Below are 57671 nucleotides of genomic sequence, written 5' to 3'. Positions count from 1 at the left end.
AAGGGCGGTGACCCAGTCAAGACCAATCAGCGCCAAGCCCAGCGCGATGACGCCGATGGTGATGGCGAAGAAGAACGAGAACGTAATCAACGAGCGAACAATCTCTTCATCGAGGGTGTGGTTGTTGTACTGCTGCTTGATCACCGCGCGTGGGTGCACCAGTTGCTGCAGGTTGGCCTTGAGCAGCACATAAGCCACCTGGAAGCGGAAGATCTTCAGCCCGCCGGCGGTGGAGCCCGAACAGCCGCCTACGAAGGTCAGGTAGAAGAACAGCAGTACGGCGAAACTGCCCCAGGTGGTGTAGTCGCCCAATGCAACCCCCGTGGTTGTGACCACTGAGGTAACGTTCACCGCAACGATGCGGAACGCATCCAGCCAACTGTTATCCGAGTGCAGCCACAGCCAGGTGCCGAACACCAGCCAGGTGACCACGAGAAAGCCGAGAAAGCCGCGTACCTGATGGTCCTTGAACAGTGCTCGACGATGGCCGCGTAGGGTTGCCACATACAGGGTAAAGGGCAGACTACCGAAGATCATGACCACCACCGCGACCCAGTGCACGGCCGGTTGGGGCCAGTTGGCCAGCGACAAGTCCGAGGTCGAAAAGCCGCCAGTTGAGATAAGCGACATCGCATGATTTATGGCTTCAAAGGGCGTCATGCCGGCGATCCAGAACGCCAAAAAACCGAGCAAGGTAAGAGCGCTGTAGATCAGCAGAATGTACTTGGCTGCCATATGTGAGCGCGGCATGACTTTCTCACCCCAGTCGGAGGATTCGGTCTGGAACAGGCGCATACCGCCGACTCGCAGCAGTGGCAGGATGGCCACGGCCATGCCGATAAAGCCGATGCCGCCTAGCCAGTGCAGCATCGAACGCCAGATCAGCAGGCCGGGGGAGGCCTTGTCCAGCCCGACCAGGATGGTGGAGCCGGTCGTGGTCACCCCGGACATGGTTTCGAAAAAGGCATCGGTGTAGCTGATATGGTGAATCAGCACCATCGGCAGCGCGGCGAAGACGCACACCACCAACCAGCTGCAGGTGGTCAGCAGGTACATGTCGCGTGGGCGCAGCTGTGCTTCCTTGGGGCGCCCGGGAAGGATCATGGCAATCCCGGCGACGGCGGTTACCAGGCTCGACCAGAGAAAGGCGTCCAGGTCATCCGTGCGCGAATAGAGCAGCAGCGTCAGCATGGGAATCAACATGCTGACGGCCAGGGTGATCAGGAAAATGCCGAGGATGAAAGCGATGATGCGCAGTGTCGGCAATGACATGGAGGTGAACTCGGGCTATGGGGCAAAGGGGCGTCATTCTACGCGGGCTGAAGCCGCTGTACAGCTGCTGCATTGCGCGCTTTACAAGCGCTTGGCACTGCATAGAATAGCCGCCAGGTGCCGGCCCTTGCCGGTTTCTGAGCCTTCCATCATGTCTGATAGCAATCCTTGTTTGAATTGTGGCGCCTGCTGCGCCTATTTTCGTGTGTCGTTCTTTTGGGGTGAGTGCCAATCGGCCGGCGGACTGATGCCGGATGATCAGGTGGTGCTGATCACCCCGCACCGTGTCGCCATGCGTGGCACTGAAGGTAAGCCGCCACGTTGCAACGCATTGATGGGCGAAGTAGGGCAGGGTGTGCGCTGCACCCTGTATGAGCAGCGTTCGAGTACTTGCCGCGAGTTTGAAGCGTCATGGGCCAACGGTGAACATAATCCGCACTGCGATGCCGCGCGCCAGGCTCATGGTCTGCCGCCGCTGACGCCACCGATCATGCCCTGTGTCTCGCCGGACCGGGTCGCCTGAGCCTGCGGATACCCGCCAGCCTCGCTCAAGCACTAGAATGCTCACCTGTATAAATCGTTGAGGTGGCTGATGGACGCTCTTGATGCGCTGCTTAACCGTGTTTCCGCGCCGCGCCTGATCGCGCCGGCACCTGATGCTGCTCAGCGTGAACTGTTGTTTCGCGCTGCCTTGCGCGCACCCGACCACGGGCAAATGCGCCCCTGGCGTTTTCTCACCGTGGAAGGCGAGGCGCTGAATCAGCTCGGCGAGCTGTTTGCCAGCGCTTTACCCGCCGACGCCAGCCCTGAAGCCTTGACCAAAGCGCGCGCCATGCCGCTACGGGCACCGTTGCTGGTGCTGGTGATTGCGCGGGTGCAGGCCAGTGTGAAGGTGCCGGCGCAGGAGCAGGTGCTGGCGGCTGGCTGTGCAGCGCATGCGATCCTGCTGGCGGCCCATGCCCAGGGTATCGGCGCGGTTTGGCGTACCGGTGATATGGCTTATAACCCACAGGTGGCTGCCGGTCTGGGCCTGGCGGCCGATGAACAGCTGATTGCCTACCTCTACCTGGGCACCCCGGAGCGCGAATTGCGCGCGGTGCCCCAGGTGCAGGTCAGTGACTTTGTCAGGGCCTGGCCTGTGGCTGAGTAAGCGGTAGACGCAAGGTGGCGATGAAGCCGCCTTGCGCATGATTTTCCAGCTCAAGCTGACCCCCATGCCGTTCGGCAGCGCGGCGGGCGATGGCCAGCCCCAGGCCATGACCGCTGCTGGTTTGTCCGGGTGCGCGGAAGAAGGGTTCGCCAAGATGGGCCAGCTGTTCGAGGGCCACACCGGGGCCGTGATCGCGCACACTCAGGCACAGCATTTCGCCCTCGCGGCGAGCGCATATTTCGATCGGCTGATCTGTCGGGTTGAAACGCAGTGCGTTGCGCAGCAGGTTATCCAATGCGCGTTGCAGCATATCCGGCCAGCCGCTGAGCGTTAGGTCTTGGTCTAGCTGTATGGTGAGTGGCTGGTCTGGTGCATCCAGTTGAGCATCGTCTTGCAGCTTGCGCAGCAGATCGTCGAGTTGGACCGGCTGAGCTGCACCAAGGTCGGCATCAAGGCGTGCAAGGGCGAGAATTTCGCTGATCAGCGCTTCCAGGCGGTCGCATTCCTGATTCAGACGCGGCCAGTATTTCTCGCGTTCGGTTGCGTCGGCGCGCTCGGTCAGGGCCAAGGCAATACGCAGGCGCGCGAGCGGCGAGCGCAGTTCGTGGGAGACGTCACGCAGCAGTTGGCGTTGGCTGCTGATCAAACCCTGCACGCGCTCGCCCATGCGGTTGAAGTCAGCCGCCAGTACACCCAGTTCATCACGCCGTTCGGCCAGCCGTGCCAGGCTGTTCTGCTGGTAAGCCGTTTGTCCCAAGTCGTGTACGGCGCCGCGCAGGCGGTTCAGCGGGCGGGTAATCGACAGCGTCAGCCAGAGGCTGAACAGGGTCAATACCAGCATGGCGATACCCAAGGCGCTGAGCGGCCATAGCAGACTGTCGCGTTGCCAGGCGGCAATCTCCGGCAGCGGTATGCGGTAGATCAGCAGGTAGGTTTCGCCGCTTTGCGGGCTGGTGTACTCGGCGCTCAGGCGGCGCCAGGGCAGGCGTTTTTCATTGCGGTGACGCGCTTCGAATGCCGCCGCTCGTGGTGGAAAGGTGCCTTCGACCAGTGGCTGGCCACTGTCATCAAGCACCTGCACGTCGATGCGAAACTTGCGTTTGCGTTGCTCCAGTAGGGCCTGGGCTGCATGCGGGCCCTCGCTCTCGTAACGCTGTGTCCACTTTTCGGCAAAGTGTTCCAAGGCCGGGTGCTGGCTGAGCAGCCAGGCGTCCTGATTGATCATGCGCCCAAGCAGCATGGACAGCCCCGCAACCAGGGCGATCGCCAGCCAGAAACTGGCAAAGATGCGCCAGAACAGTGAACGCACGGCTATTCCTCATGCAAAAAACCGCCGAGCCCGGTGGCTCGGCGGTGGTGGGATGGCTTCAGGCTTAGTTGGCCTGTTTGTCCTTCTCGGCTTTCCAGGCCTGGAACTCGGCCATTTCTGCACGGAGTTCGCTCATTTTCAGCTGGTGTTCGTCAAAGGCTTTCTGTTGCTCGGGCTTGAGCAGCGCGCGGATGGCCGTGTGTTGCTTTCCCTCGGCCGCTTTCAGCTCATCCTGCATGGCTTTCTGTTCAGCTGTTGGCAGTTTGCTCAGGTAGCGTTGGGTGATCTCGTGGCGACCTTTCATCTGCTCGCCCATCAGTTTGCGGATTTCGCGGTGTTGCTCTTTGCTCAGGTCGAGCTCTTTAAACAGACGGTAGCCGTGCTCGCCGCCGTGGCGTGGGCCGCCCTCGGGCATTGCCATGGCCAGGGCTGGCAGGGTCATGGCGAGCAGTACAGCAGTCAGGGTCTTGCGCATGGTGTGTCTCCTTGTCTGAAACCGGTAAGTACCGGATGAGCCCAGTCTAGGGCGGTCAAGGTCAAGGGCAGTCAGGGCAAGGTAAAGCTTCGGTAAAGAGCGGGGCGCGGTGGATTTAGCCAAGCAGTGCTCAGGCACTGTAGTAATAGCCGCGACTGCGCAGCGCCAGGATGCGCTGGCGCCCATCGGCGTGCGGGCCGAGTTTCTTGCGCAGGTTGCTGACGTGCATATCCAGGCTGCGGTCATACAGGGTCAGCTTGCGGCCGAGGGCCAGTTGCGCCAGTACTTGTTTATCCACCGGTTCGCCTGGATGTTGCAGCAACGCTTCGAGGATGCGGCTTTCCGAGAGGGTCAGTAGTACGTCCTGCTCGCCCAGGGTCACGGTGCCGCGTATCTGGCTGTAATGCAGGTCGCCGAGGTCTAGCGGGCTGCTGGAACTGGCCGGCAGGCTGCGGCGCAACACGGCGCGCAGTCGGGCGGTGAGTTCGCGGGGGTCGCAGGGTTTCGCCAGGTAGTCGTCAGCCCCCAGCTCCAGGCCGAGAATCCGATCCAGCGGCTCGCCACGGGCCGACAACATCAGCACCGGCAGTTCAGGGTGGTCGCTGCGCAGTTGCTTGAGCAATTCCAGGCCGCTGCCGTCAGGCAGCATGACATCCAGTACGACGGCGTCCGGGCTGGATATGTCCAGCGCCTGGCGGGCGCTGCTGCCGTCGTGGCAGGCGCTGACCTGGAAGCCTTCCTGGGTCAGCCAATTGGCCAGCAGTTCGCAGAGTTCGACGTCGTCGTCGATCAGTAGCAGGCGGCTCATGGGTCAGTTAAGCCACTCGCTGTGCGAGCGGCGCCCGCGGCGCAGCAGGGCTCCGATGAGCACCCCGAGCAGGGTAGAGCCGGCACCGATGGCGTACCACATCTGCTGTTCGCTGATCAGGGGTGGCGGGGCGCTGGCTTGAAGTTTTTTCAGTTGTAGCTTGAGGCGCTGATTTTCCTGGCGCAGACGCTGCAGTTGCAGGGTCTCGCGCTCATCTGTCGTGCTTTGCAGTTCTGCGCTGAGGGCTTCACGCTGCTCTTCACTCAGTGCCAGGCGCTGTTCCAGATCATCAATTTGCGCCTGTACCGACGTGGCTTCTGCCAGTGGTTGCGGCGGAATTTCCTCGGCCTGGATGGTGGCCGGCAAGCACAGGGTCAAGAGCAGAAACAGCGGGCCTGGACGCATCGGAACTCCTATCTTCTAGTTGTTATCGGGTGGTTCGGCGAAGGAATGGCTTCAAGGCAGGACCAGTTTGAAAGGTTTCACCACGACGCTGGCATACACCCCGGCGGCCCGGTAGGGGTCGGCATCAGCCCATTGCTGCGCGGCCAGCAGTGATTCGAACTCGGCGACGATCAGGCTGCCGGAAAACCCTGCTGGGCCTGGGTCATTGCTGTCGACGGCTGGGTGCGGCCCGGCGAGAATCAGGCGGCCCTCCGTTTTCAGTTGTTCCAAGCGCGCCAAGTGCGCCGGGCGGGCGCTCAGACGGTTGTCCAGGGAGTCTTGCACATCGGTGGCAATGATCGCGTAGAGCATCTCAGTCCTTAAAAACGTGTTGGGTACAGGTCGCCGCCAAGGGAGAAAAGCAGCCTGTCCGGGCAAAGTCGAGTAAATCTTGGTGCAAGCCAGCAAGAATCCACATCTGCCGGCATAATAACAAACATAAATGACTCGGAAAGTGCCCCCTATGGACGTTGATTTGCATTGTCACAGCACCGCTTCGGATGGCGCCCTGGCGCCCGCTGTGGTGGTGGCGCGGGCATTCGAACGGGGTGTGCGTCTGCTGGCGTTGACCGATCACGACACCCTCGACGGATTGGACGAGGCCGCGCTGGCGGCGCAAGCGCTGGGTATACAGCTGGTCAATGGCATCGAGCTGTCCTGCACCTGGGGTGGTGCGACCATCCATGTGCTGGGGTATGCCTTCAACCGCGAGGCGCCAGCCCTGCAGCAGGCCATTGCAGATCTACACGAGGGGCGCTGGTTGCGCGCGGCAGAAATTGCCAGGCGTCTGGAAGCCAAGGGCATGCCAGGGGCATTAGAGGGCGCACGGGCCTTGCAGCAGGAATTGGGCGACAGTGGCAATGCGCCGGCGCGGCCGCATTTTGCGGACTTTCTGGTGCTCAACGGTTACGTCAAGGATCGCGCCGAAGCATTCCGCAAGTGGCTCGGTTCGGGCAAGCTGGGTGACGTCAAACAGCACTGGCCGGAACTGGCGCAAGCTGTGGATACGCTGCGCCGTGCAGGCGCCTGGGTCAGCCTGGCGCATCCCTGGCAGTACGACTTTACGCGTACCAAGCGGCGCAAGTTGATTGCCGACTTTGTTGGCGCAGGCGGGCATTCGCTGGAAGTGGTCAATGGTATGCAGCCGGCCGAACAGGTTGGCAGTCTGGCGATTCTGGCGCGGGAATTCGGTATGTTCGTCAGCGCAGGTAGTGATTTTCACGCGCCCGGCCAGTGGTCTGAGCTGGGTGTCTATCGCCCGGTGCCCGAGGATCTACCGCCCTTGTGGGCACGGTTTCAACATGTCCAGCAGCCTACTGCACTTTGACCAGGGACCAAGCGTGAGCCAATTCTTCCAGATTCATCCGGAAAACCCGCAAGCGCGCCTGATCAAGCAGGCCGTGGAGATCATCCGCAACGGCGGCGTGGTGATCTATCCGACTGACTCCTCCTATGCCGTGGGCTGCCATATCGGTGACAAGAGCGCGGTAGAGCGTATTCGCCGCCTGCGCCAACTGGACGACAAGCACAACTTCACCCTGGTCTGCCGCGACCTGTCGCAGCTCGGCACCTTTGCCAAGGTCGATACTGCCGCCTTCCGCCTACTCAAAAGTCATACACCAGGGCCTTACACCTTCATTCTCAATGCCACCCGTGAGGTGCCGCGTATGCTGCTGCATGCCAAGCGCCGCACCATCGGTCTGCGCGTGCCCAGTCATCCGATTGCCATGGCCTTGCTGGCCGAGCTGGATGAGCCGCTGATGAGCGTCAGCCTGATCCTGCCGGGTGAAACGCTGCCGATGAGCGACCCTTATGAAATGCGCCAGATCCTGGAGCACCAGGTCGATCTGATCATCGATGGCGGTTTCGGTGGGCTGGAGGCCTCCACCGTGGTCAGCCTGACCGACGATGAGCCTGAGGTGTTTCGGGTGGGGTGCGGTGATCCGTCGCCTTTTACGGATGACCTTTGAGCCTGGCTATATATAATCGGGCTCTTTCGATTATTCAGGTAGTCCGTTTTGAGTCTTGTTGACGCTGAACGCCGCGTGCTGTCTGGGATGCGTCCGAGTGGTCTGCTGCACTTGGGGCATTATCAGGGCGTGCTGAAGAACTGGGTGAAGCTGCAACACACCTATGAATGCTTTTTCTGCATCGTCGATTTACACGCGCTGACCACCGATTACGACGATGTCGGCCCGCTGTCCCAGCGGGTCATGGACATGGCCGTGGATTGGTTGGCGGCCGGCGTCAGCCCCAGCTCGGCGACGTTGTTTATCCAGTCGCAAGTCCCTGAACACGCCGAATTGCACCTGCTGCTGTCGATGATCTGTCCGCTCAGCTGGCTGGAGCGCGTGCCCTCCTATAAAGAACAGCAGGAGCAGCTGCACGGCAAAGACCTGAGCACCTTCGGCTTTCTCGGTTACCCCTTGCTGCAGGCCGCTGACATCCTGCTGTACCGCGCTGGCGTGGTGCCGGTGGGCGGTGACCAGTTGGCACATATCGAGTTTGCTCGGGATGTGGCGCGGCGCTTCAACCATTTGTATGGCCGCGAGCCAGGCTTTGAGGAAAAGGCCGAGGCGGCGATCATCAAGCTGGGCAAGAAAACCGCGACGCTCTACAACCACCTGCGCCGGGCTTATCAGGAGCAGGGCGACGCTGAGGCGCTGGAAACCGCGCGTGCGCTGCTCAAGGATCAGCAGAGCATCACCCTGGGTGACCGTGAGCGTCTGTATGGCTATCTGGAAGGTGGCGGCAAGATTCTCCTGGTTGAGCCGCAGGCCATGCTCGGCGAGTCGCCCAAACTGCTCGGGCTTGATGGCGGCAAGATGTCCAAGTCCAACAATAATGCGATCTTCCTGCGTGACAGCGGTTCGGCGATCGAGGAGAAGATCCGCCGCATGCCGACTGATCCGGTGCGGGTGCATCGTGATGATCCCGGCAATCCGCAACACTGTCCGGTGTGGCCGTTGCACCAGCTCTACTCGTCCGATGCCACCTGCGAGTGGGTGCAGCAAGGTTGCCGCAGCGCCGGCATCGGCTGCCTGGAGTGCAAGGCACCTCTGGTCGAGGCGCTGCAGCAGGAGTTGCAGCCGCTGCAGGCGCGTGCTGCGGATTATCAGGATAATCCTGATCTGGTCCGGCAGATTCTCGCCGATGGCGCCGATCGCGCGCGTTCCGAGGCGCGGGAAACCCTCAGTGAAGTGCGCCTGGCCCTTGGCCTGAATTACCGCTGAACCTACCTTCGAGAGTGACCATGTCCAGCGTGCCAGCCCAGGAACATCCAGAGAACCATCCCCAGGATCAGGCCAATGCCCAGCAGGAGCTGCCATTTGCCCTGGTGTATGGCCAGGCGGTCACTGAAATGCCGCTCGATCTGTACATCCCGCCGGATGCCCTGGAGGTGTTTCTCGAAGCCTTCGAAGGCCCGCTGGACCTGCTGCTCTACCTGATCCGCAAACAGAACATTGATGTGCTGGATATCCCGGTGGCGGAAATCACCCGCCAGTACATGGGCTATGTCGAGCTGATGCAGTCGGTGCGCCTGGAACTGGCGGCCGAGTACCTGGTGATGGCGGCCATGCTCGCCGAGATCAAGTCGCGCATGCTGTTGCCGCGCTCCAGTGAGGTCGAAGCCGAGGAAGACGACCCGCGCGCCGAACTGATCCGCCGTCTGCAGGAATACGAGCGTTACAAGGCCGCTGCAGAAGGTATCGATGGCCTTAGCCGGGTCGGTCGTGACCTTACTGTGCCGCGTCTGGACGCGCCCGAAGCGCGGGCGCGCAAGCTGCTGCCGGATGTCAGTCTGGAGGAGGTTTTGCTGTCGATGGCTGAGGTGCTGCGCCGCGCCGATATGTTTGAAAGCCATCAGGTCACCCGTGAGGCGCTGTCGACCCGCGAGCGCATGAGCGAAGTGCTCGAACGCCTCAAGGGTGGCGCGTTTGTGCCCTTTGTCAGCCTGTTCAGCGCCGAAGAAGGCAAACTAGGCGTGGTGGTGACCTTTATGGCGGTGCTTGAGTTGATCAAGGAGTCCCTGGTTGAGCTGGTGCAGAATGAGGCCTTTGGGCCAATCCATGTGCGTGCGCGGGCTGAATAAGCATGAATCTTAATGAACCTCGTGAGCTGGCCAGCCTGCTTGAAGCCTTTCTGCTGGCCTCCGGCAAACCGCAATCGCTGGAGCGCCTGTTCGAGCTTTTTGAAGAAGCCGAGCGGCCGGAACCGGCGGTTTTCAAAAAGGCGCTGGCGCATCTGGGCAAGTCCTGCGAAGGGCGTGCCTTCGAGCTGGTCGAGGTGGCGTCCGGCTACCGCCTGCAAGTGCGCGAGAAATTTGCGCCTTGGGTGGGTCGCCTATGGGAAGAGCGCCCGCAGCGCTATTCGCGCGCCATGCTGGAAACCCTGGCGCTGATTGCTTATCGCCAGCCGATTACCCGTGGCGAAATCGAAGATGTGCGCGGTGTGGCGGTGAACAGTCATATCGTCAAAACCTTGCTGGAGCGCGAGTGGATTCGCGTGGTGGGGTATCGCGATGTGCCGGGCAAGCCGGCGATGTTCGCCACCACCAAGGCCTTTCTCGATCACTTCAACCTGAAAAGCCTCGACGAATTACCGCCCCTGGCCGCCCTGCGCGAACTGGAACCCGAGCCTGTGCTGGCTTTTGAAGATGATCTGGAGGCACCGCAAAGCCTGCAGGCGCGTGCCGACCTGGCCCTGGCCGATGAGCCTGCGGTGGAAGCGAGCGAGGAAACCAGCTTCAGCAGCCTGCTGGCTGAACTCGATTCGATGGAGCAGGGGCTGAAAACCGACTTCGATGATTTACCCGAGCAGGACGATGAGCGTGATGATGCCGAAGAGCCTCGCGCAACCCTGGATAAAGAACAGCTGCCTGACTAACAAGCAGGTCGTATCAGTTAAGGCGCCAGTGCGGTGAAAGATCCCTGCATCAGACTGTGCAAGTTCGAGCGCGCTATCTGCCTCGGTTGCGGGCGCAGCAAGGCCGAGATCAAAGGCTGGAAGAAGCTCGGCAAGGCTGCCCGGCGTGCCGTTTTGGCCGAAGCCGATATGCGTTTGCTGAGCTTGGCGACCATCGGTCGGCGTAAAGGCTGACGGCCTCCGATCAGGCGGCTAGCCTCAACCCGTGCGTCCGCGCCGTGTTTCGCGTATGCTCCGCGCCCCTTTGACGAATAGGCTTGGCCTGAATCGTCCTAATCACTAAAGAAAACACCGGGAGGTGCCCAGATGAGTGAAGAAATCGAAGAATACAGCCCCGCAGGCGAAAAACTGCAGAAAGTCATGGCGCGCATGGGCTTGGCTTCACGCCGTGAAATCGAAGCCTGGATTACTGCTGGCCGCGTCAAGGTCAACGGCGCAGTCGCCAGCCTCGGTGCACGCGTTGACCTGCACGATGCGATTGCCGTCGATGGCAAGGTGATCCGCCGTGAGGAAGCTGCCGAAAGCGTGCGCCGCGTCATCATCTACAACAAACCAGAAGGTGAGATTTGCACCCGTGACGACCCGGAAGGTCGTCCGACGGTATTTGACCGTCTGCCACGGCCGAAAGATGGCCGCTGGATCAATATCGGTCGCCTCGACATCAACACCACCGGTTTGCTGATGTTTACCACCGACGGTGAGCTGGCCAACCGCCTGATGCACCCGTCCTACCAGATGGACCGCGAGTACGCCGTGCGCGTACGTGGCGAAGTTGACGAAGAGATGATCGAGCGCCTGAAAACCGGCGTGATGCTTGAAGATGGCCCGGCCAAGTTCACCGACATCAAGGAAGCGCCGGGTGGCGAAGGCTTCAACCACTGGTATCACTGCGTGGTGATGGAAGGTCGCAACCGCGAAGTGCGTCGCCTGTGGGAGTCCCAGGGGCTGGTGGTCAGTCGCTTGAAGCGCGTGCGTTTCGGCCCGGTGTTTATCACCTCGGACCTGACCATGGGCCGCTGGCGTGAAATGAGCCAGCGCGAAGTCGATATTCTCAGCGAGGAGGTCGGCCTCAAGCCGGTCGCTCTGCCGGAGATGAAAGAGAAAACCCGCGACAAACTCGACCGTTTGCAGCGCAAATCGGCCAAGCCGGTGGGTCGTGCTGCGCGTCCGGAGCGTACTTTGCGTCCGGCTCACGGTGCGCCAGCAACCGCAGGTGATCAAGGCCGTTCGCGTCCTGCCCGTGGTGACGGTGCTGAGCGTCCGGCGCGCAGCCCACGTGCCGATCAAGGCAAGGGCACGCCGGTCGCTGAGCGCCCGAGTGACGTTAACAAGAAGCGTCCGGCCAAACCGGGGGCACAGCGTCCTGGCGTTGAGCTGGCTGATCGCCCGTCGCGCAAGCCGGCAGGTGCACCGGTTAAACGTCGCAGCCAACCTGGTCGTGATGGCCAGCGTCCAGGCTTTGGCCGTGATCGCAAGCCCGAATAAGGCATTCTGAGTGACAATAAAAAGGCGACCCGAGGGTCGCCTTTTTATTGTCTGCGTTGGCGTTAGCCGGCCATCGACAGGCGGTTGCGGCCTTCACGTTTGGATACGTACAGCGCACTGTCGGCGCGGCGCAGCAGGCTGTCCATGGACTCACCCGGTAGCAAGGTGGCGCAGCCCAGGCTAACCGACAGTTCAATGGCGCGGTTTTCCACCAGGTACTGAATGCCCAGTACCGCCAGGCGCAGACGCTCGCCAATCATCGAAGCCGCCTCGCGGCTGGTGTTGGAGAGCAGCACCATGAATTCTTCGCCACCGTAGCGGAACACCATGTCGACATTGCGCAGGCTGTCTTTCAGGGCGCTGGCGACGGCCTTGAGGGCTTGGTCGCCCACGATGTGGCCGTGGCTGTCATTGATCCGCTTGAAGTGGTCGATGTCGACCATCAGTACTGAAAGCGGCTGAAGATTGCGCCGGGCAATATCCACTTCACGTTTGAGGGTCTGCTCCATGGCAATGCGGTTGCCGGTTTCGGTCAGCGGATCGCGCAGTGCTGTTTGCAGAGCTGCGCGGTAAAGCAGGGCGTTGCGCAGAGGGAAGAGCAGGCTGGCGAGCAGTGATTCGAGCTGGCCGAGTTCATCCTCGCTGAAGCGCTGGTTACGGCGGAAGGTCAGCTCGCCGAGGAATTCGCCATCGTGGTTCAGGCGGTAGCCAGCTGAGTGACTGGCACGCTCGCCCAGTTCCAGGCGCAGGTCGCAGGAGGCCAGCTGATAGCTGAGGGCGCTGAGGGGCACCAGGCGCTGCACTTCGGTATAGAACAGCTCGAGGATGCGTTCGGCTTCCAGCGAGGTCTGCAGGCGCAGGCTCAATTGCTGACGCAGCTGCGCCAGGCTAACTGGCCTCAGGCTTTTTTGCAGGCGACTGGCATAACCGAGACGTTGCAGTTTGGCGGCGTCGAAATCAATGGTGTTGGACTGGTTGTGCGGGGCCATGAAGCTTACCTCTAGCGCTATACGCGGCGATAGCGAGGCTTCAGCGAAATCCATGCCAGCTTTTTATAATTCCTAAAAGCTCTTTATTTTCAGTGGCTTGTGATTATTTTTAGAGGCGGGGCGGCAAGTTCTTGCCGGTTAACTGACGGTGCTGCTGGCAATCTGATGTCGGTTAATTCAAGGTCCGCCGGAAAACCGGCGGACTCAGTGAATCCTTACTGTGCGTCAAATGCCTGACCATTCACTCCCGTGCTGTCCGGCCCCATCAGGTACAGGTACACCGGCATGATGGCTTCTGGCAGCGGATTGTTGGCCGGGTTTTCCCCAGGGTAGGCCTGGGCGCGCATGTCGGTGCGGGTCGCTCCAGGGTTGACGCTGTTGGCGCGGACACTGGCGATGCCGTCGATTTCATCTGCCAGAACCTGCATCAGGCCTTCGGTGGCGAACTTCGAGACGGCATAGGCGCCCCAGTATGCGCGGCCTTTGCGGCCAACGCTGCTGGAGGTGAATACCACCGAGGCGTCAGTCGAGAGCTTGAGCAGCGGCAGCAGCGTGCTGGTGAGCATAAACATGGCGTTGACGTTGACCTGCATGACACGCATGAAGTTGTCGCCGGACAGCTGCTCCAGCGGTGTGCGTGGGCCAATGATCGAGGCGTTGTGCAGCAGGCCGTCGAGTTTGCCGAATTCGGCTTCGATCATCGCCGCCAATTCGTCGTACTGGTGCGGCAGGGCGGTCTCCAGGTTGAACGGGATGACTGCAGCCTGCGGGTGGCCAGCGGCTTCGATAGCGTCATAGACGCGGCTGAGGTTGTCTTCGGTTTTGCCCAACAGCAGTACGGTTGCGCCGTGGGCGGCGAAAGTCTTGGCGGCGGTTGCGCCAATGCCACGGCCTGCGCCGGTTACCAGAATCACGCGGCCCTTGAGCAGGTCGGGGCGAGCGGAATAGTTACGCATGGGTAAAGCCTCGTGTTTTCAGGTGTGGCCGGTTTGACAGTGGGCCAGCCTGGATTGATCAGTGAACACTATCAGCAGCGGCACACGGCCCGTTCAAGTACGGCGCGCAGTTCCAGTGGATGGTCCACAACGGCATCGGCACCCCAGTTGCGTGGGTTGTCCTGCGGGTGGATATAACCGTAGGTGACGGCGGCGGTCTTGCAGCCGGCGGCGCGGCCGGCTTCTATATCGCGCTCGTCATCGCCGATAAACAGGGTGGCGGCAGGTTCCACACCCATCTTCGCGCATGCCAGCAGGATCATCTCCGGGTCCGGTTTGCTGCGGCTGACGTGATCCGGGCAGACCAATACCGCCGAGCGCTGCGCCAGGCCGAGCTGTTGCATGATCGGTTCGGCGTAGCGCACCGGTTTGTTGGTGGCCACGCCCCAGACAAGCTTGGCGTGTTCGATATCATCGAGCAGCTCATGCATGCCATCGAAGGGGCGGGTCAGCACTGCACAATGGCTCTGATAGCGTTCGAGGAACTCCAGGCGCAGCGCCTCGAAACCGTCAGCCTCGGGGTCCGTGGCGAAGTTGGCGGCGACCATGGCGCGCGCGCCGCCGGACACCTGGTCACGGATCAGCTTGTCGGCAATCGGCGGCAGGCCGCGCTCGGCGCGCATCGCCTGGCTGATGGCGATAAAGTCTGGCGCGCTGTCGAGCAGGGTGCCGTCCATATCGAAAAGAACTGCGCGCAGGCGCATCAGGCCTCCTTGAGGGTCTGGATCATGTAGTTGACGTCGACATCGGCTTCCAGCTTGTAGCGTTTGCTCAGCGGGTTGTAGGTCAGGCCGATGATGTCCTTGACCTGCAGGCCGGCGTCACGGCTCCAGGCACCCAGCTCGGAGGGGCGAATAAACTTCTTGAAATCATGGGTGCCGCGCGGCAGCAGGCGCATCAGGTACTCGGCGCCGATGATGGCGAACAGGTAAGCCTTGGGGTTGCGGTTGATGGTCGAGAAAAACACCTGGCCGCCTGGTTTGACCAAGGTGTAGCAGGCGCGGATGACCGAGGATGGATCGGGTACGTGCTCCAGCATTTCCAGGCAGGTGACCACGTCGAACTGGCCGGGCATTTCGGCAGCCAGGGCTTCAGCGGTGATCTGCCGGTACTCGACGCTGACCCCTGATTCCAGTTGGTGCAGCTGGGCTACCGCCAGCGGGGCTTCACCCATGTCGATGCCGGTGACGCTGGCGCCGCGCTGGGCCATGGACTCGCTGAGAATGCCACCGCCGCAGCCAACATCCAGGACCTTTTTACCGGCCAGGCCGACACGCTCGTCGATCCAGTTGACGCGCAGCGGGTTGATGTCATGCAGCGGCTTGAATTCGCTTTCGCGGTCCCACCAGCGATGGGCGAGGGCTTCGAATTTGGCGATTTCGGCGTGGTCGACGTTGCTCATATAAATCCCTGAATCAGGCTGCGGCGAGAGTGGGAGCGCAAGGTGCTCATGTTGCCAGTTTCGCCGGGTGGATTGGACGCCTGTTGTGCGACCAATGTATGTCAGTTTGTCGCAGTGCTCACATTTCCGGGTTTGCCGCTATTGGCCGGCAATTTTGGTCCCCCAGGCCTGGGCGTTGGCGATGATCCGTTGTTCGTCCAGGCGTGTCAGTTGGCCGCCGTCGAGCAACTGCTTGCCGCCGACCCAGAGGTGCTCAACGCAGGCGCGGCCGCCGGCATAAAGCAGCTGCGATACCGGGTCGTAGACCGGTTGCTGGGCCAGGCCGGAGAGGTTGAATACAGTCATATCAGCGGCCTTGCCCAGTTCCAGTGAGCCGATCTGCTCATCCAGGCCAAGGGCGCGAGCGCCGTTGAGGGTGGCCATGCGCAGTGCGCGGTGGGCATCCAGGGCGGTGGCCGAGCCGGCAACTGCCTTGGCTAAGAGGGCGGCGGTGCGAGTTTCGCCGAGCAGGTCGAGATCGTTATTGCTGGCTGCGCCATCCGTGCCGATGGCCACGTTGACGCCGGCCTGCCAGAGTTTTTCCACCGGGCAGAAGCCGCTTGCCAGCTTGAGGTTGGATTCCGGGCAGTGGATCACGCTGCTGTTGCTGGCCACCAGCAAGGCCAGGTCAGCGTCATCAATTTGCGTCATGTGCACGGCCTGAAAGCGTGGGCCGAGCAGGTCAAGGCGGGCCAGGCGCGCCAGTGGACGCTCGCCGCGCTGTTCCAGGCTCTGCTGCACTTCGAAGGCGGTTTCGTGCACGTGCATGTGAATGCCAGCATCCAGCTCTTCGGCGAGCATGCGGATGTTCTCCAGCTTGTCGTCGCTGACCGTGTAGGGTGCATGCGGTCCAAACGCTACGCTCAGGCGCGGGTGGTGTTTGAGATCATCGAACAGCGCCAGGCCCTTGCGCAGCGATTCGTCTGCATCGCGCGCGCCGGGAATCGGGAAATCCAGTACCGGAATGGTGATCTGCGCGCGAATGCCGCTGCTGTGCACCCGCTGGCTGGCGGTTTCCGGAAAGAAATACATGTCGGAGAAGCAGGTGATGCCGCCCTTGAGCTGTTCGGCGATGGCCAGCTCGGTGCCGTCCTCAACGAACTGCTCGCTGACCCACTTGGCCTCGGCCGGCCAGATGTGTTTTTCCAGCCAGGTCATCAGTGGCAGGTCATCGGCCAGGCCGCGGAACAGGGTCATTGCCGCATGTCCGTGGGCATTCACCAGCCCTGGTGTGAGCAGCCTGCCAGGTAGTTCAAGTACCTGCTGTGCGCTGTGCTTGAGGGCTTCGGCGCGCGGGGCGATCAGGGTGATACGCCCGTCACGGATACCCAGGCCATGTTCCAGCAGGACCACGCCAGCAGGTTCGACCGGGACCAGCCAGGTGGGCAGGAGCAGCAAGTCGAGCGGTGCTTGGGGCATGGTGGCGCTTCCGGCGGACATTAAAGTGGCGAGTTTATAGGGGAACGCCCTAGGCTTGAAGCTGCATGGCCTGATCTAACCCGACAGCTTTCGCGCTGTGCGTATAATGGTCGGCTTTTTCCGGCGGAGGTGTGTGATGCGCGAGCAATTGCTAGCGGCAGAGAAGGTGACGGCCATTGACTGGCGTGATGGCGCTCTGCACCTGCTCGACCAGCGCGCGCTGCCCTTTGCGCAAACCTGGCTCAGCTATCACTCGGCCGTCGATGTCGCTGAGGCCATTCGCAGTATGGTGGTGCGTGGCGCGCCGGCCATTGGTATTGCCGCCGCCTATGCTGTGGTGCTGGCGTTGCGTGCCCGTTTGCAGGAGGGTGGCGATTGGCGCTCTGCCTTGCAGGCGGATTTTGACCTGCTGGCGGCGTCGCGGCCGACGGCGGTCAATCTGTTCTGGGCGCTCAATCGCATGCGTGAGCGCCTGGATCGGCTCAAGGGCGGCGATGACCTGGTCGCTCAACTCGAAGCTGAAGCCATCGGCATTCACCAGAGTGACCGTGAGGCCAATCTGACTATGGCTCAGCTCGGTGCCGAACTGATTCGCAAGCATCAGGGCAATGCACAGAACCTGCTGACCCACTGCAATGCCGGCGCCCTGGCCACTGGTGGCTTCGGTACGGCGTTGGGGGTGATTCGCGCAGTCTTTCATGATGGGTTGCTGGAGCGGGTTTATGCCGATGAAACCCGGCCCTGGCTGCAGGGCTCGCGCTTGACTGCCTGGGAGTTGGCAGAAGATGGCATTCCGGTGACGGTGAATGCCGATTCGGCCGCCGCGCACCTGATGAAGACTCGTGGCATCACCTGGGTCATCGTTGGTGCCGACCGGATTGCGGCCAACGGTGACGTGGCCAACAAGATTGGCACCTACCAGTTGGCCGTGAATGCCATGCATCACGGCGTGCGCTTTATGGTGGTCGCGCCCAGTTCGACCATCGATATGGCCATGGAGCACGGTGATGACATCATCCTCGAAGAGCGTGCCGCCAGTGAGTTGCTGGAACTGGGTGGAATGCCGATTGCTCGCGGCGTGGCGGCGTTCAATCCGGTGTTTGATGTGACTCCGGCCGACCTGATCGATTTTATCGTCACCGAAAAGGGCGTGGTCGATCGTCCGGATGCGGAAAAGATGGCGCAATTGATGTGCCGCAAGCGCTTGCATTGAGTTTTCCTGCGTGCCGGCGCACCTAGTCGTGCCGCTGGTGCTGGGGATAGGTGCGCCGCAGTGATTGTGGTAAGCTCCGGCGGTTTTCAGGGGTGCCTGTTATGGGCCTCTTACCTGCGCAGATACATGGCATAACTTATTGATTTGTCGTGAGTCGCTGTAAGCCTTGAGGCGCAGCGACAGGCTCCACCTCGTTCAGGACGAATGGCGCGGAGTTTCACCAGAAAAAGGAACCAGGCTACTCATGGGCGAACTGGCCAAAGAAATCCTCCCGGTCAATATTGAAGACGAACTCAAGCAGTCCTACCTCGATTACGCGATGAGCGTAATTGTCGGTCGCGCACTGCCGGATGCGCGTGATGGCTTGAAGCCCGTGCACCGCCGTGTGCTGTTTGCCATGAGCGAGTTGGGTAACGACTGGAACAAGGCATACAAGAAGTCCGCCCGTGTGGTCGGTGACGTCATCGGTAAATACCACCCGCACGGTGATACCGCGGTATACGACACCATCGTGCGGATGGCGCAGCCATTCTCCCTGCGTTACCTGCTGGTCGACGGCCAGGGCAACTTCGGCTCGGTGGACGGCGACAACGCCGCCGCCATGCGATACACCGAAGTGCGCATGACCAAGCTGGCCCATGAGCTGCTGGCTGACCTGCACAAGGAAACCGTGGACTGGGTGCCGAACTACGACGGTACGGAAATGATCCCGGCGGTCATGCCGACCAAGATCCCCAACCTGCTGGTCAACGGTTCCAGCGGTATTGCCGTGGGGATGGCCACCAACATTCCGCCGCACAACCTCACGGAAGTGATTAACGGCTGCCTGGCCCTGATCGACAACGGCGACCTGACGGTCGATGACCTGATGCAGTTCATCCCAGGGCCGGATTTCCCGACTGCCGGCATCATCAATGGTCGTGCCGGCATCATCGAAGCCTATCGCACCGGTCGTGGGCGCATTTACATGCGTGCCCGCGCTGAAATTGAAGACATCGACAAGGTCGGCGGTCGTCAGCAGATCGTCGTCACCGAGCTGCCGTATCAGCTGAACAAGGCACGATTGATCGAGAAGATCGCCGAGCTGGTCAAAGAGAAGAAGCTCGAAGGCATCACTGAGCTGCGCGATGAGTCCGACAAGGACGGCATGCGCGTGGTCATCGAGCTTCGCCGTGGTGAAGTGCCGGAAGTGGTGCTGAACAACCTCTACGCCCAGACCCAGATGCAGAGTGTGTTCGGCATCAACGTGGTGGCGCTGATCGACGGTCAGCCGAAAGTCCTCAACCTCAAGGACATGCTTGAAGCCTTCATCCTGCACCGTCGTGAAGTGGTCACCCGGCGTACTGTGTTCGAACTGCGTAAAGCGCGCGAACGTGGTCATATTCTCGAGGGGCAGGCGGTTGCCCTGTCCAATATCGATCCGGTGATTGCCCTGATCAAGGCCTCGCCAACTCCGGCCGAAGCCAAGCAGGCGCTGATTTCCACAGCTTGGGAATCCAGCGCTGTAGAGGCCATGGTCGAGCGCGCAGGTGCCGATGCCTGCCGTCCGGAAGACCTTGAGCCGCAGTACGGCTTGCGCGATGGCAAGTACTTCCTCTCGCCGGATCAGGCTCAGGCCATTCTTGAGCTGCGCCTGCACCGCCTGACTGGCCTTGAGCATGAAAAACTGCTGGCCGAGTACCAGGAAATCCTTACCCAGATCGGTGAGCTGATCCGCATCCTCACCAGTGCCGTGCGTCTGATGGAAGTGATCCGCGAAGAGCTGGAAGCGGTCAAGGCCGAGTTCGGCGATGCCCGTCGCACCGAGATTGTTGCCTCGCGCATGGACCTGACCATGGCCGATCTGATCACCGAAGAAGAGCGGGTCGTGACCATCTCCCACGGTGGTTATGCCAAGAGCCAGCCGCTGCATGCCTACCAGGCGCAGCGTCGCGGTGGTCGCGGCAAGTCCGCCACCGGGGTCAAGGATGAGGACTACATCGAACACCTGCTGGTAGCCAACAGCCACGCCACGCTGTTGCTGTTCTCCAGCAAGGGCAAGGTGTATTGGCTGAAGACCTACGAAATTCCCGAAGCGTCCCGTGCCGCCCGTGGCCGTCCGCTGGTCAACCTGCTGCCGCTGGATGAAGGCGAGCGCATCACCGCCATGCTTCAGGTCGATCTGGAAGCCTTGCAGCAGAGCGCGGGTGATGAAGAACTGGATGACAGCGAAGGCGTGGTGCTGGAAGGTGAAGTGATCGAAGCCGATGTGGCTGAAGATGGCGACGCCGATGTGGCCGACGACGAGCAGGATGAGCCGACCGGTGCCTACATCTTTATGGCAACCGCCTTCGGTACCGTGAAGAAGACCCCGCTGGTGCAGTTCAGCCGTCCGCGCACCAGTGGCCTGATTGCCCTGAAGCTGGAAGAGGGTGACACCTTGATCGCGGCAGCCATCACCGATGGTGCCCGTGAAGTGATGATGTTCTCCGATGGCGGCAAGGTCATCCGCTTCAAGGAAAAACACGTGCGCACCATGGGTCGTACCGCCCGCGGTGTACGCGGCATGCGTCTGCCAGAGGGGCAGAACATCATCTCCATGCTGATCCCGGAGCGCGATGCGCAGATTCTCACCGCGTCCGAGCGTGGTTACGGCAAGCGCACGGCGATGGCCGAGTTCCCGCGTCGCGGTCGTGGTGGTCAGGGCGTGATCGCCATGGTCAGCAACGAGCGTAACGGTAAGCTGGTCGGTGCCGTGCAGGTGTTGGAGGGCGAGGAAATCATGCTGATTTCTGACCAAGGCACCCTGGTGCGTACTCGCGTCAGTGAAGTCTCCAGCCTCGGTCGCAACACCCAGGGCGTGACTCTGATCAAGCTGGCCAAGGATGAAACCCTGGTGGGCCTTGAGCGTGTGCAGGAGCCTTCGGCGGAAGACGACGAAGAGCTGCTGGAAGGCGAGGAGGGTGTTGAAGGTGCTATCGAGGATGCAGGCGATGCACCTGAGGCTGCTGACGAAAGCCCGATCAGCGAAGAGTGATCTGTCGGGGCGAGTGCGCTCGCCTCTGACAGCGTAGGATTTGGCGGCTGCTGGCACGCACCAGCCCGCCCACTATTTTGAGCGAGAGTGGATGTGAGCAAGCGAGCCTTTAACTTCTGCGCCGGCCCGGCCGCGCTTCCTGAAGCTGTTCTGCAACGCGCCCAGGCGGAGCTTCTTGATTGGCAAGGCAAAGGCCTGTCGGTCATGGAAATGAGCCACCGCAGCGATGAGTACACCGCCATCGCGGAAAAGGCCGAGCAGGACCTGCGCGACCTGATGGATATTCCATCCGATTACAAGGTGCTGTTTCTGCAGGGCGGGGCCAGCCAGCAGTTCGCTGAAATCCCGCTCAACCTGCTACCGGAAGACGGCGTTGCCGACTATATCGATACCGGTATCTGGTCGAAGAAAAGCATCGAAGAAGCCAGCCGCTACGGCAACATCAATGTTGCCGCCAGCGCCAAGGCTTATGACTACTTCGCCATTCCTGGACAGAACGAGTGGCAGCTGTCGAAAGGCGCCGCCTACCTGCACTACGCCAGCAATGAAACCATCGGCGGCCTGCAGTTCGACTGGATTCCCGAAGTCGGTGACGTGCCGCTGGTGGCGGATATGTCTTCCGACATCCTTTCGCGCCCGATCGATGTGTCGAAGTTCGGCCTGATCTACGCTGGCGCGCAGAAGAACATCGGCCCCAGCGGCCTGGTCGTGACCATCGTGCGTGAAGACCTCCTCGGCCGTGCCCGCAGCGTCTGTCCGACCATGCTCAATTACAAGATCGCCGCTGATAACGGCTCGATGTACAACACCCCGGCGACCTTCTCCTGGTACCTCTCTGGCCTGGTGTTCGAGTGGCTGAAAGAGCAGGGTGGGGTGGCCGCCATGGAGCGTCAGAACCGCGCCAAGAAAGACCTGCTCTACAAAGCCATCGATACCAGCGATTTCTACAGCAATCCGATTGCTCACAACGCCCGCTCCTGGATGAACGTACCGTTCCGTCTGGCTGACGAGAAACTGGACAAGCCGTTCCTCGCTGGTGCCGATGCGCGCGGCCTGCTCAATCTGAAAGGCCATCGTTCGGTCGGTGGTATGCGCGCCTCTATTTATAATGCTGTGGGGCTGGATGCCGTCGAGGCGCTGGTCGCCTATATGGCCGAGTTCGAGAAGGAGCATGGCTGATATGTCCGAACAGGAACTGCAAGCCCTGCGCCTGCGCATCGACAACCTCGATGAGCGCATCCTTGAGCTGATCAGCGACCGTGCCCGCTGCGCCGAAGAAGTCGCGCGAGTGAAGATGAAGGCGCTGCCGGAAGGCGAGTCCCCGGTGTTCTACCGCCCTGAGCGTGAAGCCCAAGTGCTCAAGCGCATCATGGAACGCAACCAGGGCCCGCTGGGCAACGAGGAAATGGCGCGACTGTTCCGCGAAATCATGTCCTCCTGTCTGGCCCTGGAAAATCCGCTCAAGGTGGCTTACCTCGGCCCGGAAGGCACGTTCTCCCAAGCGGCGGCGATGAAGCACTTCGGTCACGCGGTAATCAGTGTGCCGATGGCGGCGATCGATGAAGTGTTCCGTGAAGTGGCCGCTGGTGCGGTGAACTTCGGTGTGGTGCCGGTGGAGAACTCCACCGAAGGTGCGATCAACCACACCCTCGACAGCTTCCTTGAACACGACATGGTCATCTGTGGCGAAGTCGAGCTGCGCATTCACCACCACCTGCTGGTCGGTGAAACCACCAAGACCGACAAGATCACCCGCATCTATTCCCACGCCCAGTCCCTGGCCCAGTGCCGCAAGTGGTTGGACGCGCATTACCCCAACGTCGAGCGCGTGGCAGTATCGAGCAACGCCGATGCGGCCAAACGGGTGAAAAGCGAGTGGAACAGTGCCGCGATTGCCGGTGATATGGCCGCCAGTCTGTATGGCTTGACCAAGCTGGCGGAGAAGATCGAAGACCGTCCGGACAACTCCACGCGCTTCCTGATCATCGGCAGCCAGGAAGTCCCGCCAACCGGCGACGACAAGACTTCGGTGATCATCTCTATGCGCAACAAGCCGGGTGCGTTGCACGAGCTGCTGGTGCCGTTCCATAACAACGGCATCGACCTGACGCGCATCGAAACCCGCCCGTCGCGCAGCGGCAAGTGGACCTACGTGTTCTTTATCGACTTCGTCGGTCACCACCGCGATCCGCTGATCAAAGACGTGCTGGAAAAAATCAATCAGGAAGCCGTGGCGCTCAAGGTGCTGGGCTCCTATCCCAAAGCGGTACTTTAAAACTGCTGCGGCACGCCTCAGGTCTCAAGCTACACGCGCATCGACGCCGGGCTGTACTTGGGGCTTGCGGCTTTAAGCGTGAGGCATTGCTATGACCGATTTCCTCGCCCTGGCCCAGCCAGGTGTACAGCAGCTGTCGCCCTATGTGCCGGGCAAACCGGTGGATGAGCTGGCCCGTGAGCTGGATCTGGACCCGGCCAGCATCGTCAAGCTGGCCAGCAACGAGAATCCGCTAGGTCCAAGCCCAAAGGCGCTGGAAGCGATTCGCAGCGAGTTGGCCGAGCTGACCCGTTACCCCGATGGCAATGGTTTCGAGCTGAAAAGCCGTCTGGCCAAATGCTGTGGCGTACAGCTCAATCAGGTCACCCTGGGTAATGGTTCCAACGATATTCTCGATCTGGTTGCCCGTGCTTATCTGGCACCTGGCCTTAATGCGGTGTTCAGCCAGTACGCCTTTGCCGTTTACCCCATCTCGACCCAGGCCGTAGGTGCTCAGGGCAAAGTGGTGCCGGCCAAGGACTACGGTCACGACCTGGAAGCCATGCTCGCGGCCATCGATGAAAACACCCGCGTGGTGTTTATCGCCAACCCGAACAACCCGACTGGCACCTGGTTCGGCCCCGACGCGCTGGAGCGCTTTCTCGCTCGCGTACCCGGCAACGTGCTGGTGGTGCTGGATGAGGCCTACATCGAGTTCGCCGAAGGTGATGAGCTGCCGGACGGTCTCACGTACCTGGCGCGCTACGACAACCTGCTGGTCTCGCGCACCTTCTCCAAGGCCTATGGTTTGGCGGCGCTGCGTGTTGGCTATGCGCTCAGCTCGGCACAGATCGCTGATGTGCTGAACCGTGTGCGTCAGCCATTCAACGTCAACAGCCTGGCCTTGGCGGCCGCCTGTGCGGCGCTGGATGATGCCGATTACCTGGCGCAAAGCCGTCAGCTCAATGATGCCGGCATGGTGCAACTGGAAGCTGGCTTGCGTGAGTTGGGCCTGAGCTGGATTCCGTCGAAAGGCAATTTTATTGCCGTCGATTTTGGTCGCGATACGGCTGCGATCAATCAGGCGCTGCTGCGCGCCGGGGTGATCGTGCGCCCGGTGGCTGGGTACGGTATGCCGAATTTCCTGCGTGTATCGATTGGCCTGCCGGCCGAGAATGCGCGCTTCCTTGAAGCTTTGGGCAGGGTGCTGAGCGCGTGAGTGAGGCCAAATCTGCTGTCACTCAGATGCCATCTGTTGCCCCTAAGCTCGGCCGCCTGGTGGTTATCGGCCTGGGGTTGATTGGCGGCTCCTTCGCCAAAGGCTTGCGTGAGCGCGGCCTGTTTCGCGAAGTGATCGGTGTCGATCTCGACCCGGAATCGCGTCGGTTGGCCGTCGAGTTGGGGGTGGTCGATCGCTGCGAAGTTGATCTGCTTGCCGCCTGTCTAGGGGCTGATGTGATCCAACTGGCGGTGCCTATCCTGGCCATGGAGAAGCTGCTAGCTGAACTTGCCAAACTTGAGCTGGGCGCGGCGGTGCTCACCGATGTGGGCAGCGCTAAAGGCAATGTAGTGCGTGCGGCACGTTTGGCCTTTGCCGGCAAAACGGTGCGCTTTGTGCCCGGGCATCCGATTGCCGGTTCCGAGCAGAGTGGGGTGGAGGCCTCCAACGCGCAGCTGTTCCGCCGGCACAAGGTCATTCTCACGCCCTGCGAGCAGAGTGATGAGTCAGCCCTGGCGCAGGTCGATGTACTGTGGCGCGAGCTGGGCGCGGATGTTGAGCATATGGAGGTCGAGCATCACGATCAGGTGCTGGCTGCGACCAGTCATCTGCCGCATTTGCTGGCCTTTACCCTGGTTGACTCGCTGGCCAAGCGCAGTGAGAACCTGGAGATCTTTCGTTACGCTGCTGGTGGTTTCCGTGATTTCACGCGAATTGCCGGCAGTGATCCGGTCATGTGGCACGACATCTTCCTCGCCAACCGCGAGGCGGTACTGCGCACGCTGGACGTATTTCGCGACGACCTCGACGCCTTGCGCGACGCGGTTGACGCAGGGGATGGGCATCAGTTGCTGGGCGTATTCACTCGCGCCCGCGTGGCCCGTGAGCATTTCGGCAAAATTTTGGCCCGCAGGGCCTATGTGGACGCTATGCACTCGAACGATCTGGTTTTTCTGGCTAATCCTGGCGGCAAACTTTCCGGACGTATCCGCGTTCCCGGTGACAAGTCCATTTCTCACCGTTCGATCATGCTCGGCTCGCTGGCTGAAGGCACTACGCATGTCGAAGGCTTCCTGGAAGGTGAAGACGCCCTGGCGACGCTGCAGGCGTTCCGCGATATGGGGGTGGTCATCGAAGGTCCGCATCATGGTCGCGTGACCATTCACGGGGTGGGCCTGAATGGTCTGAAGGCGCCGGCCGGTCCCCTTTACATGGGCAACTCTGGCACCTCGATGCGCTTGCTCTCGGGTTTGTTGGCGGCACAACCGTTCGATACCACGCTGACTGGTGATGCGTCGCTGTCCAAACGTCCGATGAACCGTGTCGCCAAGCCGCTGCGCGAAATGGGTGCAGTGATCGAGACCGGCCCGGAAGGTCGCCCACCGCTGATGATCAAGGGCGGTCAGCGCCTGACCGGTATGGATTACGAAATGCCCATGGCCAGTGCTCAGGTTAAATCCTGCCTGCTTCTTGCTGGGCTTTACGCCGCCGGAACCACCTCAGTGACCGAGCCTGCGCCGACCCGCGACCACACTGAGCGCATGTTGCGCGGCTTCGGTTATCCGGTAACAGTGGATGGCAGCACCGCCCGTGTCGAGTCGGGCCATAAGCTGATCGCGACCCATATCGAAGTGCCTGCGGATATCTCCTCGGCGGCGTTTTTCCTGGTCGCCGGCAGCATTGCTGAAGATTCAGAATTGGTGCTGGAGCACGTCGGCATCAATCCGACCCGTACCGGTGTCATCGATATCCTCAAGCTGATGGGCGGCGACATCACCCTGGAAAACCAGCGTGAAGTCGGCGGCGAGACTGTGGCTGATATTCGTGTACGCAGCGCCAAGCTGAAGGGCATCGATATTCCGGAAGATCTGGTGCCGCTGGCCATCGATGAGTTCCCGGTGCTGTTTGTCGCTGCCTCGGTGGCGGAAGGCCGCACCGTGTTGCGTGGTGCCGAAGAGCTGCGGGTCAAGGAGTCCGACCGGATTCAGGTGATGGCTGATGGTTTGATTGCGCTGGGCGTCAAGGCCGAGCCAACGCCGGACGGCATCATCATCGAAGGCGGCAGCATCGGTGGTGGCGAAGTCTGGGCGCACGGCGACCACCGCATTGCCATGTCGTTCAGCGTGGCCTCGTTGCGCGCTACGGCGCCGATCCGCATTCATGACTGCGCCAACGTCGCCACGTCGTTCCCCAATTTTCTCGCGTTGTCGGCTCAGGTCGGTATTCGTGTGGCCGAGGAGGGCAAGGCATGATCGTCGCGCCGGTTATTACCATCGACGGGCCGAGTGGCTCGGGCAAAGGCACAATTGCCGGCTTGCTGGCTAAACAGCTGGGCTGGAATCTGTTGGATTCGGGTGCGTTGTATCGTCTGCTGGCCTTTGCTGCGGGCAATCACGGCGTCGATCTGACCAACGAAGAAGCGATGAAGCTGCTCGCCGCTCATCTGGATGTGCAATTTATTGCTGCCGGTGATGGTCATGGCCAGCGCATCATTCTTGAAGGAGAGGAGGTCACTGATCTGATCCGTAATGAGCAGGTTGGTGCTGGTGCCTCGCAGGTGGCTTCGCTGTCTGCCGTGCGTGAGGCTCTGCTGCAGCGTCAGCAGGCCTTTCAGGAAATGCCGGGGCTGGTTGCCGACGGTCGTGACATGGGCACGGTGGTATTTCCCGATGCGCCGCTGAAGGTGTTCCTCACCGCCAGCGCCGAGGAGCGAGCCCGCCGCCGCTACTTGCAGTTGAAGGCCAAGGGCGATGATGTTAATCTCGCGAGTCTTCTTGATGAGATTCAGGCGCGCGATGAGCGCGATACCCAGCGTGCAGTGGCGCCGCTCAAGCCGGCAGCCGATGCGATACAGCTGGATTCTACTGAGCTCTCCATCGAACAAGTGCTTGAACGAATTCTCAGTGAAGTCGCCATTCGCGACCTCGCTGGATGACCAGAGCTACAGCTGCTTTAAGCTGACCAGCTCGCCAAGGAGGCGCTCGGGAACCCAGTCCTTGTCCCGACTGTTTCTTTCTACATAAACGTACCCACATTGTCTGGAGTGTGGTTTGGGCGGATCCCCTGCCCTGAATCAACAGGAATTAAAATGAGCGAAAGCTTTGCTGAACTGTTTGAAGAAAGCCTAAAAACCCTGAATCTTCAGGCTGGCTCGATCATCACCGCTATCATCGTCGACATCGATTACCAAGCTGGTTGGGTAACCGTTCACGCTGGTTTGAAGTCCGAAGGCCTCATCCCGCTTGAGCAGTTCCACAACGACGCTGGCGAGCTGACCATCAAGGTCGGTGACGAAGTTCACGTTGCCCTGGACGCGGTTGAAGATGGCTTTGGTGAAACCAAGCTGTCCCGCGAAAAAGCCAAACGTGCCGAGTGCTGGATCGTTCTGGAAGCAGCTTTCGCCGCTGAGGAAGTGGTTACGGGCGTTATCAACGGTAAGGTTAAGGGCGGCTTCACTGTCGACGTTAACGGCATCCGTGCGTTCCTCCCAGGCTCCTTGGTCGATGTCCGTCCGGTGCGTGATACCACTCACCTGGAAGGCAAAGAGCTCGAATTCAAAGTCATCAAGCTGGACCAGAAGCGCAACAACGTTGTCGTTTCCCGTCGTAGCGTCCTGGAAGCGGAAAACAGTGCCGAGCGCGAAGCTCTGCTGGAATCCCTGCAGGAAGGTCAGCAAGTCAAAGGTATCGTCAAGAACCTCACCGACTACGGCGCGTTCGTGGATCTGGGTGGCGTCGACGGCCTGCTGCACATCACCGACATGGCGTGGAAGCGTATCAAGCATCCGTCGGAAATCGTCAACGTTGGCGATGAAATCGACGTCAAAATTCTCAAGTACGATCGCGAGCGCAACCGTGTTTCCCTCGGCCTTAAGCAGCTGGGCGAAGATCCGTGGGTTGCCATCAAAGCGCGTTACCCGCAGGACACCCGTGTTACTGCGCGCGTAACCAACCTGACCGACTACGGCTGCTTCGCAGAGCTGGAAGAAGGCGTGGAAGGCTTGGTGCACGTATCCGAAATGGATTGGACCAACAAAAACATCCATCCTTCGAAAGTCGTTAACGTCGGCGACGAAGTGGAAGTTATGGTTCTGGATATCGACGAAGAGCGTCGTCGTATCTCCCTGGGTATCAAGCAGTGCAAAACTAACCCGTGGGAAGATTTCTCCGGTCAGTTCAACAAGGGCGACAAAATCTCCGGCACCATCAAGTCGATCACCGATTTCGGTATCTTCATTGGTCTGGATGGCGGCATCGACGGCCTCGTTCACCTGTCCGACATCTCCTGGAACGAAGTAGGCGAAGAAGCTGTACGCCGCTTCAAGAAAGGCGACGAGCTGGAAACCGTTATCCTCTCCGTTGATCCGGAGCGTGAGCGCATTTCCCTCGGCATCAAGCAACTGGAAGAAGATCCGTTCTCCGACTACGTTGCAGTCAATGACAAAGGCACTATCGTTCGCGGTACTGTGAAAGAAGTTGACGCCAAGGGCGCTGTAATCACCCTGGCTGATGGCATCGAAGCTACCCTGAAAGCCTCCGAAATCAGCCGTGACCGCGTTGAAGACGCGCGCAACGTGCTGAAAGAAGGCGAAGAAGTAGAAGCCAAGATCATCAGCGTTGACCGTAAGAGCCGCGTAATCAGCTTGTCGGTCAAGTCGAAAGACGTTGAAGACGAAAAAGAAGCCATCAAAGAAATGCGTACTAAGCAGGACGAAGTTGCTTCTGCTGGTCCGACCACCATTGGTGATCTGATCCGTGCGCAAATGGAAAACCAGAACTAAGTTCAGGTGATCCAGAAAAGGGGCGACTACGGTCGCCCTTTTTTGTACCTAAAAATCGCTAAGGTGTTGTTTTATAGGCTGTTCAAATCTGGCTCGGCGTGCTAAAAGCTTTTTATCTAGTGATCTAGCCGCTTGAAAAAGAAGGGAAAACCATGACCAAGTCGGAGTTGATCGAGCGCATCGTCACCCATCAGGGGCAGCTCTCGTCCAAGGATGTTGAGTTGGCGATCAAGACCATGCTGGAGCAGATGTCTCAGGCATTGTCGACTGGCGATCGGATTGAGATCCGTGGTTTCGGCAGTTTCTCGCTTCATTACCGCGCGCCGCGTGTGGGGCGTAACCCGAAAACCGGTGACTCGGTTCGACTGGATGGTAAGTTTGTACCGCATTTCAAGCCGGGCAAGGAGTTGCGTGATCGGGTCAATGAGGACGAGTAGTGGGTCTGAGCACCAGTGGTGCACTGTTTCATCTGGCTAATGACTTTGAATAATGCCGCTTCATGTCAGGATGGGCTGATTTCGAGTTTTTCTTCATGGCATAATGTCGCGCCTCGCGTACTTGCAGGCAGTTGATTCCTGCGTCTTTCTATCGTGCGGTCGTGGATGTTATTGCTGGGAGCTAATGGGCTCGCTGATGTATTTCTTCCGCTTCCTCTTAGTACCTCTCATCATGGAGCCGTACCATGTGTGCTGGCGTTTGCCATCACTGCCTATAAGGCCTGACACCAGTGCGTCAGTCGATTGTAGGGTGTTTCAGTTCCTGATTTTCGCCCTAGCGTGGGTGGTCGATGAAGGACAATTTGCCCTTGATTGTATTTGCTTAGAGGTCATGCATCGCTGATGACTGTGATGGCTTGCTATTCGTGGGCTAATCAGGTCGAAGGTAATGGTGGCTGGTACGCCCAGTGTTTTGAATTGCGGGTTAGATATTAGGGAATTGATGGGCTGCGCTATGTCATTCGTGTTCAAGTGCCTACCATAGGAGGCTAAATGACCCATGTTCTTTAGAATGGGTTGGTGAGCTTTGCGGTAGGGTGGAAGTGGTCAGCCTCAATTCGCTTCATCCACAGGCGATCAAATGGTCAAGTATGTGTTAGCTGATGTTTCTGGTAAGCAATACAGCAATAGCATAGCCGTTTTTGGATAGTGTTTTTAAAAGTGTTTAAATGGAGTGTAATTGTGAAAGCTGATTCGTTGCAGGCGTGTATCGATAAATTTAAAAGCAGAGATGCAGTTATTGGGATCGTTGGTCTCGGTTATGTTGGTCTGCCGTTGATGCTGCGTTACAACGCGATTGGCTTTCGCGTTCTAGGGATCGACATTGATACTGGCAAAGTCGAGAAACTCAATGCGGGCCGTAGTTACATCGAGCATATAGCCTGTGAACATGTCGCCAAGGCACGCAACTCTGGCTTCGAGGCGACTAGCGATTTTCGCCGTGCTAGCGAGTGTGATGCGCTCATCCTTTGTGTGCCGACACCGCTAAATAAGTATCGCGAGCCAGACATGAGCTTCGTGATCGATACTACGAACGCAATTAAACCGTACCTTCGTGCAGGCCAGATCGTATCGCTTGAGAGCACTACTTATCCGGGTACTACCGAGGAAGAGTTGCTGCCACGCGTGCAAGAAAGCGGTTTGGTGGTGGGTGAAAATATCTACCTAGTCTATTCACCAGAACGCGAAGACCCCGGTAATCCAGACTTCGAGACTCGTACTATTCCTAAGGTTATCGGTGGGCACACTGCTAATTGTCTGCAAGTTGGTATCGCGCTCTATGAACAGGCAATAGATCAGATTGTGCCGGTTAGCTCGACCAAGGCCGCTGAGATGACCAAGCTGTTGGAGAATATTCACCGAGCTGTGAACATCGGCTTGGTCAACGAAATGAAAGTTGTTGCTGACCGAATGGGCATCGATATCTTCGAGGTAGTGGATGCTGCGGCGACCAAACCATTCGGCTTCACCGCCTACTATCCTGGCCCCGGCCTGGGTGGCCACTGCATCCCGATCGATCCTTTCTATCTGACCTGGAAGGCCCGCGAATATGGTCTACACACCCGGTTCATCGAGCTGTCTGGTGAGGTCAATAAGGCTATGCCCGAATATGTTGTGGGCAAGCTGATGGACGGCCTCAATGATCGCAGTCGGGCGCTCAAGGGTAGTCGCGTACTAGTGCTGGGTATTGCCTACAAGAAGAATGTCGACGACATGCGCGAATCGCCATCTGTGGAGATCATGGAGCTGATCGAGGCCAAAGGTGGCATTGTCGCCTACAGCGATCCGCACGTTCCTGTGTTCCCGAAGATGCGCGAGCACCATTTCGAGCTCTCCAGCGAACCGCTTACCGCCCAGAATCTGGCCTCGTTCGACGCTGTGGTCCTTGCTACCGACCATGAAAAGTTCGACTACGCGCTGATTCAGCAGCACGCGCGTCTGTTGGTCGACAGCCGCGGCAAGTATCGGGTGCCGCAGGCGAACGTCATCAAGGCTTGAGTGTTTTTGCGCGAACCGCACGTTGGGCGCAAGCTTCGTCTAGCGCGTTGACGGTTCGCTCCAACCGTTTGCGAGAGACAGCATGAAACGATTTGCCCTTATTGGCGCTGCCGGCTATATCGCCCCGCGCCACATGCGTGCCATCAAGGACACCGGTAACGAGCTTGCCTGTGCCTACGATATCAATGATTCGGTAGGTATTATCGACAGCCTTTCGCCGCAGAGCGAATTCTTCACAGAGTTTGAACGCTTCTACGACCACGCATGGCGTCTGAAACGCGATCCAGTGACCGCGCTCGATATCGTTTCGATTTGTTCGCCCAACTACTTGCATCATCCGCACATCACTGCTGGCCTTCGTCTTGGTTGTGACGTGATCTGTGAAAAACCGCTGGTGCCCAGCGCTGCGATGCTCGATGACCTGCTCCTCACTGAAAAGGAAACTGGTCGTCGTTTGTGGAATATCCTGCAGTTGCGCCACCATCAGGCGATCATCGATCTTAAAACCCGGGTCGAATCCAGTAAGCAAGATCACAAGCACGACGTTGAGCTGACCTACATCACCAGTCGCGGTAAGTGGTACATGGAAAGCTGGAAGGGCGACCCGCGTAAGTCTTTCGGTGTGGCCACCAATATTGGTGTGCACTTCTATGACATGCTGCATTTCATTTTCGGCAAGCTGCAGCGCAATGTTGTGCATTACGTCAACGAGTCCAAAGCAGCGGGCTACCTAGAGTACGAGAACGCGCGGGTGCGCTGGTTCCTCTCCATCGACGCCGACGACTTGCCTGACTCGGTCAAAGGTAAAAAACCGACCTATCGTTCGATCACCTGTGATGGCGCCGAAATCGAGTTCTCCGAGGGTTTTACTGACCTGCATACCGTCAGCTACCAGGCCATCCTCGATGGCAAGGGCTACGGCATCGAAGATGCACGGCACTGCGTGGAAACCGTCGAAACCATCCGCACCCTGGCGCCGAGTCGTGCCCAAGATGGCGAAGGGCACCCGTTCCTTGCTCGACTGCTGGGGTGAGCCATGAGCCATTACCAGCACCCTAGCGCCATCGTCGATGAGGGCGCACAAATTGGCGAAGGCTCGCGCGTCTGGCATTTCGTGCATGTCTGTGGCGGTGCACGTATTGGTCAGGGCGTGTCCCTGGGGCAGAACGTCTTCGTCGGCAACAAGGTCGTCATCGGTGACAACTGCAAGATCCAGAATAACGTCTCGGTCTATGACGGTGTCACCCTGGAAGAAGGCGTATTCTGTGGCCCGAGCATGGTCTTCACCAACGTCTACAACCCGCGCTCACTGATCGAGCGCAAGAGTGAGTACCGTGACACCCTTGTGAGGAAAGGCGCCACGCTCGGTGCCAATTGCACCATCGTCTGTGGTGTGTCCATCGGCGAGTTCGCCTTTGTCGGTGCCGGCGCGGTAATCAACAAGGACGTGCCGGCCTACGCGTTGATGGTCGGTGTGCCAGCACGGCAGATTGGCTGGATGAGCGAGTTTGGCGAACAGCTGGAACTACCTCTGAAGGGCGAGCGTCGTGCGCCTTGTATCCATACCGGTGCGTGTTACGTGCTGCGTGGCAGTGTATTGAGCAAGGAGAACGTGGTGTGATCGAGTTCATCGACCTCAAGGCGCAGCAGGCGCTGATAAAGGAAAAAATCGACGCTGGTATCCAGCGCGTGCTGGGGCATGGTCAATACATCCTCGGCCCGGAAGTAAGTGAGTTGGAAGAAAAGCTCGCGGCCTTTGTCGGCGCGAAATACTGCATTAGCGTTGCCAATGGCACTGATGCCCTTCAGATTGCCCTAATGGCGCTGGGTATTGGTCCGGGAGATGAAGTCATTACCCCCGGCTTCACCTACATCGCCACCGCCGAGACCGTTGCTCTGCTAGGAGCCAAACCGGTGTACGTGGATGTCGACCCCCGTACTTACAACCTAGATCCTGCGTTGCTCGAAGCCACCATCACTCCGCGTACCAAGGCGATCATCCCGGTCTCGCTGTATGGTCAGTGCGCTGATTTCGATGCGATCAACGCCATTGCTGCTAGGCATGGCATCCCTGTGATCGAGGACGCGGCGCAGAGCTTTGGTGCCACTAACAAGGGCAAGCGCTCCTGCAACCTGACGACAATCGCCTGTACCAGTTTCTTTCCCAGCAAACCCTTGGGTTGTTATGGTGACGGTGGTGCAATCTTCACCAATGATGATGAACTTGCCAAGGTAATACGGCAGATAGCTCGGCATGGCCAGGATCGTCGTTATCATCATGTCCGTGTAGGCGTGAACAGTCGTCTGGACACTCTGCAGGCCGCGATTCTGTTGCCCAAGCTGGAAATCTTTGAGGCCGAGTTGGCGATGCGTCAGCAGGTAGCCGCTGGTTATGCGCAGCTACTTGAGCAACAAGGCATAGCCGCACCCATTGTGGCGACAGGCAACACTAGTGCCTGGGCCCAGTACACCGTCCAAGTGGAAGCTCGCGACAGTGTGCAGGCAAAGCTCAAGGAAGCCGGCATTCCTACGGCCGTACACTATCCAATTCCGCTCAACCAGCAGCCGGCCGTCAAGGACGAGCATGCGCGCTTGCCAATAGGCGACACTATTGCCCGCAAGGTCATGAGCCTGCCGATGCATCCCTACCTCGGCGAAACCGAACAACAAGCGATCTGCGCCGCCCTGGCGGCCGCCATCCGTATCTAATGGAGTAACCGGCATGAAAGTTCAAGGTTCCAAGATTCTCGTCATCGGCGGTGCCGGGTTCATAGGCAGCTTCGTGGTTTCCGAGCTGCTCAAGGAAGGGGTCGGGCAGGTCGTCATCTATGACAACCTTGCCCGCGGCAAGCTAAGCAACATTGCTGAGCAGCTCAAGGACCCTCGCTGCACCATGTACCCGAACGGTGGCGATATTCGCGAGATCGACTTGCTCAACGATGCTATGAAAGGCATGGACGGTGTGATCCACTTGGCCGCCATGTGGCTGCTGCACTGCAAAGATTTCCCGCGTACCGCGTTCCACGTAAACATCGAAGGCACTTTCAACGTGCTCGAGGCTTGCGTGAACAACAACATCAAGCGCCTGGTTTACTCGTCCTCGGCATCGGTCTATGGCGATGCGGTGCAGGTGCCGATGACTGAAGACCACCCGTTCAACAACCGCAACTTCTACGGTGCCACCAAAATAGCCGGCGAAGCCATGTGCCACGCCTACCATGATCGCTTCGGCCTCAGCTACGTCGGTCTGCGCTACATGAACGTCTACGGCCCGCATCAGGACCAAACCGCAGCCTATACAGGCGTTATTCCGATCATGCTGAACAAGATCGACGCTAACGAGGGGCCGGTTATCAATGGTGATGGTACCCAGGCATATGACTTCATCTACGTAGAAGACGTAGCGCGCTGCAACGTTGCTGCTCTGGAATCGGAAGCTACTGATCAGTTCTATAATGTAGGTACTGGCGTGCAGACCAGCATCAAGGAGCTTTGCGATAGCATTCTGGATCTGAAAGCGTCTGACCTAAAAGTTGAGTACCGTCCTTACAGTGCTGACGATGCGCGTCGTATGGTGCAGAACCGCATTGGCTGTCCGAAGAAAGCGGCCGAAGACCTTGGCTTCACCTATACCTACGAGCTACGGGAAGGCCTGCAAAAGCTGATCGACTGGCGTGCTGAGCACGGGGCGGAGTGAAGTTGATGGAAAAGCGCAATATTGCCATCTCGTTGCCCTGCACTGGCGAAGAAGAGTGGCAGGCTACTCGAGAGCCTTTGATGAGCGGTTGGCTGACCCAGGGGCCGAAGGTTGCTGCCTTTGAAAAAGCCTTTGCCGAACGTCATCTAGTACCGCATGCCCTAGCTGTAACCTCCTGCACCACTGGCCTGCATTTGGCGCTTGCTGGTCTGGGTATTGGCCCGGGTGACGAAGTCATCGTGCCGGCCTTCACCTGGGTTGCCACGGCAAACGTTGTATTGTACTGCGGTGCAACACCGGTCTTTATCGACGTTGATCCACAGACCTACAATCTGGATGTCGCGCAGATTACCGCCAAGGTGACCGACAGGACTCGTGCAGTGATTGCCGTGCACTTGTTTGGTCGCTGCGTGGACATGGACGCCCTGCGTGCTGGCCTGCCAGCTGATGTCGCTATCGTCGAGGACGCTGCTTGTGCAGCCGGTGCAAGTTGGAAGGGCAAGCCATCCGGTAGTTTGGGTGATGTTGCGGCGTTCTCCTTCCACCCTCGCAAGTCGGTAACGACAGGTGAGGGCGGCATGGTCACTACGGCTGATGCCGAACTCGCCGAACGCATGAATCAATTGCGTAACCACGGTGCTACGTTGTCTGAAGAACAGCGGCATCACGGCCCGCGCCCTTATCTGTTGCCTGAATTCAACCTGTTGGGCTTCAACTACCGCATGACTGACCTGCAGGGTGCTGTTGGTCTGGTCCAGTTAGGCAAGCTCGATGGCTTTATTGATGAGCGTGCGCGTTGGGCCGAGTACTACTGTGATCAACTGGCCGGTATCGACTGGTTGCGTCTGCCTTCTGCCCCGGCAGGTGGACGACACGGCTGGCAAGCCTTTGTCACGTATATTGACCCTGCCAAGGCACCGATGCCTCGTAACGACATGATGGAGATTCTACAGGCCAAGGGTATTTCAACCCGCCCTGGTACTCATGCTGTCCACATGCTGGCTTACTACCGTGATCGCTTTGGGTTCAATCCGGAAGATTTCCCAGGTGCGCGTGATTGCAATGATCACACCATGGCAATTCCACTACACAACCGAATGACTGCTGAAGATTATGCTTATGTAGTCGCAGCGATCCGCCAGTTGGGTTAACGCTTATATTCCCTAGGAACTTGCCTGGGGCGCTAGTAAAGGTGATGAACCTGGGCAGGGTAGTTCAGGGGCATCACCTTCCCCGTTTTTTAGGAGCAACAACGCGCATGTGTGGTATTGCCGGCCTCATCTATCTCGACAACAACCCGGTATCGCCTGTAGTTCTGCAGCGTATGACGGATGCCATCGCCCACCGAGGCCCTGATGGAGAAGGGCACTGGATCGAAGGTAACGTAGGTTTTGGCCATCGTCGCCTGGCAATCATTGACCTGTCGCCCGCTGGTCACCAGCCGATGGCATCCATGTCCCAACGTTATGTAATGGTCTACAACGGTGAGGTCTACAACTACCGTGAGCTGCGCGTCGAGCTCGAGGCCTTGGGCTATCAGTTTCGCTCCCGTACCGACAGTGAAGTCGTACTGAATGCATTGATCGCGTGGGGCCCAAAGGGGCTGGAACGTTTCAACGGCATGTTCGGCCTTGCATTGTGGGACCGCCAAGAGCAGACCCTGCTTTTGGCTCGTGACCGTTATGGTATTAAGCCGCTCTATTATTCCCAGCAAGGCAACGCACTGGCCTTCGGCTCCGAACAGAAAGCCATTCTGGCGATGCCGGAGTTTCGTCGCAGCCTCGATAAGGAAGCGCTGCTGGAATACTTTACTTTCCAGAACATCTTCACCGATAAGACGCTGCTGAACGACATCAAAATGTTCCCAGCCGGGCACTACGCAGTGCTGGACATGAAACTCAAGTCGCCAGCCCTGCAGCTTACACAGTACTGGGACTATGATTTTCGAGAGCCAGAACACAAGGTTAGCGACGAGGAGTACCGGGAAGAGCTGGACCGGCTGTTCCGTCAGGCAGTCAACCGCCAACTGGTGACAGACGTGGAGCTGGGCAGCTATCTCAGTGGCGGCATGGATTCAGGCTCGATAACTGCGATCGCGGCACAGTCGCTGCCCTATATGAAGACCTTTACCTGCGGTTTTGACTTGAACTCTGCCTCCGGCATCGAGATGGGCTACGACGAGCGTAGTAAGGCCGAGTACATGTCCTACCACTTCAAGACCGAGCATTACCAAATGGTTTTGAAGGCGGGCGACATGGAGCGGGTGTTGCCCAAGCTGGCCTGGCACTTGGAAGAGCCACGGGTGGGACAGAGCTACCCTAACTACTACGCTGCGCAACTAGCTTCCAAGTTCGTCAAGGTCGTGATGTCGGGTGCCGGCGGCGATGAGTTATTTGGCGGCTATCCGTGGAGGTACTACCGTGCGGTAGTCAACGATGACTTCGAACACTACATCGACAAGTATTACCAGTTCTGGCAGCGCTTGATCCCGAACAGTCAGATTAAGCAGGTTTTCGCACCCATCTGGGAGGATGTGAAACATGTGTGGACGCGCGACATATTCCGCGATGTGTTCAAGCATCATGCGGATAACCTGTACACGCCAGAGGATTACATCAATCACTCTTTGTACTTCGAAGCGAAGACCTTCCTGCATGGCTTACTGGTGGTCGAGGACAAGTTGAGCATGGCCCATGGCCTCGAAAGCCGTGTGCCGTTCCTCGACAATGACCTTGTTGATTTTGCCATGCGCTGCCCGGTACATCTGAAACTGAACAACCTGTCCAATGTCATTAGGCTTAACGAAAACGAGCCGGGTAGCAAGACGGAGAAGTATTTCGCTAAAACCCGAGATGGCAAGCAAATATTGCGTGATGTTATGTCTTCATATATTCCAGCTGACATTGCTAGAGCTGAAAAGCAGGGGTTTTCTGCGCCTGATGCAAGTTGGTTTAAAGGAGAAAGTATCGACTTTGTTAATAGGTCGCTGTGTGATCGTGGTGCGGGTATATATAAATATTTAGATTATGAATGTATTAAGAATTACGTGTCAGAGCATCAAAATGCCGAAAAAAATCATCGGTTAATGATTTGGTCCTTGCTTAACGTAAATCAGTGGATGAGTGAGTATTTATAGTGATTAGCAGAGATTTCTTAAATTCCTTGGTAAAGAAAAAAGCTTGTGTTTTCGGGGATAATTTCTTCGATTTTAACTGCGATAGTAGTAGTTCTAATCAAGAACAGACCAACGATGTATTTTCCGAAAAGTGGTCCTCGTTCACGCTTTCCGAAAATAAGGAGAAAGCGTTTGAGATGCAGAAGTCTTGGTATCTCTCGCTTTACGGCTTTTCATCAGAGGCTTCACTGGCGGCATTTCTACAGACCAAACCGGTCATTTACGACGCGGGATGTGGTCTAGGATATAAAGCTGCGTGGTTTGCTCAGCTCGCGCCTGAGTCGATTGTGATTGGGATGGATTATTCGGATTCTGCTCGAATTGCTGCTTCGAACTATGCAGATATTAAGAATCTATATTTTTTTAAAGGTGATATTGCACACCCATTCTTTGAAGAGTCCTCGATTGATTACACCAGTTGTGATCAGGTCATCATGCATACCAATGACCCTGACGCAACATTTACGGAACTCGTTCGAAGCCTGAAACCATCTGGACAGTTTGCCTGCTACTTTTACGCTAAGAAAGCACTGCCCCGTGAGTTGGTAGATGACTATTTCCGTACTCAATGTTCGAAAATGAGTAGCCGTGAGTTGTGGGAAATGTCTAAACAGCTGACGGTTCTGGGTAAGGTGCTATCGGATCTGAACGTGAGCTTTAATTGTCCAGATGTGCCCGCTCTTGGTATCAAGGGCGGTACCTATGATATTCAGCGCTTTCTATACTGGAATTTCTTGAAGTGCTATTGGAACGAAAGCCTAGGTGTGGAAACTTCGGATGCCACTAATTTTGACTGGTACAGCCCAAGTAATGCTCGCCGATATAGTGAAGAGGAGGTGCGCGATCTAGTCGTGGGGCATGCGCTTGCGATCGAGTACTTCCATGTTGAAGAGGCGTGCTACAGTGGGCGGTTCGTAAAAAATGTGTAAGCCTAGAGTTGTCTTTATTGGATCAAGTAGCTTTGGTTTGAAGTGTTTGAAGCGCTTGATCCAAGGGGATGATTATCAAGTTGTAGGGGTGGTTACTTCTCCACAGTTATTCAATATTTCCTATAGCAAGACAGCCGTTAAAAATTATCTCCATGCCGATATTTTCACATTTTGTACTGAGCAAGGATTGCCTGTGCTCGTCATCGACGAAGGCATGAAGGATCCTACCTTACTCCAGTGTGTTACGGGTTGGGAACCGGATCTATTCTTAGTAGTAGGCTGGTATTACATGGTGCCGAAAGCCTGGATGGTATTGGCCCCGGCCTACGGTATGCATGCATCTCTGTTGCCCGCATATAGCGGTGGTGCGCCATTGGTATGGAGCATTATCAGGGGAGAAACGCAAACCGGCATTACGTTATTTCAGTTTGCTGAGGGAGTGGATAACGGCGATATTGTTGCGCAAAAAAGTACTGTCATTGATTATCACGATACGATTGCGACTGTCTATGAGCGCATTGAGGCTTTAGGTTTGCAACTGATAGATGAAAATCTTAGCGATCTTGCTCTTGGTAAAGCTACATTGGTATCTCAGGATGAATCGAAAAGGACGCTATTTCCGCAACGCTCGCCTCAAGATGGCCTGATCGATTGGAGCTTGAGCGCTCGCGCGCTCTATGACTTCATCCGAGCTCAAAGTCAGCCATATCCTGGAGCATTTACTATTTTTCTAGGGCAGACGATACGCATTTGGTCTGTCGAGGAAGTCCCTGGTATTAGCCGATTTCAATCATCTGGTTTTTTCTACAAGGATTCTGCAGGTACGTTGTACGTGGTCACCGGAAGCGGCGATTTGAAAGTATTAGATTGGCAGCTAGAAAACGATGACGGTGATGTGTGCCCCCAAGACGACTTGCGCATTGTCTAAGGGGAATAAATTGCATTGTTTTTCAAAAATTAACCAGATCAAGGTCGACGACGAGCAGACGCTGTCCAGACTTTATTTGACGCTTGACGTAGATTGGGCGTGTGACGCAGTCATTAATAGCTGTGCAGACATTTTCATAGCCCATAAAGTTCCCGCCACTTGGTTCATCACCCATGACTCTCCGGTGCTCGAACGCTTACGCGAAGTCGAGTATTTTGAACTTGGTATTCACCCGAATTTCAATTTTTTACTTAACGGCGATCTTAGAAATGGGCGCTGTGCCGAAGAAGTTGTAGATCGGCTCCTAGCGTTGGTGCCAGAGGCCACATCCGTTCGCTCACACTCCATGACCCAAAGTTCTGTGTTGATCGATTTGTTTAGTAGGAAAGGACTGACCCATGAAAGCAATCATTTCATCCCTGAGCAAGCTGGTCTAGAGCTAAAGCCCTGGCGTCATTGGGTAGATATGGTCAAGGTCCCTTACTTCTGGGAAGATGATGTGTATTGTCTAAGCCCAGAAAACACACCTATCAGTGAGTTGGTGTATCGGAAGGGTTTAAAGGTTTTCGATTTTCATCCGATACATGTCTTTTTAAACAGTGAAAGTATGCAGCGATACGATGCTTGTCGAGGATTTTTAATGGATCCCGAAGCTTTGCTAAATAATGTTAATCATGAGGTGGTAGGCACTAAGGATCTGCTGTTGGAGTTGATTGGGTGCAGTCATGATTAATGCAGGAATTGCTACTGAAGCAGAAATTCTAAAATGGGACGATTTGATCGAGCGGTCATTGAATGGCACGATTTTTCACCGTCTTCGGTTTCTTGCTTATCACAAAGATCGTTTCTATCGGAATGAGCGACATCTAGTTTTCCGAAAGGGTACGGTGCCGGTGGCGCTTATGTCCTTGTTGGTGGACCCTGTTTCGTTGGTGGCAAAATCTCCCTATGGTGGAAGTTATGGTGGGGTGGTGTTCCTTGTTCGTCCTGATTTTGGATTGAGTGAGGGTGTTGCCCATGCACTTGTCGCTTGGCTTAACCAGCAGCAAGTCATCGAGTTAACCATTACTCAACCAGTAAATATTTGTTCCGATGTTTCCCAAGATATCTTCATTTTTTGCCTGATGAAGCAGGGTTTCGCTGTGGTAAATCGCGATATTACCAGCTACGTAGATATGCAACGAGATTCTGATGTGTTTAATATTATTGGCGGCCGCGCTCGTAATATGTATAGAAAAGCTGAGCGCTCAGGCCTCTCTATAAAAAATAATTGTGGGCTTGATGATTTTTGGCCTGTTCTTTTAAGAGGCTTCGCTAAGCACGGTACTTTGCCTACTCATGGTTACGATGATCTTCATTATCTAATGAAGAGTTTTCCTGACTTTATTACTTTCCATGTGGCCGAATATAACGGGCTTGTTGTGGCAGGGCTCTGCGAGTTTGTAATAAACGATAAATTAAATAGTTCTTTCTATTTTGCTCAAGATGCAGATTATCAAAATTTGCAAGGTCTGACTTTTCTTGTGGTGGATTCGCTTCAGCGCGCACATGGGAAATTCAAATTCTACGATTTTGGCACCTCTACGGTTAATATGGAGGCGCGTGAGGGCGTGTTTAAATTTAAAGAGAGTTTTGGTGCCGAGGGCGGGTTTAGGGAAAGTCTGCGTTGGAGTGCCCACTGATGCAGTTGCCTATCATGATGCGTGATGTTAAAGCCGCGCACAACGGTGGGTTTATTGCTTGTCCGTCTCCACCTTATATTGGGGCTGAAGAGCACTTCGAGATTTATGGGTGTTCTGGCCGTTCTTTGTTGGCTGGGTTGCTCAGGCGTTTGGGCCTGTGTCGCGGTGACGTAATTACAATTTTGACGACTTCGGATGATCAATACATATCGACTTGTGTATCTGTCACTGCATTCAATTTTGCCAGTATCAGTAGGTGTATAGAGTCTACGACGAAGGTTGTATTACTTGTTCATGAATTCGGTTACGTTCATCCGCAACTAGAGCACCTGGCCTCCGAATTGGCAGCGAAGAATATAGTATTAATCGAGGACTGTGCTCACGTACGAGGTCTGACCCTGCCTTGCGGTCGTAGCGTAGGCTCTTTTGGAGATTATGCTCTTTTCTCCTTGCCGAAGGTATCACCAATGAGCACCGGCGGTTTGCTCCGTACTAAGAACAAAGATATTTTAGACGGTTGGGAGGATGATGAGTTTATCCGTAGTCAACACAATCAGGTCATCCCTTACTGGCGAAGCATAAACTTGAAGCGGATGGAGCGCTATGAGTTACTTCGCGACATGCTCGGTGAAAATAGATTTATGCCGCCCAGTCAAATATTTTGTCCTTTCTTTGCTTATGTGTCGAAACACTCGCTCTCGCTTGATGCGATACAAGGGGTCGAATTTGGCTCCACCTTGAGAGAGGATGTAGTACTCATCCCCATCAATCCGCTAGTGGAACTCAGCGTATATCGAATGTTGTCTCATGCCTTGTTGGGAGCAAGAAAAAGAATATGAAACTAGTATTGTTGGGGGCGGGTGAGGAGGCCAAGATTGCTGCGAAAAGTCTGCTCGCAGCAGGGCACACGCTAATTGGTGTAGGTCCGGCACCGTTGCACGGCGAACTAAATATTGAGGGGGCGAGGCTGATTGCGAGTCACGCTGAGATTGATTATAAGAATGTTGATAATGTTCTAATGATTTCCTACCCAGATCTCATTGCTTCTGAGCATTTGCTTAGTGCTAATTATTTTAATATTCATTTTGCTTTGCTTCCGCGTTACCGCGGTTATCATCCTGTGCAATGGGCGATCATAAATGGTGAGAAAGAGATCGGTTACTCCCTGCATAAAGTTGACGAGGGAGTTGACTCGGGACCAATCTATTACCAAGGAAGTGTAGAAATATCCTCGACGGATAACTATGCTCTTTCACGCGCCAAGGTCGTTGACCTGTTATCCCGTACATTAGGCCAAGCCTTCAGGGCAATTGAGGCCGGCCAAGAGCCCAGTCCGCAGGATGAGCGGAATGCGTCTTACTTTTGCAAGCGCTCTGCGGTTGACGGGCGCTTGGATTGGGCGCGCCCTGTCAATGAAATCTATAATCTCTGTCGAGCCATCGCTCCGCCAGCAATGCCTGGTGCTTACTTTGTCTATAAAGGGCAGCAGGTGCATATTGATACCTGTGACATTGCACCAATTGAACCTTATATCGGCCCCACTGGAAAGGTGGTGTCTGTAAGGAAGGATGCAATCTTTGTAAAGGCAGGTGATGGTGTGCTTGTAATAAAGACCGTGCGGGTTGATGGGGTAGTTATACCTGCCCCGCAACTCATTAAGCGAATTGGTTTGAGTCTGAGTGATTGAGACCATGAAAGCAATTCGAAGTGTTTTGGTTTTCTTTATGAAGCCGTTCGTAAACGCTCTTCTACTTGTGCTGCTGGCAATGTGTGCAATTGTGGTCAGGCTGCGTCAGAAAGAGGAGCTTCAGCCTTCGCTGGTATGGGGTTGTTCACCCCTGATTAGCAACAAGTATTGGTCTCTATCCATGCGTCGGAAGGGGTTTCGTTCAGAAACCTACGTGCACGATTACTATTCCGTGATTAATAAGCGCGACGATTTTGATAGGGTGCTGAGCGAGTGTTTTGGACGGCTTCCATACTTTGTCAAGCAATACCTCGCATTCTGTGAGTCATTGTTTAAGTATGACGTGTTTTTCTTGTCGTTCGATGGTTATTTTTTGGGGAATACCAAAATTTGGTGGATCGAGCCATATCTTCTTTCGTTAGCGCGAAAGAAGACGGTGTTGATTCCGTATGGTGGGGATTCGTATGTATATAGAAATATTAAGCGACCGGCGTTGATCCACGGATTGATGATGTCCTATCCAGGCAGCTCAAGAAGGCAGCGCCTGATTGCCAAACGTGTCGCTCTTTGGACTGATTTGGCTGACTGTGTCATCCCTGGAATTATGGGGCCTGATGGATTTGGGAGGTGGGATGCGCTACTGCCGAGTTTTATCTTCATTGATGCAGGGGAGTGGCGTGAAACTGAGCGCCGCAGCAACGCTGATGGAGTGAACGACATAGTTCGTATTGCACATGCCCCTAATCATCGAGGTTTTAAAGGGACGGAGTTTGTTTGCTCGTCTGTAGAGCAACTTAAGGCAGAGGGCTTGAAAGTCGAATTGGTGTTGATAGAAAAAATGCAGAACTCTGAGGTTAAGAGGCTATTGGCTGATGAGGTCGATATTCTCGTCGAAGCGCTAGTTTGTACGGGGCATGGTTTGAACGGACTCGAAGGCATGGCCACTGGATTACCCGTTATTACCAATCTTGAAGATGACAGCTACACGGAGCCATTTCGAGTTTGGTCTTATCTCGATGAATGCCCAATACTTTCTGCGTCTCCGGAGAATATTAAGGATCGTCTCCGGCATTTGGTGACGAATCCCAGTCTTCGCCATGCGCTGGGTGGTGCTGGACGGAGCTATGTCGAGAAGTACCAAGACTTGGAGGCTTCCCATCATCTGTTTTCTGCGATACTCGATTTTGTTTACGGACGTAGAGGAAGTATTGCGTCCCTGTTTCATCCTCTTGTTTCCGATTTTGTGAGTCGGCGGCCGCGTATTTCCCATCCTTTGGTGAAAAACAGGATTGTGTAATGAGTTTTGGTCGCGGCCTTGCTAGGGACTCTCTCATTTATGGGGGGGCAGATTTAGTTACAAAGGCGGTTGCGTTTTTTTCGTTTCCTTTGCTTGCTACTGCTCTGAGTCCTCGTGATTACGGCAGCCTTGAGCTGATCATGACATTGATCGGAGTTGCTGGTCTGGTTGTGGGGTGTGGTTTGAATAACTCAGTGCAGAGGTTCTATTGGGACTCTTCGGTTTCCTTGTGCCAGCGACCCTCTCTGGTTACAACGGGGATGGTTGTGCAGAGTTTTTTCGGTCTGATGCTGTTTCTGTGCCTTGCAGCTGTTCTCTTTTGCTGGGGGAATGCTTTGGTGAGTGCCAAGGACTTTCCATTTAGTTTGGGGGGGCTGTACGTCGCCGCTGCTCTGGTCGTATTTGGACAACTGATGCAGTACATCCAGGACGTTCTTCGGTTGCATTTTGCTCCCGGTAGGTTCTTCCTGCTGGCTGTCCTCAGTCGCTGTCTGACCATTGCTGTAGCCGTCTACGCAGTAGTTTATTTGCACAAGGGGCTTGACGGTTTTCTTGTTGCACAGCTTATGGCCTACGTACTTATTCTTCCTGTAGGGCTGTTACTAATCAAAAAAGATTTGATTTTCAATTTTGATGTCGTGCGCGCTAGAGAGATTATCAGGTTCGGCTATCCATTCATCTTTGCGGGGATTGCCTATTGGCTGTTCGGTGCAATTGATCGTTGGATGTTGGCGGGTTTGGCGACTTTAGAGGAGGCAGGAATCTATTCGGTAGCTTTCCGTTTTTCTACATTGCCGCTATTTGTTTCCATTGCCTTTGCTCAAGCGTGGAGCCCATTTATCATAAAAATCAAAAGCGATCACCCTGAGAACTATAGGGCTATTTACTGCAACGTATTTCTATACTTTCTCTACGTTATGCTTATTGCTGCGGGCGGCGTTGCTTTGTTTTCCGGAGAGTTGATCGGCTTCTTGATGCCTTCTGGTTATGCTGGCGCCGCTATACCCTTGATATTTCTTTGTTTCTCTGTGGTAATCCAGTCCACTACACAAATCACGGTAATTGGAATTTCTATTGAAAGAAAGACTCATTACATATCAAGGTTCGCATGGATTGCTGTTGTGATAAACGTATTGCTCAATCTGTTGCTTATACCGTCGTTCGGCGCGGTTGGGGCTGCGATATCTATGGGGCTTTCGTACTTATCACTGACTATCATGTATGGCTTGACTACACAGAAAATACATCCATTGCCATTGTCCTTCTGGCCGCTGTCCGTTCTTAGTGCCTTGGGTGGGGTGGTTTTGATGGCTTCGCTGTTGCTTCATAGTCCTGAGTTTAATTGGTCAATTATTTCGATAAAAATTATGTTGGCCTTAGTATGTATGGTGCTCGGCGCATTTGCTTTACCTTGGTCGCGAAGGATATGGAAATATCAATGAAAGTATTAATTACCGGCGCTAATGGACTGCTAGGTTCCGAGGCTGTGAAATATTTTTCAGCAATCCATGAGGTACATGCGCTGTGCCATCGATTGGGAAATTGTCAAGAAGGTGTCAGTTATCACTATTTAGACTTTGCGGAGGAGTGGAGTATTTCCAAACTTCCCGAACGCGTCGATGTAATCTTGCATTTGGCGCAGTCCTCAAAGTTTAGAGAATTTCCAGACCAAGCATTGGATGTCTTCAGTGTCAACATAGCATCCACTGCTAAAATTCTCGAGTATGCGCGCACCGCTGGTTGCCAGAAATTCATCTTCGCCTCTTCAGGGGGGATCTATGAAAGTGGTGCTGCGTTGATCGATGAAAATTCGCCCATCGTTCCTCACGGACAGCTGGGTTACTATCTGGCCAGTAAGCTGTCAGGAGAGTTACTTGTTAGAAGCTATGCCGGGATAATGGATGTTTCGATTCTACGGCTTTTCTTTATGTATGGTCGGGCTCAGCGTAGATCCATGCTTCTTCCTAGGTTAGTGGATAATGTGCGTGCTGGTAGCCTCATACAGCTCCAAGGCGATGAGGGATTGGTTATAAACCCTGTCCATGTGTCGGATGCTGTAAGTGCGCTGGAGTGCATTATGCAGCAACCAGGCAGTAGCACATTCAACATAGCTGGTTCTGAAGTGGTTTCACTCAGGCAGTTGGCGCTGCAGATTTCTGCCAAGGTTGGTGTAAAGCCTGTTTTCGATTATGTGCCGGGTGTTCACACGCGTTTGGTGGCCGACATTTCGGCACTGCGTGCCTTGGGGTGGATTCCGAAGGTCGGTTTGCCCGATGGCTTGGAAGAGCTGGTCTGATGAAGAAACTACGTGTTCTGCATGCACCAACTGCTGTTGGGGGTAATCCGCCAGCTTTGAGTCGCGAACTGAAACGTCTGGGCTGGGACAGCACTTGCTGCATCATCTCGCAGAATTACCTGGCCTACGCGGTGGATAAAGTGCTGGTTCCTTCGCCCGTGGGCTTTTTAAGGTGTGAGTGGCGGCGCTTCTGGTTCATCGTTTCGTGCCTGCGGAGTTATGACGTCATTCACTACAATGCCGGTACTACCATCGCCACTGCCAATATCATCGAGTGGCCGGTGCGCAGCAAGGGCTTGTCCTCGCTCAAGCGCTTTGTATATTCAGTTTACCTGCGTGGGCTTCAATGTTTTGAAGTGTCATTGTTCAGATTGTTTCGCAAGAAGTTGTTTCTCACATATCAGGGAGACGACGCTAGGCAAGGCGATTATTGTCGCCAGCATTACGCAGTGAGCATCGCCACGCAAGTGGACGAGTCTTACTACTCGGATGCTTCGGACGCCTTCAAGAAAAAGAATATCGCCTACCTAGCCAAGCATTGTGAGCGCGTCTATGCGTTGAACCCAGATTTGCTAAACGTGCTGCCAGCGGACGCGAGGTTCGTTCCCTATTCTCACGTCGATTTCAGTGACTGGAAGGCTAGCTATGACGGGTTACGCAGTCAGCGGCCGCTGCGGTTTGTTCATGCGCCAACTCATCGCCGTGTTAAGGGCACTGATCTTATTCTTGAGTCGCTTGAGGCTCTTGAGGGAGAGGGTTTCGCGTTTGAGCTGATATTGGTCGAGGGGATTTCGCAGGCTGAGGCACGAACACATTATGAGCAGGCAGATGTCTTGATCGACCAGCTATTCGCGGGTTGGTATGGAGGTTTGGCGGTGGAGTTGATGGCGCTGGGTAAACCTGTGCTGGTGTACCTTCGCGAAGAAGATCTTCACTTCATTCCGGAGCAGATGCGCGCGGACCTTCCCTTCATTAACACCAACCCTTTCACTATCAAGGATCGACTACGTGACGTGTTGTGCATGTCGCGGGAGGAGTTGGTCGACTTGGCGCAGAGGAGCCGTGCCTATGTTGAGCGGTGGCATGATCCGATGCAGATCGCCGCTTCGATCGCCGACGACTATATGGCGTCTATCAATACACGAGCGAAGTGAGCAGATTCGAGCAACCATGAAAGCCGTTCTAATACTGAGTTTCTCCAATTTGCAGCGCGACCCGCGCGTGCGCCGACACGCTCAGGCGCTCGAGGGCAGGTTCCGAGTGATCACTGCCGGATACGGCGGTGAGCCAGGCTATGGCGACCAACATATTGAGATACCGGAGCCCGGTCGCTCGAGCCTGCCAAAAAAACTGGCCAAGGCCCTGTGTCTGCTGCTCAGGCTCTATGCCGCAGTTTTCTGGATGGACACCGATAAGCGTGCAGCCTTGCAGCGCTTGAAGGGGCAGCAGTTCGATCTGATTATTGCCAATGACGCATCGTCATTGCCGGTTGCGTCCTCGTTGGCCGGGCAACATGTGCCTGTGATTGCGGATATGCACGAATTTGCGCCGGGCGAGCAGCTTCCCGGATGGAAATGGAACTTGTTCTGGAAAGGCTATCCGCGGTATCTGTGCCGTCGGTTCCTGCCTCGGGTCAACCATGTGTTGACGGTGTGTGACTCGATCGCTGAGCTCTATCGCCAAGAATTCCTTGTGGCTTTGCCTGGCGTTTTGATGAATTGTCCTTCCTATCTAGAGGCAGTTCCTAAGGAGGTTGGGGAAAAGATCCGTCTGATTCACCATGGCGCTGGCTGCCCTAGCCGCAAGTTGGAGCTTATGGCGGAGGCTGCATTGCTGCTCGATGAGCGTTTCGAGTTCGATTTTATGCTGGTCGAGTCAGACAGCGCTTATTGCAGTTGGTTGAAAGAAACCTATGAGGGTCAGCGCATTCGCTTTCGAGAGCCTGTGCCGATGCCGTTGATTTCTGAAGTCCTCAATCGTGACTATGACATTGGCGTATTCCTGCTGGAGCCTGAGGCGATCAGCTACAAATATGCACTACCGAATAAACTTTTCGAGTTTATGCAGGCACGGCTGGCGGTCGTTGTTTCACCCAATCATGAAATGGCTCGGTTGGTGCGCTCGACTAGCGTCGGGGTCGTGTCCGAAGACTTCTCTTCGGCATCGCTGGCCCGCGCAATCAATGCGTTGGACGAAGCAACAATCATGTCGATGAAGCGAGCTTCCGCAGTGGCTGCGCAACGCTATTGCGCCGAGACGGTGTATTCCGATTTCAAGCGTCTGGCTGACGCTTTTACGAGATAAGTTTGCATGTGTGGAATTTTAGGTGGTGCCTGGTTTAACGGCGCCTCGGTGCCCGTAAGTAAAGTGGATGAGGCGCTGCATACACTGCGTTATCGCGGTCCTAACGATCACGGGCGAGAGCTTTATACCTGTGCTGGGGCGAATGTTGCGCTGGGTCATACGCGCCTCTCGATCATTGATCTGTCGTCTGGCGGCCATCAGCCCATGACCACGGAAGACCAGTCACTGTCGATCGTTTTCAACGGTGAGATCTATAACTACCGAGAGCTTCGCACCGAGTTGCAAGCTGCGGGCCTGACTTTCAAATCGGACTCCGATACCGAGGTGCTACTTGCGGCCTGGCGTACCTGGGGTGCTGCGTGCCTAGATAGGCTGGTGGGTATGTTCGCCTTCGTGGTTCTTGACCGTAATGCCGGTACGCTCACTTGCGTGCGCGACCCGTTCGGTATCAAGCCGTTCTTCTATGCGCAGGAACAGGGGCGCTTTGTTTTTGCGTCGGAGCTCCCGGCGATCAAGGCGTTAAAGCAAGAAAAGGTACAGCTGAACTGGCAACGCTCGTACGACTATCTTGTACATGGCGATTACGACAGTTGTGCAGAGACCTTTTTCGATGGTGTTTCGCATTTGCCGCCAGGTCACATCATGCGTGTGGACCTTAGTGCAGGTAGCCTTGGTGAGCCGGCGTGTTGGTGGCGCCCGACAATCGACGAGCGCCATGACCTTAGCTTTGCCGATGCTGCCGAGAAAGTCCGCGAGGAGTTTCTCTCCAGCATTCGTTTGCATTTGCGTAGTGACGTAGCCATCGGTGCGGCTCTTTCCGGTGGCATTGACTCCTCTGCGGTCGTCTGCGCTATGCGTCATGTCGAGCCTGACTTGCCGATCAATACCTTCAGCTACATCGCGCGTGGCAGTGAGGTCAGTGAGGAAGCCTGGGTCGATCGGGTCAATGAACACGTTGGAGCGGTGCCGCATAAAGTGGTGGTCAGTGCCGAGGAGCTTGCGCGTGATCTTGACGCGATGATCCTTGCACAAGGCGAGCCTTTCGGCAGTACCAGCATCTACGCGCAGTACCGTGTCTTCCAGTTAGCCAAAGAGCAAGGCGTGACTGTGACTCTGGATGGCCAGGGCGCAGATGAGATGCTAGCTGGCTACAACGGCTATCCAGGTCAGCGCCTGCATAGCTTGGTGGAGAAGGGCCAGTTGTCAGAAGCCTGGAGTTTTCTGGAGCAGTGGGCCAAATGGCCTGGTCGTAGCCGGATGGCGGGTGCCAAACGCTGTGTAGCGGAGATGACTCAAGGATCGTTGTATCAGGCACTACGCTCTTTGAATGGTATGGGCTCACTCCCCGCCTGGATTAGGCGTGATCCGCTAGTTGAGGCGGGCGTTTTACAGCAATTTCCGCATCAGCGTGCCGAGGTGACGGCTACGGGACGCAGAGTGATGGCGGAGTTGGGGCTTTCGCTCACTCGGCGCGGTCTGCCTGCGCTGCTGCGCCACGGTGACCGCAACTCGATGCGGTTTTCCGTGGAAAGCCGGGTACCGTTTCTAACTCTGGGTATGGTTAATCTGCTGCTTTCTCTTCCAGAGTCCTATTTGATTTCTCCTCAGGGAGAGACGAAGTCAGTCTTCCGTGCGGCCATGCGCGGTATTGTTCCCGATGACGTACTCGATAGGCGCGACAAGATCGGTTTTGCCACACCTGAGCAGGTCTGGCTCGGCTCGATGCTCGACGTCGTACGCGATTGGTTGCGCCATGACCTACGTCTACCGTTCTTCGATCAGGCTGAGGCCCTACTGGAGTTCGAGCTGATCATGGCCGGCAAGAAGCCGTTCTCGTGGCAGGTGTGGCGCTGGATTAATTTTTGCCGCTGGTACAGCCATTTCATTGCTTGACGTTGAGCGTATAAATTTTGAAGTCCATTTTGATAATTTCGTTTTCGGTCATTCACAGCGATCCACGCGTCATGCGCCAGGTGCGTTTGCTGGAGCATGCTCATCGGGTAACTGTGGCCGGATACGGTCGCGCCCCCGATGCGAATATTGAATTCATTGCACTCGACAAACCGTCGGCCGGGTTGTTGCTAAAGGGGCTCTGGGCTAGCAAGCTGCTTTTGGGCGCTTTTGAAAGTTACTACTGGAGTTTGCCGCAGGTACGGCACGCCCGGCGTTTGTTGGGTGAGCGCTGCTTTGACCTGATCGTCGCCAACGACATCTCGGCACTGCCGCTGGCCCTGGATCTTGCGCAGGGGCACCCGGTGCTAATGGACGCACACGAGTATTCGCCAAGGGAGTTTGACGACAAGCTGCTGTGGAAAGTCTTGTTTGGCCGCTATCACGACTACTTATGCCAGCGCTACCTGTCTAGGGCTGCGGCGATGACTACCGTGTGTCAGGGCATCGCGGACGAGTACGAGCGTGAGTATGGGGTGCCGTGCAAGGTTATTCACAATGCGCCGCTTGATCAGAAGCTGTCGCCCTCTGCGGTCGATGCCGATTGCATACGTCTGATTCACCATGGTTCGGCCATACGCTCTCGCCATCTGGGCGTAATGATCGAGATGATTAAGCACTTGGATGCGCGTTTTACCCTGGATTTCATGCTGGTGGAAACAGATGCCGTCTATATGGCGGAATTGCGGGCGGCGGCCCAGTCGGATTCCCGAATTCGCTTCATTGAGCCGGTGGCTATGCAGGATATCTGTGAACGCCTGAACGAGTTCGACGTGGGTGTCTACCTTTTGCCGCCCGTCAACTTCAACCATGAGCACGCACTACCGAACAAGTTCTTCGAGTTCGTCCAGGCGGGTCTGGGCATCGCCATCGGCCCTTCGCCGGAAATGGCCAACCTGTTGCGTAAGCACAGGCTGGGGGTGGTGGCGCAGTCGTTCGAGCCGCAAGCTCTGGCGCAAGTACTGAACGCGCTTAGCGCTGAAGACATAATGGCCTTCAAGCAGGCCGCGCACGTTGCTGCCCATGAACTCAGCTATGCCCACGATGGTGCGTTGCTGTTGTCGACGCTTGAGCGGCTGCTTTGACTTACAGATTCGAGACAAAACAATGAAGATTATCACTGTTGTGGGTGCGCGCCCACAGTTCATCAAGGCTGCCGCGGTCTCGAGGGCATTGTCCGGGCGTCAGGATTGCACCGAGGTCATGATTCACACCGGTCAGCACTTCGACGCCAACATGTCTGACGTGTTTTTCAAAGAGTTGGAAATACCCCGGCCTGCATATCATCTGGGCGTCGGTGGCGGAACTCACGGTCAGAACACCGGGCGCATGATCGAGGCGATCGAGGCGGTGCTGCTGGAGCAGCGGCCTGATGCGGTGCTGGTCTACGGAGACACCGATTCGACGCTGGCCGGGGCGCTTGCGGCAGCCAAGCTTCACGTACCCGTGGTGCATGTGGAAGCGGGGCTTCGTTCATTCAACATGCGCATGCCCGAAGAGATCAACCGGCGCTTGACTGACCATGTCAGCAGCCTGCTGCTGACACCCAACGAACAGGGCATTCGTAACCTGGCCGCCGAAGGCATCTGTGGGGCCCACGTGATGAATGTAGGTGATGTCATGTATGACGCCGCGCTGCACTTCGGTGCGACGGCCGAGCACTCCAGCTCGATTCTCCAGCAGCTGCAGCTGGTACCTTCGACCTACTGGTTAGCAACCATTCACCGTCAGGAGAACACCGATGATCCCGTGCGACTGCAACGGATCTTCGAGGGCCTGGGCAGGGCACCGGTGGCGGTGGTGCTGCCGCTGCACCCCAGAACGCGCCGGCGTATCGCCGACATGGCCATCAACCTGCCGGCCAATGTGCGTATCGTCGAGCCGTTGGGCTATATCGACATGGTGATGCTCGAGAAGCACGCAGCCCTGATCGTCACGGACTCCGGTGGGGTGCAGAAGGAAGCCTACTTTCATCGGGTTCCATGCCTCACCTTGCGCGATGAAACCGAGTGGATGGAATTGCTCGATATGGGCTGGAATCGGCTGGCAGCCCCCATGAGAGAGGATTTCTTCAATGCATTCGACGTCGCCTACAGCAAAGGTGTCGAAGATCGGCAGCCTTATGGCACCGGCCAGGCTTCCTATGCCGTCATCGAGGCGATCCTGACCCTGCGCAGGGGACAGTGAGCGCTGTGCGCATTCTTTACCTGCACCCGGCCGCCGCCTTTGGCGGCGCCTCCAAAAGCCTTATAGAGCTCTTTGCTTGCCTGCGGCGACAGGGTGTTAGCGGTACGGTGGTGACTCCACGCGGCCCTGTGTGTAAGGCCTTCAGCGACGCTGGCATGGACGTCAGGCCGGTGCGCGGTCTTAGCCAGTTTGACAACACCCGCTATGGTTACTATCGCCGGCTGCGTTGGATCATCCTTTTGCGCGAGTTACTGCTGTTGCCGTTTTGCGTGGCGGCGATCTTGCGCCTGCGCCGTGAGCGGTTCGATCTTCTGCATGTGAATGAAATCACTTTGCTGCCACTGGGCATGCTGGCCAAATGGTTGTTGCGCATCCCTATGGTGGTGCATGTACGCTCCTTGCAGCGAAGCCCAGGAAGCGGGTTGCGTACCCGCTTTCTCAATCGTTGGCTGGGCACTTATGCCGATGCTGTCGTGGCGATCGATCATACGGTGAGAAAAACGTTGGATGCCCAGCTTCACGTTCACATCGTGCATAACGGTCTTGGTATCGATATTCCCCCGTTGCGCCGGGACAGCTGTGATCAGGCTGTGGTTAAGGTGGGGTTTCTCGGGGTGCTGATTGCACTCAAGGGTGTCTATGAGTTGGTCGAGGCCATGCGCATTCTTAGGCAGCGTGGTGTGGCGGTTCACTGCCTAATTGCCGGTGAGAATGCGCGACAGCTGTCGGGACTAAAGGCGTGGGTGCTAGGCAAGCTGGGTTTTGCGCGAGATGTGCGAGCAGATCTCGAGGCGCTGATTGCTGAACATGACCTGCAATCGCATGTCAGCATGCTGGGATTCGTCGGGGATGTGCGAACGCTGTACCCTCAGCTAGATGTACTTTGTTTCCCTTCGCACTTGGACGCTGCCGGTCGCCCAGTATTCGAGGCTGCGTTCTATTCAATTCCAAGCGTTGTGGCCGTTCAGGATCCGGTGCCTGATGCGATCATTCATGAAGTAACCGGGCTTGCTGTCCTGCGTCCCGATCCGGTGCTGCTAGCCGATGCGTTGCAGCGCCTGGCCGAGGATCATGCACTGCGCCAGAGGTTGGGCCGTCAGGCGCAGGTGTGGGCCCATGAAAACTTTGCCATCAGCACCAACGCTACCCTGATGTATGGGGTGTATTTGGCCCATGTGTCCTGCGCGCTAGGGAGCGGTGCACAATGACGAATATCGATTGTTTGATCGTCGCTTGGACCGATGTACTGGATTATCAAGTAGATGACTCTCTTCGCGATTCATTTGCCCAAGCGATTGGCGGGTATTTCCCCTCGATTGATAAGAATAAGCTGACCACTGGATACAGTGGTATACGCCCAAAACTTAATGCCTCAGGTCAACCTGCAGTAGGCTTCAATACTCAAGGGCTAAAAGTTCATGGTTTGCCCGGTTTGGTCAACCTTTTCGGGAGTGAATCACCAGGACTGACTGCCAGTCTTGCGATTGCCCTGCATGTTTCCCAGTTTCTTGATTAATTCATCTGGTTGCCCATGAGAATTCTCGTACTTTCACAGTATTTTTGGCCAGAAAGTTTCATCATCAATGACATCGTTCGTACGCTGGACGAGCAGGGGCACGAAGTGGTGGTGGCTACCGGCAAACCTAATTATCCAGATGGAAAGGTTTTTGACGGGTACCGTGCCTTTGGGACACAGCGGGAGCGCTATCTTGATCGCATTGATGTGGTAAGGGTTCCGCTCTGGCCGAGAGGCGGAGGCGGAGCCAGAAATCTAATTCTCAATTATCTGTCTTTTGTCATCGCAGGTTTCTTTTGCTTGCCGTGGCTACTGCGCAAGCGAGAGTTTGACACCATTCTGGTGTTTGCACCTTCCCCTATCCTGCAGGCTATTCCGGCCATCCCTCTAAAGTGGATAAAGCGCGCAAAATTGGCATTATGGGTGCAAGATCTGTGGCCCGACAGTCTTACTGCTACAGGCTTTGTCAAGAACCCACATGTATTGCGCATGGTTGGTTGGTTAGTAAAAGGAATCTATCGATGTTGCGATAAGCTGTTAGTTCAATCACAGGCTTTTTTCATGCCTGTTGCACGCTATGCTCCGAAAGAAAAGATTTACTACTTCCCCAATTCGATAAGGGGCGAGCGCATTGCTGAAGAATCAACCGCTGTGCCTCATGAGCTTATTGAGTTACTGAACAATCACTTTTGTGTAGTTTTCGCAGGTAATCTAGGTACGGCGCAGGGACTGGATACTATAGTGCAGGCCGCTATTGAGTTGCGTGGTGAGCCCGACCTTCGTGTGGTGCTAGTCGGGAGCGGAAGCCGGCTAGCATGGCTGGAATCGCAAAAGCGTTCATTGGGGCTGGATAATCTTGTCCTCCCGGGGCGGTTTCCTGTACAGGCAATGCCGTACATATTTGAGCGCTCCTCAGCTTTACTCGTGACGCTAAGCGACCGGGATATTTTTTCGCAGACGGTTCCTAGCAAAATTCAAGCATATCTGGCCGCAGGCAAGCCTATTCTCGCTAGCCTCAATGGAGAGGGTGCACGCGTTGTCATTGAGGCAGGTGCTGGCCTTACGTCGCCAGCAGAGCAGGTTCATGCATTGGTAAAAAATATTCGCGAGTGTCAGTCCATGAGCCCGCTACAGCGGGAGCAGATGGGGCGAGCCGGACGAGATTATTTTGACAGAAATTTTGAGATGCGTTCGCAAGTCAAGAGATTGGTTGAGATGTTGTAGTGATAATGATTTATTTTAGAAATATTCATGATGGTTGTAATGGTTAAGGTGTATCTCAGTGAGTGCTAATAGTTGGGTTGTGAAGGGTGTTCCTGTTTATTTGATGTTGGCTGTTTATTTTCCGGCAAGTTTTCTTGGTTTGTTTTTGTTGCGCGATCGCAGTGCGGTCGATTTTATTTGTATTTTAATTTTTTTTTGTGTTGTTTACTTTTTGAGTTTTGGTTTTTTTTCGAAGGTATATGTTTCGTTGTCTAGTAGAGTGAGATCAATTTGTGGAGTGTCTCGTCATGGCTTGACTCTGCTTTCTCTTCTTGCGCTGGTTTTTTATATTGCCACGCTTGCTTATGCTGCGTGGATTGCTGATACGGTACCGCTTTTCATTGCATTGAAGGGTGGGGGGTTGATGGATATTGCGCATTCCAGAAGCCAGTTTCTCGCAGGGCTTGTAGGGTATGAGAGTTTGCTTCGTTATTCTGCCTTCATGTTGGGGCGCTCGATAATGCCATTGATCTTGGTTGCTGCTTTTATGTTGAAAGCACGCTTCAGATATTGGCTGTTGGTCCTGCTGTTAGTTCTTTCGATGCTCGCTATGGAGAAGGCTGCTCCTATCTTTGTACTACTCCCGCTGGCGTTTTACTATGTAATGGAGTGTCGTTGGAAGGCGGTATTTATGACTGCCACCATAATGTTGGGGTGTGTTTTGGTACTGGCATTTTTAGCTGGGGGTGGTAATTCAAGGTCGTCAGTTGATAGTGTGTTGTTAGTGGCGGAAACTGATGATTCCTCGCAGGTTTTGATTGTTCCGCCAGGGATGCCAATTCAAGAGGCCATGGGAGACCCCTCGCGCGCACTGCTTCCCTATTATTTGCGTAAGCATTTTAGTGATGAGCAATACCAGTTTGATCCGAATAAGCTGTCAGCTAAATTTACACTTTTACTGAATAGGGTGGGTTGGGTGCCTTATATAACGGCTTATGATTGGTTGGAGTTTCAGCGTATTGTGCTAGAAGACCGGTTAACGCTCGGGCGTTCGATTAGTTTTGTGCATCTGCTCTTTGGTGAGCCGAAGATGCAGCTTGAAAAGATGGTTTACGTTTATGAGTATGGGG

53 protein-coding genes and 1 pseudogene (2 of these 54 cut by a window edge) are annotated in these 57671 nt (G+C 56.2%); 43 read left to right on the top strand and 11 right to left on the bottom strand.

All coding sequences use genetic code 11. The features are described 5' to 3' along the window. Nucleotides 1-1272: the 5' portion of a TrkH family potassium uptake protein gene (locus DBR00_RS13935; RefSeq protein WP_108487352.1), read on the bottom strand. It extends 183 nt beyond the left edge of the window; the window shows 1272 of its 1455 coding nt (coding positions 1-1272); it begins with the start codon at nucleotides 1270-1272; its stop codon lies off the left edge, out of view. Nucleotides 1273-1423: 151 nt separating this feature from the next. Here DBR00_RS13935 and DBR00_RS13930 point away from each other — a divergent pair, with 151 nt between their 5' ends. Continuing rightward, nucleotides 1424-1795: a YkgJ family cysteine cluster protein gene (locus DBR00_RS13930; RefSeq protein ID WP_108487353.1), complete on the top strand. Its 372-nt coding sequence runs from the start codon at nucleotides 1424-1426 to the stop codon at nucleotides 1793-1795. Nucleotides 1796-1864: 69 nt separating this feature from the next. After that, nucleotides 1865-2422: a nitroreductase family protein gene (locus DBR00_RS13925; protein WP_108487354.1), complete on the top strand. Its 558-nt coding sequence runs from the start codon at nucleotides 1865-1867 to the stop codon at nucleotides 2420-2422. Here the strand turns inward: DBR00_RS13925 and DBR00_RS13920 are convergent. The 5 genes from DBR00_RS13920 to DBR00_RS13900 form a co-directional block, all read right to left on the bottom strand. Continuing rightward, on the bottom strand, nucleotides 2397-3731 hold the full coding sequence (locus DBR00_RS13920; protein ID WP_108487355.1) for a HAMP domain-containing sensor histidine kinase: 1335 nt from the start codon (nucleotides 3729-3731) through the stop codon (nucleotides 2397-2399). The genes DBR00_RS13925 and DBR00_RS13920 overlap by 26 nt on opposite strands. Before the next feature lie 64 nt (nucleotides 3732-3795). Next, entirely contained in the window at nucleotides 3796-4206 is a 411-nt protein-coding gene (locus DBR00_RS13915) for an LTXXQ domain protein (RefSeq protein ID WP_108487356.1), read from the bottom strand. Nucleotides 4207-4336: 130 nt separating this feature from the next. Then, a complete protein-coding gene (locus DBR00_RS13910) occupies nucleotides 4337-5014 on the bottom strand; it encodes a response regulator transcription factor (protein WP_108487357.1) in 678 nt (225 codons plus the stop codon). A 3-nt stretch (nucleotides 5015-5017) separates the two neighbouring features. Then, a complete protein-coding gene (locus DBR00_RS13905) occupies nucleotides 5018-5419 on the bottom strand; it encodes a translation initiation factor 2 (protein WP_108487358.1) in 402 nt (133 codons plus the stop codon). A 51-nt stretch (nucleotides 5420-5470) separates the two neighbouring features. Further along, nucleotides 5471-5770, bottom strand: coding sequence for a YciI family protein (locus DBR00_RS13900; RefSeq protein WP_108487359.1), 300 nt, complete (start codon nucleotides 5768-5770; stop codon nucleotides 5471-5473). A 151-nt stretch (nucleotides 5771-5921) separates the two neighbouring features. On the opposite strand from DBR00_RS13900, the gene DBR00_RS13895 reads away from it, so the two are divergent. The 7 genes and pseudogenes from DBR00_RS13895 (at nucleotide 5922) to rluB (ending at nucleotide 11869) form a co-directional block, all read left to right on the top strand. Further along, nucleotides 5922-6785, top strand: a complete 864-nt coding sequence (locus DBR00_RS13895) for a PHP domain-containing protein (RefSeq protein WP_108487360.1) — start codon at nucleotides 5922-5924, stop codon at nucleotides 6783-6785. 13 nt (nucleotides 6786-6798) lie between these two features. Next, nucleotides 6799-7428 carry an L-threonylcarbamoyladenylate synthase gene (locus DBR00_RS13890; protein WP_108487434.1) on the top strand — a complete coding sequence of 210 codons (630 nt, stop codon included), beginning with the start codon at nucleotides 6799-6801 and terminating at the stop codon, nucleotides 7426-7428. 48 nt (nucleotides 7429-7476) lie between these two features. Next, nucleotides 7477-8691, top strand: coding sequence for a tryptophan--tRNA ligase (locus DBR00_RS13885; protein ID WP_108487361.1), 1215 nt, complete (start codon nucleotides 7477-7479; stop codon nucleotides 8689-8691). A gap of 161 nt (nucleotides 8692-8852) precedes the next feature. Next, nucleotides 8853-9551, top strand: coding sequence for a ScpA family protein (locus DBR00_RS13880; RefSeq protein WP_177480002.1), 699 nt, complete (start codon nucleotides 8853-8855; stop codon nucleotides 9549-9551). 2 nt (nucleotides 9552-9553) lie between these two features. Then, nucleotides 9554-10306: pseudogene (scpB, locus tag DBR00_RS13875) on the top strand (SMC-Scp complex subunit ScpB); the annotation flags it as partial. 72 nt (nucleotides 10307-10378) lie between these two features. Next, nucleotides 10379-10558 (top strand): DUF1289 domain-containing protein, encoded by a 180-nt coding sequence (locus DBR00_RS13870; RefSeq protein WP_108487364.1) that lies wholly within the window; start codon nucleotides 10379-10381, stop codon nucleotides 10556-10558. 132 nt (nucleotides 10559-10690) lie between these two features. After that, entirely contained in the window at nucleotides 10691-11869 is a 1179-nt protein-coding gene (gene rluB, locus DBR00_RS13865) for a 23S rRNA pseudouridine(2605) synthase RluB (protein WP_108487365.1), read from the top strand. Between the two features lie 62 nt (nucleotides 11870-11931). Here rluB and DBR00_RS13860 read toward each other — a convergent pair whose 3' ends face one another. From DBR00_RS13860 to DBR00_RS13840, 5 genes are all read right to left on the bottom strand, one after another. Beyond that, nucleotides 11932-12858: a GGDEF domain-containing protein gene (locus DBR00_RS13860; protein WP_108487366.1), complete on the bottom strand. Its 927-nt coding sequence runs from the start codon at nucleotides 12856-12858 to the stop codon at nucleotides 11932-11934. A gap of 215 nt (nucleotides 12859-13073) precedes the next feature. After that, nucleotides 13074-13814, bottom strand: a complete 741-nt coding sequence (locus tag DBR00_RS13855) for a YciK family oxidoreductase (protein ID WP_108487367.1) — start codon at nucleotides 13812-13814, stop codon at nucleotides 13074-13076. A gap of 71 nt (nucleotides 13815-13885) precedes the next feature. Further along, nucleotides 13886-14557: an N-acetylmuramic acid 6-phosphate phosphatase MupP gene (mupP, locus tag DBR00_RS13850; RefSeq protein WP_108487368.1), complete on the bottom strand. Its 672-nt coding sequence runs from the start codon at nucleotides 14555-14557 to the stop codon at nucleotides 13886-13888. Continuing rightward, on the bottom strand, nucleotides 14557-15255 hold the full coding sequence (gene ubiG / locus DBR00_RS13845; protein ID WP_108487369.1) for a bifunctional 2-polyprenyl-6-hydroxyphenol methylase/3-demethylubiquinol 3-O-methyltransferase UbiG: 699 nt from the start codon (nucleotides 15253-15255) through the stop codon (nucleotides 14557-14559). The genes mupP and ubiG overlap by 1 nt, the downstream gene beginning before the upstream one ends. A gap of 138 nt (nucleotides 15256-15393) precedes the next feature. Further along, nucleotides 15394-16713 carry a TRZ/ATZ family hydrolase gene (locus tag DBR00_RS13840; protein ID WP_108487370.1) on the bottom strand — a complete coding sequence of 440 codons (1320 nt, stop codon included), beginning with the start codon at nucleotides 16711-16713 and terminating at the stop codon, nucleotides 15394-15396. Between the two features lie 136 nt (nucleotides 16714-16849). Here DBR00_RS13840 and mtnA point away from each other — a divergent pair, with 136 nt between their 5' ends. The 34 genes from mtnA to DBR00_RS13670 all read left to right on the top strand — a co-directional run. Beyond that, nucleotides 16850-17926 carry an S-methyl-5-thioribose-1-phosphate isomerase gene (mtnA, locus tag DBR00_RS13835; RefSeq protein ID WP_108487371.1) on the top strand — a complete coding sequence of 359 codons (1077 nt, stop codon included), beginning with the start codon at nucleotides 16850-16852 and terminating at the stop codon, nucleotides 17924-17926. Between the two features lie 244 nt (nucleotides 17927-18170). Beyond that, complete coding sequence (gene gyrA / locus DBR00_RS13830; protein WP_108487372.1) at nucleotides 18171-20942, top strand: DNA gyrase subunit A; 2772 nt, start codon at nucleotides 18171-18173, stop codon at nucleotides 20940-20942. Between the two features lie 93 nt (nucleotides 20943-21035). Continuing rightward, nucleotides 21036-22121: a 3-phosphoserine/phosphohydroxythreonine transaminase gene (gene serC, locus DBR00_RS13825; RefSeq protein ID WP_108487435.1), complete on the top strand. Its 1086-nt coding sequence runs from the start codon at nucleotides 21036-21038 to the stop codon at nucleotides 22119-22121. A 1-nt stretch (nucleotide 22122) separates the two neighbouring features. Beyond that, nucleotides 22123-23217, top strand: coding sequence for a prephenate dehydratase (gene pheA / locus DBR00_RS13820; protein ID WP_108487373.1), 1095 nt, complete (start codon nucleotides 22123-22125; stop codon nucleotides 23215-23217). Between the two features lie 91 nt (nucleotides 23218-23308). Continuing rightward, the gene (gene hisC, locus DBR00_RS13815; protein WP_108487374.1) at nucleotides 23309-24415 is read left to right on the top strand and encodes a histidinol-phosphate transaminase; all 1107 of its coding nucleotides are present in this window, start codon (nucleotides 23309-23311) and stop codon (nucleotides 24413-24415) included. Between the two features lie 26 nt (nucleotides 24416-24441). Continuing rightward, nucleotides 24442-26667, top strand: a complete 2226-nt coding sequence (locus DBR00_RS13810; RefSeq protein ID WP_108487436.1) for a bifunctional prephenate dehydrogenase/3-phosphoshikimate 1-carboxyvinyltransferase — start codon at nucleotides 24442-24444, stop codon at nucleotides 26665-26667. Then, nucleotides 26664-27350: a (d)CMP kinase gene (cmk, locus tag DBR00_RS13805; protein ID WP_108487375.1), complete on the top strand. Its 687-nt coding sequence runs from the start codon at nucleotides 26664-26666 to the stop codon at nucleotides 27348-27350. Before DBR00_RS13810 ends, cmk begins: the two co-directional genes overlap by 4 nt. Before the next feature lie 153 nt (nucleotides 27351-27503). Beyond that, nucleotides 27504-29195, top strand: coding sequence for a 30S ribosomal protein S1 (gene rpsA / locus DBR00_RS13800; RefSeq protein ID WP_108487376.1), 1692 nt, complete (start codon nucleotides 27504-27506; stop codon nucleotides 29193-29195). A gap of 152 nt (nucleotides 29196-29347) precedes the next feature. After that, the gene (gene ihfB / locus DBR00_RS13795) at nucleotides 29348-29632 is read left to right on the top strand and encodes an integration host factor subunit beta (RefSeq protein ID WP_090387490.1); all 285 of its coding nucleotides are present in this window, start codon (nucleotides 29348-29350) and stop codon (nucleotides 29630-29632) included. Nucleotides 29633-30388: 756 nt separating this feature from the next. Next, entirely contained in the window at nucleotides 30389-31690 is a 1302-nt protein-coding gene (wbpA, locus tag DBR00_RS13790; protein WP_108487437.1) for a UDP-N-acetyl-D-glucosamine 6-dehydrogenase, read from the top strand. A gap of 82 nt (nucleotides 31691-31772) precedes the next feature. Continuing rightward, nucleotides 31773-32723, top strand: coding sequence for a Gfo/Idh/MocA family protein (locus DBR00_RS13785; RefSeq protein ID WP_108487377.1), 951 nt, complete (start codon nucleotides 31773-31775; stop codon nucleotides 32721-32723). Nucleotides 32724-32726: 3 nt separating this feature from the next. After that, nucleotides 32727-33311, top strand: coding sequence for a UDP-2-acetamido-3-amino-2,3-dideoxy-D-glucuronate N-acetyltransferase (wbpD, locus tag DBR00_RS13780; protein WP_108487378.1), 585 nt, complete (start codon nucleotides 32727-32729; stop codon nucleotides 33309-33311). Beyond that, nucleotides 33308-34399 carry a DegT/DnrJ/EryC1/StrS aminotransferase family protein gene (locus DBR00_RS13775; protein ID WP_108487379.1) on the top strand — a complete coding sequence of 364 codons (1092 nt, stop codon included), beginning with the start codon at nucleotides 33308-33310 and terminating at the stop codon, nucleotides 34397-34399. The genes wbpD and DBR00_RS13775 overlap by 4 nt, the downstream gene beginning before the upstream one ends. A gap of 13 nt (nucleotides 34400-34412) precedes the next feature. Continuing rightward, nucleotides 34413-35387 carry an SDR family NAD(P)-dependent oxidoreductase gene (locus tag DBR00_RS13770; protein ID WP_108487380.1) on the top strand — a complete coding sequence of 325 codons (975 nt, stop codon included), beginning with the start codon at nucleotides 34413-34415 and terminating at the stop codon, nucleotides 35385-35387. A gap of 5 nt (nucleotides 35388-35392) precedes the next feature. Further along, nucleotides 35393-36538, top strand: a complete 1146-nt coding sequence (locus DBR00_RS13765; RefSeq protein WP_108487381.1) for a DegT/DnrJ/EryC1/StrS aminotransferase family protein — start codon at nucleotides 35393-35395, stop codon at nucleotides 36536-36538. A gap of 107 nt (nucleotides 36539-36645) precedes the next feature. After that, complete coding sequence (gene asnB / locus DBR00_RS13760; protein ID WP_108487382.1) at nucleotides 36646-38523, top strand: asparagine synthase (glutamine-hydrolyzing); 1878 nt, start codon at nucleotides 36646-36648, stop codon at nucleotides 38521-38523. After that, the gene (locus DBR00_RS13755) at nucleotides 38523-39491 is read left to right on the top strand and encodes a class I SAM-dependent methyltransferase (protein WP_218276622.1); all 969 of its coding nucleotides are present in this window, start codon (nucleotides 38523-38525) and stop codon (nucleotides 39489-39491) included. Before asnB (DBR00_RS13760) ends, DBR00_RS13755 begins: the two co-directional genes overlap by 1 nt. Then, nucleotides 39484-40419 carry a methionyl-tRNA formyltransferase gene (locus tag DBR00_RS13750; protein ID WP_108487384.1) on the top strand — a complete coding sequence of 312 codons (936 nt, stop codon included), beginning with the start codon at nucleotides 39484-39486 and terminating at the stop codon, nucleotides 40417-40419. Before DBR00_RS13755 ends, DBR00_RS13750 begins: the two co-directional genes overlap by 8 nt. Beyond that, complete coding sequence (locus DBR00_RS13745) at nucleotides 40385-41152, top strand: hypothetical protein (protein WP_108487385.1); 768 nt, start codon at nucleotides 40385-40387, stop codon at nucleotides 41150-41152. Before DBR00_RS13750 ends, DBR00_RS13745 begins: the two co-directional genes overlap by 35 nt. Continuing rightward, nucleotides 41145-42101, top strand: coding sequence for a hypothetical protein (locus tag DBR00_RS13740; RefSeq protein ID WP_108487386.1), 957 nt, complete (start codon nucleotides 41145-41147; stop codon nucleotides 42099-42101). Before DBR00_RS13745 ends, DBR00_RS13740 begins: the two co-directional genes overlap by 8 nt. Beyond that, the gene (locus DBR00_RS13735) at nucleotides 42101-42940 is read left to right on the top strand and encodes a DegT/DnrJ/EryC1/StrS family aminotransferase (RefSeq protein WP_108487387.1); all 840 of its coding nucleotides are present in this window, start codon (nucleotides 42101-42103) and stop codon (nucleotides 42938-42940) included. Before DBR00_RS13740 ends, DBR00_RS13735 begins: the two co-directional genes overlap by 1 nt. Continuing rightward, on the top strand, nucleotides 42937-43788 hold the full coding sequence (locus DBR00_RS13730) for a methionyl-tRNA formyltransferase (protein ID WP_108487388.1): 852 nt from the start codon (nucleotides 42937-42939) through the stop codon (nucleotides 43786-43788). Before DBR00_RS13735 ends, DBR00_RS13730 begins: the two co-directional genes overlap by 4 nt. A gap of 4 nt (nucleotides 43789-43792) precedes the next feature. Further along, on the top strand, nucleotides 43793-45085 hold the full coding sequence (locus DBR00_RS13725) for a glycosyltransferase family 4 protein (RefSeq protein WP_146180694.1): 1293 nt from the start codon (nucleotides 43793-43795) through the stop codon (nucleotides 45083-45085). Next, nucleotides 45085-46527: an oligosaccharide flippase family protein gene (locus DBR00_RS13720; RefSeq protein WP_108487390.1), complete on the top strand. Its 1443-nt coding sequence runs from the start codon at nucleotides 45085-45087 to the stop codon at nucleotides 46525-46527. The genes DBR00_RS13725 and DBR00_RS13720 overlap by 1 nt, the downstream gene beginning before the upstream one ends. Continuing rightward, nucleotides 46524-47381 (top strand): NAD(P)-dependent oxidoreductase, encoded by an 858-nt coding sequence (locus DBR00_RS13715; RefSeq protein WP_158271570.1) that lies wholly within the window; start codon nucleotides 46524-46526, stop codon nucleotides 47379-47381. The genes DBR00_RS13720 and DBR00_RS13715 overlap by 4 nt, the downstream gene beginning before the upstream one ends. Continuing rightward, on the top strand, nucleotides 47381-48535 hold the full coding sequence (locus tag DBR00_RS13710; RefSeq protein WP_108487392.1) for a hypothetical protein: 1155 nt from the start codon (nucleotides 47381-47383) through the stop codon (nucleotides 48533-48535). Before DBR00_RS13715 ends, DBR00_RS13710 begins: the two co-directional genes overlap by 1 nt. Nucleotides 48536-48551: 16 nt before the next feature. After that, nucleotides 48552-49685: a glycosyltransferase gene (locus tag DBR00_RS13705; protein ID WP_158271569.1), complete on the top strand. Its 1134-nt coding sequence runs from the start codon at nucleotides 48552-48554 to the stop codon at nucleotides 49683-49685. Nucleotides 49686-49691: 6 nt separating this feature from the next. Beyond that, entirely contained in the window at nucleotides 49692-51578 is a 1887-nt protein-coding gene (gene asnB / locus DBR00_RS13700) for an asparagine synthase (glutamine-hydrolyzing) (RefSeq protein ID WP_108487394.1), read from the top strand. A 71-nt stretch (nucleotides 51579-51649) separates the two neighbouring features. Then, entirely contained in the window at nucleotides 51650-52720 is a 1071-nt protein-coding gene (locus DBR00_RS13695) for a glycosyltransferase (protein WP_108487395.1), read from the top strand. Between the two features lie 22 nt (nucleotides 52721-52742). After that, nucleotides 52743-53822: a non-hydrolyzing UDP-N-acetylglucosamine 2-epimerase gene (wecB, locus tag DBR00_RS13690; protein WP_108487396.1), complete on the top strand. Its 1080-nt coding sequence runs from the start codon at nucleotides 52743-52745 to the stop codon at nucleotides 53820-53822. Between the two features lie 5 nt (nucleotides 53823-53827). After that, entirely contained in the window at nucleotides 53828-55030 is a 1203-nt protein-coding gene (locus tag DBR00_RS13685; RefSeq protein ID WP_108487438.1) for a glycosyltransferase family 4 protein, read from the top strand. Further along, a complete protein-coding gene (locus DBR00_RS13680; protein WP_108487397.1) occupies nucleotides 55027-55338 on the top strand; it encodes an FAD-dependent oxidoreductase in 312 nt (103 codons plus the stop codon). Before DBR00_RS13685 ends, DBR00_RS13680 begins: the two co-directional genes overlap by 4 nt. A gap of 15 nt (nucleotides 55339-55353) precedes the next feature. Further along, complete coding sequence (locus DBR00_RS13675; protein WP_108487398.1) at nucleotides 55354-56562, top strand: glycosyltransferase family 4 protein; 1209 nt, start codon at nucleotides 55354-55356, stop codon at nucleotides 56560-56562. A 58-nt stretch (nucleotides 56563-56620) separates the two neighbouring features. Beyond that, on the top strand, nucleotides 56621-57671 hold the 5' portion of the coding sequence (locus DBR00_RS13670) for a hypothetical protein (protein ID WP_146180692.1). Its footprint extends 296 nt past the window's final position; only the first 1051 of its 1347 coding nucleotides appear in the window; it begins with the start codon at nucleotides 56621-56623; its stop codon lies off the right edge, out of view.

The sequence above is a fragment of the Pseudomonas sp. HMWF032 genome (assembly GCF_003060885.1).
Classification (GTDB): domain Bacteria; phylum Pseudomonadota; class Gammaproteobacteria; order Pseudomonadales; family Pseudomonadaceae; genus Aquipseudomonas.
This window is presented reverse-complemented; position numbering and strand designations above follow the sequence as displayed.

What these genes read in the sequence shown, in the direction of transcription:
- DBR00_RS13930 (WP_108487353.1), top strand. Translation starts at nt 1,424, where the DNA reads ATGTCTGATAGCAATCCTTGTTTGAATTGTGGCGCCTGCTGCGCCTAT.
- DBR00_RS13925 (WP_108487354.1), top strand. Translation starts at nt 1,865, where the DNA reads ATGGACGCTCTTGATGCGCTGCTTAACCGTGTTTCCGCGCCGCGCCTG.
- DBR00_RS13915 (WP_108487356.1), bottom strand. Translation starts at nt 4,206, where the DNA reads ATGCGCAAGACCCTGACTGCTGTACTGCTCGCCATGACCCTGCCAGCC.
- DBR00_RS13910 (WP_108487357.1), bottom strand. Translation starts at nt 5,014, where the DNA reads ATGAGCCGCCTGCTACTGATCGACGACGACGTCGAACTCTGCGAACTG.
- DBR00_RS13905 (WP_108487358.1), bottom strand. Translation starts at nt 5,419, where the DNA reads ATGCGTCCAGGCCCGCTGTTTCTGCTCTTGACCCTGTGCTTGCCGGCC.
- DBR00_RS13900 (WP_108487359.1), bottom strand. Translation starts at nt 5,770, where the DNA reads ATGCTCTACGCGATCATTGCCACCGATGTGCAAGACTCCCTGGACAAC.
- DBR00_RS13895 (WP_108487360.1), top strand. Translation starts at nt 5,922, where the DNA reads ATGGACGTTGATTTGCATTGTCACAGCACCGCTTCGGATGGCGCCCTG.
- rluB (WP_108487365.1), top strand. Translation starts at nt 10,691, where the DNA reads ATGAGTGAAGAAATCGAAGAATACAGCCCCGCAGGCGAAAAACTGCAG.
- DBR00_RS13860 (WP_108487366.1), bottom strand. Translation starts at nt 12,858, where the DNA reads ATGGCCCCGCACAACCAGTCCAACACCATTGATTTCGACGCCGCCAAA.
- DBR00_RS13855 (WP_108487367.1), bottom strand. Translation starts at nt 13,814, where the DNA reads ATGCGTAACTATTCCGCTCGCCCCGACCTGCTCAAGGGCCGCGTGATT.
- mupP (WP_108487368.1), bottom strand. Translation starts at nt 14,557, where the DNA reads ATGCGCCTGCGCGCAGTTCTTTTCGATATGGACGGCACCCTGCTCGAC.
- ubiG (WP_108487369.1), bottom strand. Translation starts at nt 15,255, where the DNA reads ATGAGCAACGTCGACCACGCCGAAATCGCCAAATTCGAAGCCCTCGCC.
- DBR00_RS13840 (WP_108487370.1), bottom strand. Translation starts at nt 16,713, where the DNA reads ATGCCCCAAGCACCGCTCGACTTGCTGCTCCTGCCCACCTGGCTGGTC.
- mtnA (WP_108487371.1), top strand. Translation starts at nt 16,850, where the DNA reads ATGCGCGAGCAATTGCTAGCGGCAGAGAAGGTGACGGCCATTGACTGG.
- gyrA (WP_108487372.1), top strand. Translation starts at nt 18,171, where the DNA reads ATGGGCGAACTGGCCAAAGAAATCCTCCCGGTCAATATTGAAGACGAA.
- pheA (WP_108487373.1), top strand. Translation starts at nt 22,123, where the DNA reads ATGTCCGAACAGGAACTGCAAGCCCTGCGCCTGCGCATCGACAACCTC.
- hisC (WP_108487374.1), top strand. Translation starts at nt 23,309, where the DNA reads ATGACCGATTTCCTCGCCCTGGCCCAGCCAGGTGTACAGCAGCTGTCG.
- DBR00_RS13810 (WP_108487436.1), top strand. Translation starts at nt 24,442, where the DNA reads ATGCCATCTGTTGCCCCTAAGCTCGGCCGCCTGGTGGTTATCGGCCTG.
- cmk (WP_108487375.1), top strand. Translation starts at nt 26,664, where the DNA reads ATGATCGTCGCGCCGGTTATTACCATCGACGGGCCGAGTGGCTCGGGC.
- rpsA (WP_108487376.1), top strand. Translation starts at nt 27,504, where the DNA reads ATGAGCGAAAGCTTTGCTGAACTGTTTGAAGAAAGCCTAAAAACCCTG.
- ihfB (WP_090387490.1), top strand. Translation starts at nt 29,348, where the DNA reads ATGACCAAGTCGGAGTTGATCGAGCGCATCGTCACCCATCAGGGGCAG.
- DBR00_RS13785 (WP_108487377.1), top strand. Translation starts at nt 31,773, where the DNA reads ATGAAACGATTTGCCCTTATTGGCGCTGCCGGCTATATCGCCCCGCGC.
- wbpD (WP_108487378.1), top strand. Translation starts at nt 32,727, where the DNA reads ATGAGCCATTACCAGCACCCTAGCGCCATCGTCGATGAGGGCGCACAA.
- DBR00_RS13770 (WP_108487380.1), top strand. Translation starts at nt 34,413, where the DNA reads ATGAAAGTTCAAGGTTCCAAGATTCTCGTCATCGGCGGTGCCGGGTTC.
- DBR00_RS13765 (WP_108487381.1), top strand. Translation starts at nt 35,393, where the DNA reads ATGGAAAAGCGCAATATTGCCATCTCGTTGCCCTGCACTGGCGAAGAA.
- asnB (WP_108487382.1), top strand. Translation starts at nt 36,646, where the DNA reads ATGTGTGGTATTGCCGGCCTCATCTATCTCGACAACAACCCGGTATCG.
- DBR00_RS13750 (WP_108487384.1), top strand. Translation starts at nt 39,484, where the DNA reads ATGTGTAAGCCTAGAGTTGTCTTTATTGGATCAAGTAGCTTTGGTTTG.
- DBR00_RS13745 (WP_108487385.1), top strand. Translation starts at nt 40,385, where the DNA reads ATGTGTGCCCCCAAGACGACTTGCGCATTGTCTAAGGGGAATAAATTG.
- DBR00_RS13740 (WP_108487386.1), top strand. Translation starts at nt 41,145, where the DNA reads ATGATTAATGCAGGAATTGCTACTGAAGCAGAAATTCTAAAATGGGAC.
- DBR00_RS13735 (WP_108487387.1), top strand. Translation starts at nt 42,101, where the DNA reads ATGCAGTTGCCTATCATGATGCGTGATGTTAAAGCCGCGCACAACGGT.
- DBR00_RS13730 (WP_108487388.1), top strand. Translation starts at nt 42,937, where the DNA reads ATGAAACTAGTATTGTTGGGGGCGGGTGAGGAGGCCAAGATTGCTGCG.
- DBR00_RS13725 (WP_146180694.1), top strand. Translation starts at nt 43,793, where the DNA reads ATGAAAGCAATTCGAAGTGTTTTGGTTTTCTTTATGAAGCCGTTCGTA.
- DBR00_RS13720 (WP_108487390.1), top strand. Translation starts at nt 45,085, where the DNA reads ATGAGTTTTGGTCGCGGCCTTGCTAGGGACTCTCTCATTTATGGGGGG.
- DBR00_RS13715 (WP_158271570.1), top strand. Translation starts at nt 46,524, where the DNA reads ATGAAAGTATTAATTACCGGCGCTAATGGACTGCTAGGTTCCGAGGCT.
- DBR00_RS13710 (WP_108487392.1), top strand. Translation starts at nt 47,381, where the DNA reads ATGAAGAAACTACGTGTTCTGCATGCACCAACTGCTGTTGGGGGTAAT.
- DBR00_RS13705 (WP_158271569.1), top strand. Translation starts at nt 48,552, where the DNA reads ATGAAAGCCGTTCTAATACTGAGTTTCTCCAATTTGCAGCGCGACCCG.
- asnB (WP_108487394.1), top strand. Translation starts at nt 49,692, where the DNA reads ATGTGTGGAATTTTAGGTGGTGCCTGGTTTAACGGCGCCTCGGTGCCC.
- DBR00_RS13695 (WP_108487395.1), top strand. Translation starts at nt 51,650, where the DNA reads ATGCGCCAGGTGCGTTTGCTGGAGCATGCTCATCGGGTAACTGTGGCC.
- wecB (WP_108487396.1), top strand. Translation starts at nt 52,743, where the DNA reads ATGAAGATTATCACTGTTGTGGGTGCGCGCCCACAGTTCATCAAGGCT.
- DBR00_RS13680 (WP_108487397.1), top strand. Translation starts at nt 55,027, where the DNA reads ATGACGAATATCGATTGTTTGATCGTCGCTTGGACCGATGTACTGGAT.
- DBR00_RS13675 (WP_108487398.1), top strand. Translation starts at nt 55,354, where the DNA reads ATGAGAATTCTCGTACTTTCACAGTATTTTTGGCCAGAAAGTTTCATC.